The organism is Burkholderia sp. AU4i (assembly GCF_000466765.1).
In the GTDB taxonomy this organism is placed as follows: Bacteria; Pseudomonadota; Gammaproteobacteria; order Burkholderiales; family Burkholderiaceae; genus Burkholderia; species Burkholderia cepacia.
Map to the genome: position 1 here is coordinate 1 of NZ_ASSI01000078.1, position 57,671 is coordinate 57,671.

At 59.7% G+C, this 57,671-nt stretch carries 45 protein-coding genes and 11 pseudogenes; 36 read left to right on the forward strand and 20 right to left on the reverse strand.

Features of this window, described 5'->3' with window-relative positions:
* Positions 1–1,311, forward strand: a 1,311-nt coding sequence (gene glyA, locus L810_RS18440) for a serine hydroxymethyltransferase (RefSeq protein ID WP_042975269.1), incomplete at its 5' end; no start/stop codon positions are given.
* A gap of 38 nt (positions 1,312–1,349) precedes the next feature.
* Positions 1,350–1,964 carry a LysE family translocator gene (locus L810_RS18445; protein WP_042975225.1) on the forward strand — a complete coding sequence of 205 codons (615 nt, stop codon included), beginning with the start codon at positions 1,350–1,352 and terminating at the stop codon, positions 1,962–1,964.
* Positions 1,965–1,994: 30 nt separating this feature from the next.
* On the opposite strand, the gene L810_RS18450 is transcribed toward L810_RS18445, so the two are convergent.
* Positions 1,995–2,891 (reverse strand): LysR family transcriptional regulator, encoded by an 897-nt coding sequence (locus L810_RS18450; RefSeq protein ID WP_028197554.1) that lies wholly within the window; start codon positions 2,889–2,891, stop codon positions 1,995–1,997.
* A 156-nt stretch (positions 2,892–3,047) separates the two neighbouring features.
* Here L810_RS18450 and L810_RS18455 point away from each other — a divergent pair, with 156 nt between their 5' ends.
* The 11 genes from L810_RS18455 (at position 3,048) to L810_RS18505 (ending at position 16,495) form a co-directional block, all read left to right on the forward strand.
* Positions 3,048–4,280 carry a 3-hydroxybenzoate 6-monooxygenase gene (locus L810_RS18455; RefSeq protein WP_021159796.1) on the forward strand — a complete coding sequence of 411 codons (1,233 nt, stop codon included), beginning with the start codon at positions 3,048–3,050 and terminating at the stop codon, positions 4,278–4,280.
* 66 nt (positions 4,281–4,346) lie between these two features.
* Positions 4,347–5,216 (forward strand): fumarylacetoacetate hydrolase family protein, encoded by an 870-nt coding sequence (locus L810_RS18460; protein WP_042975228.1) that lies wholly within the window; start codon positions 4,347–4,349, stop codon positions 5,214–5,216.
* Between the two features lie 2 nt (positions 5,217–5,218).
* Entirely contained in the window at positions 5,219–6,280 is a 1,062-nt protein-coding gene (gene gtdA / locus L810_RS18465) for a gentisate 1,2-dioxygenase (protein WP_042975229.1), read from the forward strand.
* A gap of 225 nt (positions 6,281–6,505) precedes the next feature.
* Positions 6,506–7,582: an aromatic ring-hydroxylating dioxygenase subunit alpha gene (locus L810_RS18470; protein ID WP_042975230.1), complete on the forward strand. Its 1,077-nt coding sequence runs from the start codon at positions 6,506–6,508 to the stop codon at positions 7,580–7,582.
* Between the two features lie 4 nt (positions 7,583–7,586).
* Positions 7,587–8,540: a PDR/VanB family oxidoreductase gene (locus L810_RS18475; RefSeq protein WP_042975231.1), complete on the forward strand. Its 954-nt coding sequence runs from the start codon at positions 7,587–7,589 to the stop codon at positions 8,538–8,540.
* Positions 8,541–8,629: 89 nt separating this feature from the next.
* Positions 8,630–9,946 (forward strand): MFS transporter, encoded by a 1,317-nt coding sequence (locus L810_RS18480; protein WP_021159801.1) that lies wholly within the window; start codon positions 8,630–8,632, stop codon positions 9,944–9,946.
* Positions 9,947–10,030: 84 nt separating this feature from the next.
* Entirely contained in the window at positions 10,031–11,161 is a 1,131-nt protein-coding gene (locus L810_RS18485; protein ID WP_042975233.1) for a porin, read from the forward strand.
* A 91-nt stretch (positions 11,162–11,252) separates the two neighbouring features.
* The gene (gene leuD, locus L810_RS18490; RefSeq protein ID WP_042975271.1) at positions 11,253–11,918 is read left to right on the forward strand and encodes a 3-isopropylmalate dehydratase small subunit; all 666 of its coding nucleotides are present in this window, start codon (positions 11,253–11,255) and stop codon (positions 11,916–11,918) included.
* Between the two features lie 126 nt (positions 11,919–12,044).
* Positions 12,045–13,187: a methyl-accepting chemotaxis protein gene (locus L810_RS18495; RefSeq protein WP_042975234.1), complete on the forward strand. Its 1,143-nt coding sequence runs from the start codon at positions 12,045–12,047 to the stop codon at positions 13,185–13,187.
* A 213-nt stretch (positions 13,188–13,400) separates the two neighbouring features.
* Positions 13,401–14,879, forward strand: a complete 1,479-nt coding sequence (locus L810_RS18500; protein ID WP_051392289.1) for an aldehyde dehydrogenase — start codon at positions 13,401–13,403, stop codon at positions 14,877–14,879.
* Between the two features lie 152 nt (positions 14,880–15,031).
* The gene (locus tag L810_RS18505; RefSeq protein WP_021159805.1) at positions 15,032–16,495 is read left to right on the forward strand and encodes a carotenoid oxygenase family protein; all 1,464 of its coding nucleotides are present in this window, start codon (positions 15,032–15,034) and stop codon (positions 16,493–16,495) included.
* Positions 16,496–16,550: 55 nt separating this feature from the next.
* Here the strand turns inward: L810_RS18505 and L810_RS18510 are convergent, their stop codons facing one another.
* A complete protein-coding gene (locus L810_RS18510) occupies positions 16,551–17,558 on the reverse strand; it encodes a helix-turn-helix domain-containing protein (RefSeq protein ID WP_306415703.1) in 1,008 nt (335 codons plus the stop codon).
* Between the two features lie 676 nt (positions 17,559–18,234).
* Between L810_RS18510 and L810_RS18515 the strand changes: the two genes are divergently transcribed.
* Entirely contained in the window at positions 18,235–19,239 is a 1,005-nt protein-coding gene (locus L810_RS18515) for a hypothetical protein (protein WP_042975236.1), read from the forward strand.
* Between the two features lie 767 nt (positions 19,240–20,006).
* Here L810_RS18515 and L810_RS44320 read toward each other — a convergent pair.
* Entirely contained in the window at positions 20,007–21,014 is a 1,008-nt protein-coding gene (locus tag L810_RS44320) for a SphA family protein (protein ID WP_063625736.1), read from the reverse strand.
* Positions 21,015–21,467: 453 nt separating this feature from the next.
* On the reverse strand, positions 21,468–22,397 hold the full coding sequence (locus L810_RS18525; RefSeq protein WP_021159808.1) for an IS4 family transposase: 930 nt from the start codon (positions 22,395–22,397) through the stop codon (positions 21,468–21,470).
* A gap of 216 nt (positions 22,398–22,613) precedes the next feature.
* On the opposite strand from L810_RS18525, the pseudogene L810_RS18530 reads away from it, so the two are divergent.
* Positions 22,614–23,264: pseudogene (locus tag L810_RS18530) on the forward strand (IS21 family transposase); the annotation flags it as partial.
* Positions 23,265–23,650: 386 nt separating this feature from the next.
* Positions 23,651–24,907 (forward strand): annotated as a pseudogene (locus tag L810_RS18535) (IS5 family transposase); the annotation flags it as partial.
* 41 nt (positions 24,908–24,948) lie between these two features.
* Here the strand turns inward: L810_RS18535 and L810_RS18540 are convergent.
* Positions 24,949–26,319 carry an IS110 family transposase gene (locus tag L810_RS18540; RefSeq protein ID WP_081712874.1) on the reverse strand — a complete coding sequence of 457 codons (1,371 nt, stop codon included), beginning with the start codon at positions 26,317–26,319 and terminating at the stop codon, positions 24,949–24,951.
* A gap of 262 nt (positions 26,320–26,581) precedes the next feature.
* Between L810_RS18540 and L810_RS49115 the strand changes: the two are divergent.
* Positions 26,582–26,770, forward strand: a pseudogene (locus L810_RS49115) (hypothetical protein); the annotation flags it as partial.
* 39 nt (positions 26,771–26,809) lie between these two features.
* Here L810_RS49115 and L810_RS49625 read toward each other — a convergent pair.
* Positions 26,810–27,400 carry a tyrosine-type recombinase/integrase gene (locus L810_RS49625; protein WP_306415702.1) on the reverse strand — a complete coding sequence of 197 codons (591 nt, stop codon included), beginning with the start codon at positions 27,398–27,400 and terminating at the stop codon, positions 26,810–26,812.
* A 17-nt stretch (positions 27,401–27,417) separates the two neighbouring features.
* Here L810_RS49625 and L810_RS18555 point away from each other — a divergent pair, with 17 nt between their 5' ends.
* The gene (locus tag L810_RS18555; RefSeq protein ID WP_051392280.1) at positions 27,418–27,909 is read left to right on the forward strand and encodes a hypothetical protein; all 492 of its coding nucleotides are present in this window, start codon (positions 27,418–27,420) and stop codon (positions 27,907–27,909) included.
* Here L810_RS18555 and L810_RS47310 read toward each other — a convergent pair.
* Together L810_RS47310 and L810_RS18560 are read right to left on the reverse strand one after the other, a co-directional pair.
* A pseudogene (locus tag L810_RS47310) lies at positions 27,882–28,259 on the reverse strand (IS21 family transposase); the annotation flags it as partial. The gene L810_RS18555 and the pseudogene L810_RS47310 sit on opposite strands and share 28 nt — an antisense overlap.
* 284 nt (positions 28,260–28,543) lie before the next feature.
* On the reverse strand, positions 28,544–29,479 hold the full coding sequence (locus tag L810_RS18560) for an IS110 family transposase (protein ID WP_257008905.1): 936 nt from the start codon (positions 29,477–29,479) through the stop codon (positions 28,544–28,546).
* Positions 29,480–29,737: 258 nt separating this feature from the next.
* Here L810_RS18560 and L810_RS18565 point away from each other — a divergent pair, with 258 nt between their 5' ends.
* Positions 29,738–30,961, forward strand: coding sequence for an IS110 family transposase (locus L810_RS18565; RefSeq protein WP_042975284.1), 1,224 nt, complete (start codon positions 29,738–29,740; stop codon positions 30,959–30,961).
* A gap of 23 nt (positions 30,962–30,984) precedes the next feature.
* Positions 30,985–31,319: pseudogene (locus L810_RS45345) on the forward strand (transposase); the annotation flags it as partial.
* 45 nt (positions 31,320–31,364) lie between these two features.
* Here L810_RS45345 and L810_RS45350 read toward each other — a convergent pair.
* Positions 31,365–32,360, reverse strand: a complete 996-nt coding sequence (locus tag L810_RS45350; RefSeq protein ID WP_081712870.1) for a helix-turn-helix domain-containing protein — start codon at positions 32,358–32,360, stop codon at positions 31,365–31,367.
* A gap of 116 nt (positions 32,361–32,476) precedes the next feature.
* Here L810_RS45350 and L810_RS18580 point away from each other — a divergent pair, with 116 nt between their 5' ends.
* A complete protein-coding gene (locus L810_RS18580; RefSeq protein WP_162175292.1) occupies positions 32,477–33,259 on the forward strand; it encodes an iron-containing redox enzyme family protein in 783 nt (260 codons plus the stop codon).
* A gap of 10 nt (positions 33,260–33,269) precedes the next feature.
* Complete coding sequence (locus L810_RS18585; RefSeq protein WP_155836297.1) at positions 33,270–34,466, forward strand: MFS transporter; 1,197 nt, start codon at positions 33,270–33,272, stop codon at positions 34,464–34,466.
* A 39-nt stretch (positions 34,467–34,505) separates the two neighbouring features.
* On the opposite strand, the gene L810_RS18590 is transcribed toward L810_RS18585, so the two are convergent.
* Together L810_RS18590 and L810_RS18595 are read right to left on the reverse strand one after the other, a co-directional pair.
* Positions 34,506–35,894: an MFS transporter gene (locus tag L810_RS18590; RefSeq protein ID WP_021159817.1), complete on the reverse strand. Its 1,389-nt coding sequence runs from the start codon at positions 35,892–35,894 to the stop codon at positions 34,506–34,508.
* A gap of 100 nt (positions 35,895–35,994) precedes the next feature.
* The gene (locus L810_RS18595) at positions 35,995–36,996 is read right to left on the reverse strand and encodes a hypothetical protein (protein ID WP_042975248.1); all 1,002 of its coding nucleotides are present in this window, start codon (positions 36,994–36,996) and stop codon (positions 35,995–35,997) included.
* Positions 36,997–38,082: 1,086 nt separating this feature from the next.
* Here L810_RS18595 and L810_RS18605 point away from each other — a divergent pair.
* The gene (locus L810_RS18605; protein ID WP_155836299.1) at positions 38,083–38,277 is read left to right on the forward strand and encodes a hypothetical protein; all 195 of its coding nucleotides are present in this window, start codon (positions 38,083–38,085) and stop codon (positions 38,275–38,277) included.
* A 210-nt stretch (positions 38,278–38,487) separates the two neighbouring features.
* Here the strand turns inward: L810_RS18605 and L810_RS18610 are convergent, their stop codons facing one another.
* From L810_RS18610 to L810_RS49120, 5 genes and pseudogenes are all read right to left on the reverse strand, one after another.
* The gene (locus L810_RS18610) at positions 38,488–39,408 is read right to left on the reverse strand and encodes a proline dehydrogenase family protein (RefSeq protein WP_042975252.1); all 921 of its coding nucleotides are present in this window, start codon (positions 39,406–39,408) and stop codon (positions 38,488–38,490) included.
* A gap of 313 nt (positions 39,409–39,721) precedes the next feature.
* Positions 39,722–40,177 carry an IS110 family transposase gene (locus tag L810_RS18615; RefSeq protein ID WP_021159820.1) on the reverse strand — a complete coding sequence of 152 codons (456 nt, stop codon included), beginning with the start codon at positions 40,175–40,177 and terminating at the stop codon, positions 39,722–39,724.
* 429 nt (positions 40,178–40,606) lie between these two features.
* Positions 40,607–40,960: pseudogene (locus L810_RS18620) on the reverse strand (ATP-binding protein); the annotation flags it as partial.
* A pseudogene (locus L810_RS18625) lies at positions 40,950–41,472 on the reverse strand (IS21 family transposase); the annotation flags it as partial. The pseudogenes L810_RS18620 and L810_RS18625, both read right to left, overlap by 11 nt.
* 104 nt (positions 41,473–41,576) lie before the next feature.
* Positions 41,577–41,684 (reverse strand): annotated as a pseudogene (locus L810_RS49120) (winged helix-turn-helix transcriptional regulator); the annotation flags it as partial.
* 178 nt (positions 41,685–41,862) lie between these two features.
* Here L810_RS49120 and L810_RS18630 point away from each other — a divergent pair.
* The 13 genes and pseudogenes from L810_RS18630 to L810_RS18685 all read left to right on the forward strand — a co-directional run bounded on the left by L810_RS18630 (position 41,863) and on the right by L810_RS18685 (position 53,618).
* On the forward strand, positions 41,863–42,882 hold the full coding sequence (locus L810_RS18630) for an IS110 family transposase (RefSeq protein ID WP_042975256.1): 1,020 nt from the start codon (positions 41,863–41,865) through the stop codon (positions 42,880–42,882).
* Positions 42,883–43,243: 361 nt separating this feature from the next.
* Positions 43,244–43,759 (forward strand): transposase, encoded by a 516-nt coding sequence (locus L810_RS44325; protein ID WP_063625737.1) that lies wholly within the window; start codon positions 43,244–43,246, stop codon positions 43,757–43,759.
* A complete protein-coding gene (gene tnpB, locus L810_RS18640; RefSeq protein WP_021159826.1) occupies positions 43,735–44,088 on the forward strand; it encodes an IS66 family insertion sequence element accessory protein TnpB in 354 nt (117 codons plus the stop codon). Before L810_RS44325 ends, tnpB begins: the two co-directional genes overlap by 25 nt.
* A gap of 31 nt (positions 44,089–44,119) precedes the next feature.
* Positions 44,120–45,700, forward strand: a complete 1,581-nt coding sequence (tnpC, locus tag L810_RS18645; protein ID WP_021159827.1) for an IS66 family transposase — start codon at positions 44,120–44,122, stop codon at positions 45,698–45,700.
* A gap of 133 nt (positions 45,701–45,833) precedes the next feature.
* Positions 45,834–46,298, forward strand: a pseudogene (locus L810_RS45355) (ShlB/FhaC/HecB family hemolysin secretion/activation protein); the annotation flags it as partial.
* A pseudogene (locus tag L810_RS18650) lies at positions 46,274–47,462 on the forward strand (transporter substrate-binding domain-containing protein). The pseudogenes L810_RS45355 and L810_RS18650, both read left to right, overlap by 25 nt.
* A pseudogene (locus L810_RS18655) lies at positions 47,452–47,847 on the forward strand (ANTAR domain-containing response regulator); the annotation flags it as partial. The pseudogenes L810_RS18650 and L810_RS18655, both read left to right, overlap by 11 nt.
* 230 nt (positions 47,848–48,077) lie before the next feature.
* Positions 48,078–49,712: an AMP-binding protein gene (locus L810_RS18660; RefSeq protein WP_021159829.1), complete on the forward strand. Its 1,635-nt coding sequence runs from the start codon at positions 48,078–48,080 to the stop codon at positions 49,710–49,712.
* Between the two features lie 83 nt (positions 49,713–49,795).
* Complete coding sequence (locus tag L810_RS18665) at positions 49,796–50,203, forward strand: Zn-ribbon domain-containing OB-fold protein (protein ID WP_021159830.1); 408 nt, start codon at positions 49,796–49,798, stop codon at positions 50,201–50,203.
* The gene (locus L810_RS18670; protein WP_021159831.1) at positions 50,200–51,420 is read left to right on the forward strand and encodes a thiolase family protein; all 1,221 of its coding nucleotides are present in this window, start codon (positions 50,200–50,202) and stop codon (positions 51,418–51,420) included. The genes L810_RS18665 and L810_RS18670 overlap by 4 nt, the downstream gene beginning before the upstream one ends.
* The gene (locus L810_RS18675) at positions 51,417–52,364 is read left to right on the forward strand and encodes an alpha/beta fold hydrolase (protein WP_021159832.1); all 948 of its coding nucleotides are present in this window, start codon (positions 51,417–51,419) and stop codon (positions 52,362–52,364) included. Before L810_RS18670 ends, L810_RS18675 begins: the two co-directional genes overlap by 4 nt.
* A 17-nt stretch (positions 52,365–52,381) precedes the next feature.
* The gene (locus L810_RS18680; RefSeq protein WP_021159833.1) at positions 52,382–53,140 is read left to right on the forward strand and encodes an enoyl-CoA hydratase/isomerase family protein; all 759 of its coding nucleotides are present in this window, start codon (positions 52,382–52,384) and stop codon (positions 53,138–53,140) included.
* A gap of 4 nt (positions 53,141–53,144) precedes the next feature.
* Complete coding sequence (locus L810_RS18685) at positions 53,145–53,618, forward strand: thioesterase family protein (RefSeq protein WP_021159834.1); 474 nt, start codon at positions 53,145–53,147, stop codon at positions 53,616–53,618.
* Between the two features lie 35 nt (positions 53,619–53,653).
* On the opposite strand, the gene L810_RS18690 is transcribed toward L810_RS18685, so the two are convergent.
* From L810_RS18690 to L810_RS44050, 4 genes are all read right to left on the reverse strand, one after another.
* Positions 53,654–54,340 (reverse strand): MarR family winged helix-turn-helix transcriptional regulator, encoded by a 687-nt coding sequence (locus L810_RS18690; protein ID WP_257008906.1) that lies wholly within the window; start codon positions 54,338–54,340, stop codon positions 53,654–53,656.
* A 113-nt stretch (positions 54,341–54,453) separates the two neighbouring features.
* Positions 54,454–55,548, reverse strand: coding sequence for a porin (locus L810_RS18695; protein ID WP_021159836.1), 1,095 nt, complete (start codon positions 55,546–55,548; stop codon positions 54,454–54,456).
* Positions 55,549–55,675: 127 nt separating this feature from the next.
* Complete coding sequence (locus tag L810_RS18700) at positions 55,676–57,253, reverse strand: solute symporter family protein (protein ID WP_021159837.1); 1,578 nt, start codon at positions 57,251–57,253, stop codon at positions 55,676–55,678.
* Positions 57,250–57,624, reverse strand: coding sequence for a DUF485 domain-containing protein (locus L810_RS44050; RefSeq protein WP_021159838.1), 375 nt, complete (start codon positions 57,622–57,624; stop codon positions 57,250–57,252). The genes L810_RS18700 and L810_RS44050 overlap by 4 nt, the downstream gene beginning before the upstream one ends.
* Positions 57,625–57,671 lie beyond the last annotated feature (47 nt).

Genomic DNA, 57,671 nt, shown 5'->3' on the forward strand with positions numbered 1-57,671 from the left:
CCACAAAATCCGGTGCGGTTCAGTCTGCTCGAAGTCGCGGGTTCGTATGCGGGCGCCGCCGAACTGGTCAGGGCGGCGGTGAACCGGAACGCCCAGTGGCGAGGGCGGCAATGCCTGAATCTGGTAGCGGCGGAATCGCCGACGAGTCTTGCAGCGAGGGCCCTGTTGTCCAGCGAGGTCGGAACCCGCGCGTCCGGTGGGCACATCGGCAGAAACAACCGGTTTTTCGCTGGTATGCGGTTCATCGACGAACTGGAGTCCCTGTGCGTCGAACTTCTCAAGAAGTCGTTTCGGGTGCGCTATGCCGACCACAGGTTGATGGGCGGCATGGCGGCCACACTAGTCGCCTACGCCGCATTGACCCAGCCCGGAGATACGGTGATGACGGCACCGCTGCGGATGGGCGGGGATACCAGCAATCGGTCCAACGGTCCGCCGGGCGTGCGCGGGACGAGGGTGATCGACATTCCTTATTCGACGAAGGATGGGACGATCAACCTCGACGAGTTCGCGACGATTGCGCGTAAGGAGCGGCCGGCGGTAACGGCGCTCGGGATGACGCTCACGCTGTTTCCGTTGCCGGTCAGGGAGATCAAGGCGATCGTATCGGAATGGGGTGGACTCGTTTATTTTGATGGGGCACACCAGCTTGGACTGATCTCGGCTGGGTTATTCCAGGACCCCCTCGTTGAGGGTGCAGACGTCATGACGGGTTCGTCGGGCAAGACGTTTAGCGGTCCGCAGGGAGGCATCATCTGCTGGAACACTGATCGCTTTGCCGAGACGATCGCCGAAACGATTTTTCCGGTTCTTACAGGTAGCCACCAGATCAATCGTGTAGCTGCACTCGCTGTGGCGGCGTCGGAGATGCTCGAGTATGGACCGATCTATATGCGTCAGGTCGTAACAAACGCGCAGGCGCTGGCCGGCTTTCTCCATAAGAAGGGTATCGACGTTCTCTATGCGGAGCGCGGCTATACGCAGACCCACCAGATTGTTGTCGATTCAAGGCCGGCGGGAAGCGGCCGCGATGCCGTACACCGACTTGAAGCTGCGAACATTATCTGTAACGAAATGCCCTTACCCTGGGATGCGATCGAAACGGGAGGGGCTGAGACCGGAATCAGGTTGGGCACCGTCGAGGTTACCCGCCGTGGGATGGGAGTGGCTGAAATGGACTGGATAGCCGAACGGATTGCCAAGGTACTGCAAGGCGGCGAGGCAACAGCGATTGCTCGCGAGATCACGGATTTCGTGGCCCGGTTTGAAACGATCTACTACTGCCACGAGCATGGGCTGCCACCCCGCTGATGTGTTACGTCTGGATTAATTGAATGTGTCGAGGTGATATGTTGTTGACGGCCACCACGGACCTGAAACCGGTCCTTTCCTTTTCCCTGGCCTCAATCGCCCTGCTTGCAAGCCCGGGGCCAGCGACGGTCGCGCTCGCAGCCAGTGGAGCGTCGTTTGGGCTCAGGCGTTCATTAAATTTCTATTTCGGTATCGTAGCGGGGCTGGTGCCCGCCATCGCACTCGTCGCAGGCGGGGTGTTCGTGGCGCTGCGCACAGTTCCGGTCGTCTCGTCAGTTCTGTTTGTCGTGTCAGTAGCGTACATACTGTACCTGGCGGTAAAGATCGCGTCGGCACCCCCGCTGTCAAACACCGAGGAGGTTGCGTCGCCTGGCTTTCCATCGGGCTTCATTCTTGGCGTTACCAATGTCAAGGCATACGCCGTGTTTGCCGCGCTCTTCGGTGGCTTTGCGTTAGGTATCTCGGATCAATGGGACGTGCTGATCAAAGCCGCAATCTGCATGGCCGTGATTGTGGTTTTTGATTTTCTTTGGCTGGCGACGGGGAGTAACCTGCGTCATTTCTTCACGAATCCTGTATTGAGCCGGATCGTAAACATTACCCTGGCTGCCTTGATGCTCGTGATGGTGGTGTGGTCAGTGTGGAGGTCATGAGCGCGCTACCCGGATGACGTATGGGTGCCGCTATTCGCGAAAGAGTTGACCGATGGTCGCTCGAAACCAGCTCAAAGATGGGTCGCGAGAATAGCGTTCGTGCCAATGCTGCATGACCCGGTAAGTCGGCACCGCAAACGGCAATTCAATCAATTTGATCGGCGTGTTCTCAGCGACGATACGTGCAAATCGCTCAGGAACGATCGCGAGATACTCGGTGCTTGCGATATTCGAGACGACGCCCAGAAAATTCGGGATACGCAATCCGACCTTCCGTCTGATGTTGTTGCGCTCCAGCGTTTCCTCAACAATTACGTGCCCTGTTCCCTGCGTGGCAACAATCAGATGCGATTCACGCTCGAACTCTTCGAGCGTGACGCTGTTTTCGCGAAGGCGCGGGTGGTCGCGATTTACGATGCAGACGAATCTGTCGGTAAAGAGTTGCTGTTGATACATGCCTGCGTCTAGCTGCGACAAAAAGCCTATCGCAAGATCGATTTCACCTGCCTCCAGTTGGTGAGCTGTGTGTTCGGAGGTGTAACTGAGATCAATGCGAACACTGGGTGCAACTTCCCGAAGATGAGCAAGCAGGCGCGGCATCATCACCCGCTGACCTATGTCCGTCATACATAACCCGAACATACGATTCGACGTAAGCGGATCGAAGGTGGTGCGATGCAATAAAGTGAGCTTCAACGCTGACATGGCCTCGCGAATGGGACCCACTATGTCGTCGGCAAGACGCGTCGGCTGCATTCCTTCAGAAGTTCGGACAAACAGCGGGTCGTTGTAGTGCCTCCGGAATTTGGCAAGCGCCATGCTTACCGCCGATTGCCCCAGATCCAGGTTCTCCGCGGCCCGCGAAACGCTGGCCGTTCGATAGACCTCGTCAAACACCATCAAGCTCTTCAGGTCGAGATTGTCCACCTCCGTCTCCTCTATCAATTTGTTTGACGATGCCTATCAATTGTTACATATAGATTGATGGTCCGCGAGTCCCTAGAATCGACAACGTTATGAAGGCCCACCGAACCTGGGGGCGTTCAGACGCATTCATGTACTTGTAGATAAGTCGGAGGAGACATGGCATCAGGACAGCAACATTCGCTGCCCATCCTTATTTCGGGCGGTGGCATTGGTGGATTCGCAGCGGCACTTGCCCTGAGCAAGGCCGGTTTCAAAGTTCGGCTTTTCGAGCGCGCCCAGGAGATCAAGGAGATCGGGGCGGGCATTCAGATCGGGCCCAATGCCTTCCATGTTTTCGAACGACTTGGTGTCACGGATGCGGTCCGTGCCAAGGCGGCGATGCCTCAACGGCTGGTGATGATGGACGGAATCTCGGGTGAGCAGGTTGTGTCGATTCCTCTCGACGACCAGTTCCTCAACCGGTTCACCTACCCCTATGCACTAATTCACCGTGCCGATCTTCATCGGATTCTTCTGGACGCCTGCCTGCGCTCGGATCTGATCGACGTGTCGACGAACGTGAAAGTGAACGGCTTCACTGACCACGGCGACAGCGTTGTATTGCAGACGACGGACGGTGACGTCCGGGGGCGTGCGCTGATCGGCGCTGATGGACTCTGGTCGACCGTACGGAGCCAGATCGTCGGAGACGGTGGTCCACGAGTGTCCGGGCATATCGCATATCGCGCAGTTCTTCCAATCAGCGAAGTGCCGGAGGATTTGCGCTCCAACACGATGACGCTCTGGGCCGGGGCGAAGACTCACCTCGTTCACTATCCGCTGCGCGGCGGAGAGTTGTTTAATCTCGTCGCCGTATTCCACAGCGACCGATACGTGGAAGGTTGGGACGCTGTGGGCGATGCAGAAGAGCTACATCTTCGCTTTCGTGACGCAGTGCCCACCGTGAAGACCCTGCTCGAGAAAATCCAGACGTGGCGCATGTGGGTGCTGTGCGATCGTGATCCGGTGAAGAACTGGTCGAAGGGCAACGTGACACTTCTGGGCGACGCCGCACACCCGATGCTGCAATACATGGCACAGGGCGCCTGCATGGCCATGGAAGACGCCGTCGTGCTTGCGGACGAGATTGCCCATGCCAACGACGATCTCGCGACCGCGTTTGTGCGTTATCAGGAACGGCGCTATCTGCGTACGGGCAAGGTCCAGATGAGCGCACGATTGTATGGCGAGTTCTATCACGCGAATGGCGTGAATCGGGAGTTGCGGAATCAGTTCCTGCAGTCACGGTCCCTCGATCAGACGCTGGATGGTATGGCATGGCTCTATGACGCCAGTGCTATCCGCCCGACTTCGCAGCTTCGGGGCGAGAGCCTCGTGACCACGAACTGAGGTCGGACTACCTGACCAGATCGCCACGCGTCACGTGTGCCACTAGAAATATTGCCGGGATAAAACATGAAGATCTGCCGCTTTAATGAAAACCGCCTTGGTCTTGTAGAAGGGGATGTAGTCAGGGACGTAACGGAAGCTCTCCAGGTCCTTCCTTCGGCTCATTATCCGTTTCCTGAACATGATGTACTGATCGCGAATCTGGAGCAGGTTCGACACGCAGCATTGGAGATAGCGCCGCGAGCGCGGTCGATTCCGCTCCCAGAGGTTGCGCTGTTGAGCCCGGTCGCAAACCCTGGAAAGATTGTCGCAGCCCCGGTGAACTACCAGAAGCACCTGAAAGAAGTGCTCGGCGATGCGAATCTGCATCATGACAACCAGATTAACCATATCCAGCGCGCGGGGCTGTTTCTGAAAGCGACGAGTTCGCTCGTCGGTGCATCCCAAGGCGTTGCGCTGCGCAAGCTCGATCGTCGCAACGATCACGAAGTCGAGCTCGCCGTCGTCATCGGGAAAACAGCCGCTAACGTGTCGAAGGAAGATGCACTCAAGTACGTTGCCGGCTATTGCATCGGTCTGGATATCACGATTCGGGGCCCGGAAGAGCGTAGCTTCCGCAAATCTCCGGACTCGTACACGGTATTGGGTCCGTGGCTCGTCACGAGCGACGAGCTTCCGGACCCGGGCAACCTCGGATTCTCCATTGCGGTCAACGGGGAGATTCGCCAGCAATCCAACACCAGTGAGCTGATTCTCGGTGTGCCGGAACTGATCGAATTTGCTTCCTCTTTCTATACCCTGCACCCCGGCGATGTGATCATTACCGGTACGCCCGAAGGTGTTGCATCGATCAGGCCGGGTGACAGCATGTTCGCCGAGTTCGATGCCATTGGCTCGATGCGCGTAGACGTTCGAAGCAGCGGGATCGGGGCTTGACCATGCAGACACCCGATATTCAACTGGCCAGGGACACGGACGATCCGAAACGCCTCGCGCTATACGGGCGACTCAATGAACGGCATTCGGCGCCCTTGTGGGCTGTGATGGCCCAGCTCGTGACGCCCGAGCCGAGGCCGCGCAGCGTTGCGCATAAGTGGGACTACCCGGTTATGCGCAAGCTGCTCCTTGAGGCAGGAGAGCTGATTACCGCGAAGGAGGCGGAGCGCCGGGTTCTGGTGCTCGAGAACCCGGGTATCCGTGGGATGTCACAGATCACCCAGAGCTTGTATGCCGGCCTTCAGCTGATCCTGCCGGGCGAAGTGGCACCCAGCCATCGACACGCTGCGGCCGCCCTGCGTCTGATTATCGAAGGTCAGGGCGGATATACAGCAGTTAGCGGCGAACGCATCCCGATGTCCCCGGGCGACTTTATCGTGACGCCCTCCTGGACCTTCCATGACCATGGCAATCTCGGCGAGGACCCCGTCATCTGGCTTGATGGCCTTGACGTCCCAATCGTCAACCTCTTTGACGCGAGTTTTGCCGAAGCCTATCCCTCCGGCGAGACACAGCAGGTCGAACGGTCCGCGGGAGATGCACTCGCCCGCTACGGTTCGAACATGCTGCCGATCGAGTACGTCCCGGAGGGCAGCTCCTCCCCGGTTTTTCATTACCCGTACTCGAGGGTGAAGGAAGCGTTCCGGCAACTGGCATGCGGTGGTGTGGATGACTGTCATGGTATCAAGCTCCAGTACACCAATCCCACGACGGGCGGATATCCGATGCCGACGATGGGCGCGTTCATTCAGCAGTTGCCAGCCCGATTCAATGGCCGACCGTACCGGTGTACCGATGCCACGGTTTATTGCGTGCGAGAGGGACAGGGTATGAGCACGATAAACGGTGAGCTTATCGAATGGAATGTGGGTGACGTATTCGTTGCGCCGTCGTGGAGCGTGACTTCACACCGGACGACCGGACACGCAGTCCTTTTCAGCTTCTCCGACCGGCCCGCGCAAAAGGCACTTGGACTTTGGCGCGAGCAACGGCTTGACGACTGAGTGTCGCCGCGCGCCGGGGCCGTGCTGAACCCCGGCGCGGAAATTCGGACATCGCGAATGTCACGGTAGTTGTCCTCGATGATGGGCCGGTGGCCTGCGCGGAGTTCAACTCTGGAGTACCGAAGAAATCAGGATCGGCCCCACGATGTGCTGACGGGCTGTAAGCGCCGTGCAGCGCATTTCGAATGTTCGCCATAAGAGCGACAGCAAGTAAGGAGACGAAGTATGTTTGCAATGAATGCGTGGTACGTGGCTGGGTGGGATCATGAAATTGGCCGTCAGCTCACGCCGAAGAAGGTATGCGGCATTTCTATTGTCGTCTACAGAAAACTGGATGGCTCCGCAGCGGCGCTCGAGGATGCCTGTTGGCATCGCTTGCTGCCCCTGTCACTTGGAACACTGAATGGTGACGCTGTCACATGCGGCTACCACGGATTGGTGTTTGCAGCTGACGGCCGCTGCATACAGATGCCATCACAGGAGACCCTGAACCCATCGGCCTGCGTGCGGTCTTTTCCCGTCGTCGAGCGACATCGGTTTGTCTGGGTCTGGATGGGGGACCCACAGCTGGCGGACGAAGCGCTTGTTCCTAACCTGTTCCAGAATGACAGCCCCGATTGGGCCGGTGACGGTGGGACGACACATCTCCAATGCGATTATCGTCTGCTGATCGACAATCTCATGGATCTTACCCACGAGACCTTCGTCCATCACGGCAGTATCGGTAACCGCGCCGTCGCTGAAGCGCCCTTTACCGTTTCCCGCACCGAACACACTGTCGAGGTGACGCGCTGGATGGTCAACATCGAGCCGCCCCCCTTCTTCAAAAAGCATCTTGGAAAGGAGGGGCCGGTAGATCGGTGGCAACACATCACATTTCATGCTCCGGGCACCGTCACGATTGACGTTGGGGTCGCGCCGACGGGCACCGGTGCGCCCGAGGGCGATCGCAGTCAGGGCATCACGGGCTTCGTGATTCACGTGAGCACGCCGGAGACCGAGACCTCATGCGTCTACTACTGGGCAATCGTACGGAACTACAAGCTGGGCAGCCAGCGCCTCACGACAGAGTGGCGCGAGGCGGTACGCTCGATTTTTGCTGAAGATAAGGCGATTCTCGAAGCACAGCAGGGTGCGGTGTCGCGCTATCCCGATCGCGAATTCTATCCGCTTAACGTCGATGGCGGAGCCATACTGGCGCGCCGTTACATCGACCGGCTTGTGGAACGTGAGCGGCAGGGAAGGACCGGCAAAAATCCGGTCATTCCCATTGTCTCCCTCGGTTCGCAAGCAGCGGAGTAGCGACATGAAATACGTACAAGCTGTGTATGTCACTCGCATCGAGCAGGTATGTGACGACGTCCGTCTTATCGAGCTCGACTTCGGGGCGCCTCTTGCATTCCAGCCGGGAAGCCACGTTGATGTTCTTTGTCAACTGGAATCGGGTACCCAGTCGAGGTCCTATTCGCTGATCGGCACGCAGAATGGTGAATCGAAGGGCCTCATCGCAGTGCGACGCGTGGAAACGTCGCGGGGCGGTTCGGCTTTCATGTGGTGCCTGCGCGAAGGCGATGCGCTCCGGATTGACGGTCCGCACAACGCGTTCCCGCTGTCGACGCACGCGGTACCCCGGATTCTCGTGGCGGGTGGTATCGGCATTACGCCTATCGTAGGGTTTGTCGAGCAGTTGCTGGCTGCCGGCGCGGAGTTTCGTCTCGTTTATGCTGGACGCGATCGCAAATCCATGCCGTTCGTCAACCAGCTAGAGGCGCGTCTGGGCCGTGCAATGGAGATTTATGACGCCAGCCTGGACGAGGTCGTTTCCTTCGAAAATCTGCTGGACGGATTGGATCGCGACGCGGAGATGTACGTCTGCGGCCCTGTCGGCATGTTGACCGCGGCGAGGAACGCATGGGTTGCTGATGGTCGACGAAGCGCCGATCTGCGATTCGAGTCATTTGCCAATGGCGGCGCGTATCCAAATCGCCCGTTCACGCTGAAGGTGCCCCGGCTCGGAATAGAGATCGGCGTCGGCCCAGACGAGACCGTGCTTGATGCACTGGAAGCTGCCGGTGCCGACCCGCTTTTCAATTGCAGAAAGGGCGAGTGCGGGTTGTGTACTGTACAGATTGTCCAATCCACGGGTGAAATCGATCACCGTGACGTGTTCCTGTCCGATGAGCAAAAGCGGGAAGGCATAAAGATGTGTGCCTGTGTGTCGCGGGTCAATGGGGGAAGCCTCACCGTAGACCTTCCTTAAGCCGTTTGACGTGTCTCTCGACTGACGCGTCAGCCGGTTCGAAGCTGATTAAACAAAAAAGAGCGGCTCGCAGCCGCACGGAGACAAATATGAGTACATCATCGGCCTCAATACAGGTGCACGAGGTCATAGACGCCCGACCGCTGAGTCGCCTGCAGTTTTACGCGATATCGCTTTGTATATTAACGGCGGTTCTGGACGGCTTCGATACCCAGATCATTGGTATGTTGGCCCCGGTCATTTCGCGGGGGATCGGAGTGCCGGTTACCCATTTTGGTCCAGTATTCAGTGCCGGGTTGCTTGGTATGCTTCTCGGGGCAGTCTCGCTTGGTCCCCTTGCCGATCGATTCGGCCGCAAGACGATGATCGTTCTTTCGACCGTGCTCTTTGGAGCACTTTCGATCGCGACCGCATATGTCGAAACGTATGATCAGCTCCTGATATTGCGCTTCCTCACTGGAGTTGGATTGGGCGGGGCACTTCCTAATGCGATTTCACTGGCGTCGGAATATGCCCCGCGGCGGCATAGCCGCACCATTGTCGCCACCCTGATGTGCGGTATGCCGTTAGGTGCGGTGCTGGGTGGCGTGATCAGCGCGACACTGATCCCCATTCACGGCTGGCAGTCTGTATTCATCGTCGGTGGTTCATTGCCTCTTGTGGTCGCTTTACTATCCCTCACCCTGATGCCAGAGTCGCCTCGCTTTCTCGTGTTGCGCGGGGGCAAACAGCGACAACTGGGTGCAATTGTTCAGCGAATTGCACCGGACCTGGACCCGGCTCTGGTGCGCTACGCCCCGCAGGATGTCGTGGCCCGCGTGCCGTTACGCGACCTGTTCGCACGTGAGCACGCTATCCAGACGTTGCTGCTCTGGATACCGTATTTTATGAACCTTGTCGTACTGTATTTCATCGTAAGCTGGATGCCGGCCGTACTGTCCTCGGCCCAGCACTCCGTTTCTGCAGGAATCCGGTCCGTGGCGCTGTTCAGTCTGGGCGGTGTCGTGGGTTGTCTGCTGCAGGGTCCGTTGATGAACCGGTTCGGTACGCGAAGGGTACTCATCTCGGAACTCGTTGCATACATGCTGCTTGCCGTGACGCTGGCAAGCTCGGCAGGCAATGCTCACACGGTCGTCGTCGTGAGCGTCCTGATGGGCGTGGCTGTACAGGGTGTCCAGGCGGGACTGAACGCGCTAGCCGCCGAGATATATCCGATCCACATGAGGGCTACGGGCGTCGGATGCGCCGTCGGCATTGGGCGCATCGGTTCTATCTGCGGTCCGCTGATCGGCGGAATTCTCCTTGAACTGCATTGGAGCGTCAGCGAAGTGTTCCTTGCAGGCATTGTCCCGGCGGTCGTCGCGGCAGTTGCTGTTGCGCTGCGTAGAAGCGCCCGGCGTGAATAGAGTCGGAGCTCAGCAAGCGAACTGAACGGCACTCGAGTAGCCCAAATATAGGGCTGTTAAATTATTATAAAATTCGGAGATCTAATGAAAAAATACATCATCGCAGGTTTGGCAGTTTGCGCGGCGACGCCGGCATTGGCGCAAAGTAGCGTCACCCTGTACGGGATTATTGATACGGGGGTCGAATATGTTACGCACGCAAATGCCAACGGAGATTCAATTGTTCGAATGCCTGGTGTTACGGGTTCACTCCCATCGCGCTGGGGTTTGCGTGGAGCGGAAGATCTTGGGGGCGGCCTTCAGGCTCTCTTCGTGCTGGAAAACGGATTCAACCCGCGTGGAGGGGATCTGGGACAAGGGGGGCGCCTGTTCGGAAGACAGGCCTGGGTTGGAATCAAATCATCTACGTGGGGGACGCTCTCCTTCGGCCGGCAATATTCGATGGCGTACTGGGGAATCCAGGAATCTGACATTCTCGGCCCAAACATTTATGCGATCGCATCGTTTGATGCATACCTGCCCAATGCGCGTAGCGACAACGCAGTTGTCTATCAGAGTGCTACCTATTACGGGCTGAGCTTCGGCGCGACATATTCTTTTGGCAGGGACTCCGCCGGAACCGGGAACGCTCCAGGGCAGGGTACTTGCGCGGGTAGTGTTGCGGGCCAGTTTACTGCGTGCAGGCAGTGGAGCGCCCGTTTGAAATACGACGGAGGTAATTTCGGCGCATCGGCCGTGTACGATGAACAGAGAGGCGGCGCAAACGCGACTGCGAGCTTTTTCGATGGTGTGGCGGCGGTACCGATCACGGCAAGCGGTGATAAGGACGCGCGCATCGAAGCCAACGGCTGGGCGAAGATCGGACCGGCGAGACTGGGTGCGGGATGGATCGCCCGGACGGTAACGGGGCCCGGCGTTGAGGGCGTCCGTGCGAACCTCTTTTACGTCGGGGCAAGTATTCAGGCCACACCGGCGGTTATCGTTGACGGCGAGATGTACCGCATGATTGTGTCCCAGCACGATACCCGCGGCACCTTGGGGACGCTGCGCCTTACCTATCTGCTATCAAAAAGCACTGCCGTATACGCGCAAGGCTCTTACCTCGATAACAGCGCCAGGGCGCAGTTTACCGTTAGCTCGGGCGGCGGAGGCACGACGCCGGCGGCGGGCGACGGTCAGTTCGGGGCCATGGTAGGGATCAGACACAGCTTCTAAGGCAGGCAACGCTCCGTGACCGGGACGCGCGGGGATACTGCGCCCCGGTTCGCTCACGTCCTATCGACTGAAATCTGGAAAGCACCGCATGATGAACAAATTCACCGTACATACGGGTCTGGTTGTACCTCTCGATCGGGATAACGTGGACACGGACGCGATCATTCCGAAGCAATTCATGAAGTCGATCAGGCGGACCGGATATGGCCCACACGCATTCGATCAATGGCGCTATCTCGACCACGGCGAGCCGGGGATGGACAATTCAACACGTCCCCTGAATCAGGAATTCATACTCAACCATCCCCGTTATCAGGGCGCATCGATCCTGTTGACGCGGCGCAACTTCGGCTGCGGGAGCTCCCGTGAGCATGCGCCGTGGGCGTTGGAGCAGTTCGGCTTCCGGGCATTAATCGGACCGGGTTTCGCTGAGATCTTTTACAACAATTGCTTCAAGAACGGGTTATTGCCGATCGTGCTGCCGGAAGAGCAGGTAACACATCTGTTCGAGCAGACGCACTCAAACTGCGGGTTTCAGTTGACCATTGATCTGGAACGGCAGCGCATAACTACATCGAGTGGTGACGAGCACTCGTTCGAGGTCGAAGCGTTCAGGAAATATTGCCTGCTCAACGGCTACGACGACATCGCGCTCACTTTGCGTCACGCCGACCTGATTCGAAGTTTCGAGAAAAAGCGGATCGAGAGCCAGCCGTGGCTCGCCAGGCACCTGACATCTCCACAGATCGGAAAATGACCCGCGACTGGACAGTCGGGGATGCGTCTCCGATCCCGAAACACTTCCACTGAATGGATTGCATCATGCTGCGTTGAGAGCTGATAACGGAAGACGTGTCATCCAGTGTTCGCCGGGGATAGGGCTATGAATAAAGTAATAACAATCAGGCTTCGGCTGCTCTTCGCGTTCGGATCATGCGCGATCCTGACGGTGACGTCGGCATCACTGGCCGCGATGGAGTTGTTCGGCCGAAATATTTCGGGAACTCGATCAGATTTTCTCTTGAGCGGTGTGATCTTCGCATGCGCCGCCGGAACCACCATGTCGTTGTGGGCGACCGTTCATCTTCAACGTGTTGTCTGTGGCGGACTGATCCGCATGCGGAGGAACTTTGAGGAAATTACGAGGACACTGGATCTGTCGCAGCGATCAGCCAGTCCGCGAATGGACGAGTTCGGTACGGGCGCGCTGGCTTTCGACAAGCTGATGCATAGATTTGAAGGAACGGTGTCGTCAGTGCGATTGTCAGCCGATGCCGTAGCCAGGGCAGCCGGCGAAATAGCGGCTGGCAACCTTGAACTTTCTGCACGTACGGAGGAACAGGCCGCGTCTCTGCAAGAGACGGCATCAAGCATGACACAGCTAGCTCAGACGGTAAGACAGAATGCGGAGAGCTCGCGCGAGGCTACCATGCTAGTCGGACAGGCCACCGAGGTAGCGGCCGCCGGAAGCAATATGGTTGTCGCGATGGGAGACACGATGAGGTGTATCAGCGAAAGCTCAAACAGAATCTCGCAAATTACCGGCCTTATCGAAGAACTGGCTTTCCAGACCAATATCCTCGCACTTAACGCGGCGGTTGAGGCTGCTCGCGCTGGCGAACAGGGAAAGGGTTTTGCCGTAGTGGCCGGCGAGGTTCGTAGCCTCGCTCAACGTTCGGCCGCGGCTGCCAAAGAAATCAAGGAAGTCATCTCTGCCTCCGTGGCCGGCATTGCACTCGGCTCACAACATATGGCAGACGTGAGCCAGGTCATGGATGGTATCAGGACGGCGGTTGGGCGCGTTTCCGGGATCATGGAGGACATCGCAGGTGCGTCGGCAGAGCAGAGTCATGGCATTGACCAGATAAGCCGGGCGATCGTTCAGATGGACTCGGTAACGCAGCAGAATGCGGCGCTGGTTGAGCAGGCGGCAGCAGCAGCCGAATCGCTTGACGACCAGGCACATAGGTTGAAGGCTGAGGTCGCCTTGTTTACGTTTGCCCCAGATCAGGCGTCCGTCGGGTGACGGCACCCGTCATAGACGTGCGCTTCGGATAGCTTTGGCCAGCGCCTGGTCGCTGCCCGTCGGCGGTCCGGAGTCGCCGGAATGCCAACGCTATCGCGTACGGGTCGCAGCACGTCATGGCCAGATATCGCGGTGTCACGCTCAGGCAAGACGCCAGAGCGCTGCCTCCGTAACCTCCAGTTCGATACGGGGAAACGCTTGAGGAGGCAAATGATGGCAGTGACAGATCAATTCAATTTCGACGGCGAACTGTCCGACAACGTTCGGACGCGCTTTTTCATCAACGGAGAGTGGTGCGCGCCGAAGGGCTCAGAGGAGTTCGAGCTGGTTTCGCCCATTACCGAAGAGGTGATCTTCCGGTTGCCCGCCGCATCGATTGAAGACGCTGGTGCTGCCGTTAAGGTGGCCAGGGATGCATTCGATACAGGCTCCTGGGCGTGTAGCCCGTCTGTGGAAAGGGCTGTAGTGCTTCGGAGGATTGCGTCGGAGATGCGGGATCGTCTCGCCCTTTTTGGCAGGCTTTGGACGGCGCAGGTCGGGGCGCCGAGCTGGTTTGCGAGCCAGTTTACCGGGATCGCACCGGCATACTTCGACTTTTACGCGGACCTGATTTCGCAATCTTCGTTCGAGGATGAGCGCACGGTGCCAACGGGACGGGTAAAAGTCGTTCGGGAGCCGGTAGGCGTATGTGCGCTGATCGTACCGTGGAATGCCCCACTTGTTCTGCTGACGCAAAAGCTGGCCGCCGCGCTCGCAGCGGGTTGCACCGTTGTTGCGAAGCCCAGCCCGGAAACGCCGTTGGACGCATTGGTACTTGCGGAATGTGTCGCCGCCGCTGGACTTCCTCCAGGAGTATTCAACGTCGTGCCGGCTGGTCGTGAGGTCGGTGACTGGTTGATTCGCCAACCGATGATCGACAAGGTTAGCTTTACTGGCTCGACCGTGGCAGGAAAGCACATTGCACAGGTCTGCGCAAACAGACTCGCGCGAGTCAGCCTGGAACTTGGTGGAAAATCGGCCTCAGTCATCTGTGACGATGCGGACATTGGAGCCTGGATTGCGAACGTAGCGCCGTTCACAATGCCGTTCAGCGGTCAGATCTGTTTTTCGCAAACACGTGTTCTGGTGCCGCGCAAGCGGCACGATGAATTCATGAGCGCATACGTCCGCGCGATTGATGGGATGAAGGTTGGAAGCCCGTGGGATCCGGACACGATGATCGGACCCGTGGCAACCTCCAATCAATACCGGCGCGTGCTCGACTTCATTGACGTGGCAAAACGTGAGGGTGCCAACCCCGTCATCGGCGGGGGCCGTGCCCCCGGGCACGAGCACGGTTACTTTGTCGCTCCCACTGTGTTCGACAACGTCCATAGCGATATGACGATCGCTCGTGAGGAGGTTTTCGGTCCAGTCGTCTCGATCATATGCCACGACGGAGATGAAGACGCTATCCGCATTGCAAATGACAGTCTGTACGGTCTCAGCGGCACCATATTCTCTGCTGATATCGGCCGCGCCGAGCGCATTGCACGACGAATCCGCACGGGAAACCTCACGGTCAACGGGCTTCAGCTCGATCCTTCCATTCCCTTTGGAGGATTCAAACAGTCCGGCATCGGACGGGAAGGTGGTCCCGAGGGCCTGGAAACGTTCACGGAGACGAAGGCGATCTACTTTCCCGCCGTTTGATCAATAAGGTGGGCGCCGCGATGACCAGGAAGATACCCTGAAAACGATCTGGTTTGGTGACCCTGCGACGCCTGTCTTTCGAAACCGAGGGATAGCCAAATGACCTCGTTTGGCCCCTGAAAACACAAATGACGTTTTGCAGGAGTTGGCACATGTGGAGTGAGGTAAATCCGTTTCTTAACGGCCCGTTCGAGCCGCTTACGCGGGAATACGAGGAGGACGCGCCGATAGTCGAGGGCGAGATCCCACGCGAGTTAAGCGGTGTACTGTATCGAACCGGAAACTCGCAATTTTTCCGGCCGCTCAACGCCGACCGCGCTCACTGGTTTGATGGCGATGGCATGACGCACGCGTTCTTCCTGGACGAAGGCAGCGTACGGTATGCGTGCAAATGGGTGAAGACGGAAGGTCTGATGGTGGAACAAAAGGCCGGACGGGCGCTCTATAACGGGCTTTATGGGGCCTCGAATGTTTCTCAAGGCGAATTGCCACCTGGTGCTCCCCCGATCAAGACCGTCGCAGGGATTAACGTCATTTCGCTCGCGGGCAAGGTATTGGCCCTTCATGAACTCGGGAATCATTACTGGGAGCTTGATCCCGACACGCTGGAAACGAAGGGAACCTTCGATTTTGGGGGGCGCTTTGGAGACAGGCTTCTCACTGGTCACCCGCACGTCGATCTGTCGACCGGAGAGACGCTTTTCATTGCGCAGGACGTTAGGGCCGGGACGTTGACGTGCTTTGCAGTAGATCAGGCCGGAGCAGTGCAGAACGAACACTCCGTAAAAATGGATAGTCGCGCGTGGATCCACGATTTTATCTTCAGCGACGATTGGTTCATTTTCTTTTTGAGCCCGCTTATCAATAACGTTGCTGAAGAGGGCGTGGTGGCGCAGGGTAAAGGCGTCCTGTCTCTCGATACATCGGCTGGCACCCGGATATTTCTGGTTAATCGTCGCGATGGTTCGACGATCACCATCAGGCAGGAAAAAGACTTTCAGATTACGCACTTCCTGAATGCCTACCAGGAGGGTGATGAAATCGTCGTCGATGCATGCATTTCGGACCTCCTTGAGACAGCCAGTGTGCCTCCGATCGGAGAGGTGTTTCCGTTTCCCTTTCCGCATGTGACAGCCCCGGTGTTTGGTTTTCCTCGAATGGTACGTACGATCATCGATACCCGTAACCGGCGTTCGGCCCAGATGGCATTCGAGGGGGTGGAGGGCGAGTTCCTCCGGTTGAATGAGGCGGTCTCGGGCAAGAAGCATCGATTCGGATATCTCGCGGCTGTCGATCCTGAAAGGAGCGGGCAAGGATTCAATTGCCTGGCGAAGTTCGACTTTGCAACAGGCAATATGCAACTGCAGGGAATTGAAGATAGTTATAGCATGATCCCCGGGGAGCCGATTTTTGTACCGGATCCTTCGCCGGATAGCGAAGACCACGGATGGCTGCTCTCGGTCTGGTGGAATCCTACGCGAAATTCGTCGGAACTGATTATTCTCGATGCGAGGGAGTTTGACGGGGAACCCGTCGCAAGGATTCGGATCAGTAATCGTATTCCGCTCGCATTCCATGGCAACTGGATTCCCCGTTCGCGGATCGGGGCCGCCTAGCGCATTGGCCCTCGTGTCCGCATCGTTGCCCAGCAGCGGTGCGGGGTGAGCGCCGTTAGCGGCGCTTGATTGTGTTGCCCGGATCAGTCAGAAAGTTACGGCGATACTCGGATGCCGTCAGCCCCATTTCCTCCCTGAACGCGCGTGAAAAGTGAGGCGAGCTGCTAAAGCCCCAGCGGAAGGCTATCGTGGTCACGCTGAGCGTGGCGTTCGCTCCGGAACGAAGGTCTTCCGAACACCTTTGAATCCGGCGCTTCCAGATATACTCGCCCACGGTCTGGCTACCCGCCCGCTTGAACAGGCGATGAACCTGACGAATTGACATTCCAAGAGCGCTCGCGATGGAGGGCGGACTGAGTTCCGGGTCTGAGAGATGTTCTTCGATGAATTGCATGACCGCACGACGTTGTGTCTCCAGTGGTTGTGCGGGCCACGGGCAATGGATACGAAAAGCGTCAGAAAACAGGTTTCTGAGAAGGTCGACCGACGATATCGCGATATTCGAATCGACGTTCTCCAACTCTCTGAAGAGCGAGACGACAAGGTCGGAAAACATCCGTGCCGAACCCAATGTTCCAGGAGGCTCAAAGGTCGGATAGATCGGATAGATGAGTGGCAGCCTCGGTGGCTGCGCTGGGATCAAACCCGGGACGTTCACGAAGATCAGCTCCATGCAGTGTTGGCTGCTGATAGTGAACGGGCTCCGGGCATCAAAGACCGTCCATTCTCCCGGCAATAGACGAATTTGCCTGATGCCGTCTCCGAGAAGGCTGTCGCCGTGCGTCTGCAATGCGACGAAGAGCGGAGCAATATCTGACCCTAATCTGGGTTGTCCCCTGTATACGGAGGGCGTCGCCGCGACGCGCGCAAACCGTGCTGTTCCCACGGCGCCGCAGGTGATCGATCCGCCGAACGGTGTCGTGCCGATGGGCTCGAATTCGCACGACTGACGATTTTTTTCGGGCGGGCTGCCTGCGACCAGATCGCTGATTAAATCTGGCCACGCGTGCCTTTCGCAGGAAGATGTGACGTGCAGAACCTGATGTCTCAGTTGCGTACCGATTTTGCTCTCCTACGGATTCAGTAGTCGCATCAATTCACGGAACATTGTTGTGAACTTCCTCGGATTCTCGATAAATTTGCGTGGCCACGGCAGACGTGTTTTCCCTTATGCCCGTTGTATCTGCAGTATTCGCGCGTGAGCTGGCAGCGGGCCGGCTGGTTCCCCCGTGGGCCAGGGAATCCAAATCGGGCCACTGCCGTCTGAGTGCTTTCTCTCGTCAGACTCACTGGAAGTCGGTGTGGTGAAACGTTCAGTTAAAACGCTCGCCCGACTACGTGCAGCTATACGTTTCAGAGCTGATCCAGGAGCCATCAGATAATGCCGGCCCCCTACACGCCGGATAGTGAATCCGCACAGATTCAATTGTCGTTATCAGATATCGGTAAGTCACGGGCAGGCAAGATTCGCTGCTCAGGGGCTTCTAGACTAACGGTGTTGAAAAGCCTCGCGTCGCAAATGCGTCGGAGATACAGACATAACGTAGCGGAATTTGCGTGCGTGCCACCGGATAGTTTTGCGCGGGAGCAAGGCCCTGCGTTCACAGGAGAGCGATGTTGCCGATGCAGCGATGGCAAGTCGTCCCTGACGCAGAGTGTCGGAGCATTGTCTCCCCGGGCGCCGCGATGAACAGGTCTGTGCACTTACCACAAGAAAGAATCAAATAACGGAGGCAAAGATGGCCTATAAGTGGATTGCCAAGCGAATCGAGTCCCTCGACGAAGAGCGGGACTGTGACGAAATCTGGAAGTTGATGACCGCGTACCGGGCCAACGATTTCGTGATGAACCTCATCTACGCGGTTACGTTTCCGCACTTCATCATCAGTGAGTTTGGGGCGAAGGTGCTTCTCGACGGCGGCAAGGGAAAAATCGTCCGCGCGCCGGATCGACGCGCGGATGACACGTCATGGAAAATGCAGACGTGGTGGCATTATGGCTCGGCGCACGACGAGACGAAGCGAAACGTCGACTCGATCAATCGTATCCACGCGTTCTATGCGAAGAAGTACCCGGACGAGGGCCCGGACACATTCGCGGACGACGACATCTACATGTATACGTTGTGTTACGAGGCTGCAGGCATGCACCGCTTGATGAGGCGGGTCGGGTTACGTGGCTTCTCGGAAAAGGAAAAGCGCGTTGCAGTCAGGTTCTGGACAAAGATGACTGGCCTCTTTCTCAATGTAAAGAGCGGCAGGCCGATTGGTGGCTTCCCTGAGACGTTCGAAGGCGTAATGGCTTTCATGGACCAATATGAGGGGCGCGACGTCGATGGTGAGCATCCTCTCGGCGTCGAAGCGACTGCGCACATAATCGAGCAGTTTGCGAATCGCTATTTCCCGCGGTCCTTGCGATGGTTCGGGCGTCTGTGGGTCATCAGTCTGCTTCCGGCATGGATGCTCGGTCCATACAAGATCAGGCAGCCTCATCCGTTCGTATTGAAAGCATTTCGCCTGGGAACTGCGGCTTTCTTCTGGATAGGCGATCGACTCGCCCCAGATCCCGCCAATACGTTCATTGAGCGGCGAGACGCCCGGCTGGCTATCTGCGTGGCAGCGGCTACGCCACCGATAAAGCCCAGGCATGAGCAGTCTTCTGGGAGCGGATGCCCGTTTCATGGCCGTGCGGCGCATAAGGAAGAATATATCGGCACAGACAGTGAGGGCGAGGACAGACACTAGCGATCTTTGTACCCGTGCGGTGGCCATTATCGGGGCCACCCGGACTTACTTCCTGACGCAGCGCGGGCCGTACCAACAGTCGGAGCATTCGTATTAGGCTCCTTCTTTTTTTGCGCCGCATTTGCCGCTATTGTGTGAAAACCAGTCCTTTGGGTAGAGGAAGGCAAGGGGATCCGGGATAAACCGCAGGCGGCGTGGGCGGCGGAAGGATGAACGTTGAGAACTAAACGCAGCCGCCGCGGACCTTGGTATTTGGACAGGCGACATTTTGTTGCGACCACGCGGGATACGCAGAACATGGCGTTGTGCATCCCAGCGAGTCTCTGTTCCCGACGTATCGGTATGCGGTTCGGTCGGAGGACAGTGAATAGATTCAGATCGGCCTACGCCACCAACGGCGGGTATCATTTTGCCAGCCCCGGGGGCACCCTGGGAGTTATTCGCCTGTGTGCAATCTTCGAGACTGGCTCGCCAAAGCGGTGTTCATGCATGCGCTTTCAAATATCATCGGACTTATATATATCCGCCGCCACGTTTAGTGTCGGATTTCGACCGCCGTTCACAATTGGTTGGGCGCGTGGGGATGTCGCTGCGCAACCGTGTGATGTGGGTGGTCTGGGGCAGATACGCCGGGGTAGCGTCTTACGCGGACTCTCGTCGCACTTTGGGCAAAAAACTGGCATATGCATCAGGCATGGTAGAACCTTCGAGAGGTAAGGTCGCTCGCAGCAATGCCGCGAGCGACCCGACCGCACCCTACGTTTTTTCTAGAAGATGTGAATCCAGCGCAAATTCACGACCGCGCTGTTTCTAAACCGATTTCTAACGAGCGTTTCTGTGTAGGTGTTGAGCCAGAATTTATCTCCCTTCGACAGGTCGTAGTAGACCCCTGGCCCGATACCAAGCACCTGTTCCCGCGAGCCCGCGATCGCGGAACCATTGACGCGGTTGTCTGTGATCTGGCGCAGGTAGTATCCGTTAATACCCATGCGCAGCTTGTCCGTCACTTTGTAGGAGGCGGCAAAGTTCGTATAGAAAACCTGGCCAGCCTGAGTGTCTTCGATACCTGGGTCAAGCGGTGTGCTGCTGGCTGGTGAACCGTTTTTGAAACTGTACTGGTAGTGCGGACGCAAGCTGATCTCAAAGTCTGGGCCCAGGAGAAATGTGAACGATCCAGTGATACCGATGCCCCAGAAGTGATTTCCCGGATTTATGTCTGTTGTCCGGTCATACTTGCCCGTCGGCAACATCCCATACACTTCGGCGCGACTAACAAAGACTGGATGCCCGTCAACTATCACTGGATCCCATTGAAGGAGCGCGCCCAGGTTCATGTCACCGAGGCCTGCATGTCCACTTGTTGGCATGACTCCGGGATACGGAGGCGGTGGACTGAACGACGAATTCAGATTCACTAACGGCACGATCACGTCAATCCCGGGATGACCGCCAAGAATTGTTGTTGCAGTGGGTAATTCGTAGAGAACCTGTTCCACCAACGTGGTGACGTTCAACTGCGGATCGTTGAAGAGGGGAGAATTGGAGCCGTTGTTGGTTTTATAGGCGTTGGCATGTGCGAACGTCAGATAGCTCTGCACAGCGAGATCACCGGGGTTCCCACCGAATCCGTCCAGGAATGACGTATTGCCGAGATCGAGGCCATTCGGTAGCGTCACCGTTGGTGGTACGGCCTGAGCGTTAAGCGCGGCGCAGGCCGCGAGGCCAATAGTTATCTTCGACGCTGCGCTCTTCCAACGTCCGCGTGTGCATTTCATCGCCGTCTCCTTGTCTTTTATGATGGTTTTGCTCGAGTGGCTCTTTCACTTGATGAGCTGTTCTGGCACGCAGTTTAGGAAGTCGGATTGGATGCGTCTTGTCTGCCAGTGACGCGTTGATGTCTGAGAGTGCCTTCTGGCAAATTCGGTTTCATTGCCGCACGGTAGAGCCGCGCCACCGAGCGATTGGTCAAACACGAATTGTCAACCCTGGGTTGCAGTTTCTACGATTCATTCGATAAGCACTACGACTGATCAACGTCGTATGAGACCTCTCGCATGGAACGCTTGAAAGGTATAAACGGGCTCGCGGCGTCGGCGCTGGGGATATCTCGTGAGATGGACGGACGAAGCACTGGATATGCGGCGTGTACAGGAGCGGGCCATTCCGAATCCATCTATTGAAGACGGTTCCGAATCTGGTGTTCAGTAAGCGGCTCACGACGCTTGCAATTACCCACTTCGATTCAGGGCGAGTTCATATCCCAATTGAATGTCGGTGAGGCGCCGCATGCCGCGCCACATAACGGTATTGCCTGGAGGCGCATCGCTGGCTCGTGCCAGATAACCACCAAGCCGGGCGACTTTGATCAGGTTGCGCAAGAGAGGCGGAGCCTGTGCTGCAAGCGGTAAGTCCGGGACTACGCGCTCAAGCAATTCGATTTCGGTTGATGTGAAGACCGCTTCGGGTGGAGCTTGCGGTGCGCACCGGCTGATCATGGTGAGCCAGAATATGCGCCAGCTCAGAATGCAAAATACGGAGATCAGGTTCGCAAGCCGATCGGCTGTGCGCAGCTTTGAGTCCTCGGCCTTGCATCCAGACTTGAGAATCTTGTGGAACGTTTCGATCTTCCAGCGCATGGCGTACCAGTCCAGCTTCTCGATTGCCTCGGCACGCGATCGGACCGGGAGGTTGGTCAGCAGCTTCCATTCGATGCCGGGGCGCCCGGGCGGCGCATCGCGCTCATACGCGTGAATCACCGTGAGTTGCAGTGCTGGATAACGGTTCTGCTTGCCGATGGGCGGTAACACCGTCATTCGCTGGTAGCGAAGCTCAAGGGTCACGGTCATCGGATGCCCCTTCGCATCGCGAATCTCAACTCGGTGCAGTCCTTTGACCTTAACCTGTTCCATCTCATCTGCGATGGTGTGCTGACCATCGCCCGCGAGCCGGTCGACGCAGGTTCGAACGAGAAAGTATGTGCACAGATCGTGCGCCGTGCAAAACAGTTCGTAAATGTCGCTTTCCCGATCGCCAACGTGAATGCAACGCACTGGATCGCCGAGCAGCGCCGTTGACTGGCGCATGTTCTCCAGCCAGCGGTAGCTCTCCTTTGCGTATTTCGGCGAACGTGATCGCGCATTCCGACGGATCGTGATCACGGATTCCGAATGATCGTGATCACCCGTTTCGGTTGATCGTGATCGCTGATCACAGGTTTCCGAAACACGTGATCACCATGCCGGAATGGGCGATCACGGGACCGAAACGGGTGATCACGTAACCGGAACGTAATCCGGGTTTGAGTCTGGCGGTGGCGTTGCGCATGTATTCACCGGCGGCGTTAGCCTGCTCCCTTTTTTGCGGGAGAAGCGCTGATGCCGACACCTCGGATGAGCATGCGCAAATTGAAGGAAGTCCTGCGACTGAAGTGGGCGTGTGGCCTGACGCATCGCCAGATCAGCCGGGCCATCGGCATCAGCGTCGGAGCCGTGTCGAAGTTCGCTGCCCAGGCCAGCCAGGCGGGACTCGACTGGGCCGCAGCCCAAGCGCTGTCCGACGATGAACTGGCGGCGCGCTTGAGGCCTGCGGCAACCGATGCCACGGCAACGACATCCCGGCGCATCGAGCCCGACTACGCGGCATTGCATCGCGAGCTGCGCCGCAAGGGCGTGACGCTGCAACTGCTGTGGGAAGAATACGCTGAAGCGAACCCCGGCCGGCGGACTTACCGCTACACGCAGTTCTGCCAGAAGTACAAGGACTGGGCGAAGTCGATCAAGCGTTCGATGCGCCAGCAGCACCGCGCCGGCGAGAAGCTGTTCGCCGACTTCGCGGGCCCCACCGTGCCGATCCTCGCACGCGATGGCGGCGTCGAGTTCGAGGCGCATGTGTTCGTGGCCGTCCTCGGTGCATCGAACTACACGTTCGCGTGCGCGACGCGCACCGAGACGATGGCGGACTGGATCGGCAGTCTGTGCGACGCGCTGGAGTTCATCGGCGGCGTGCCCGAGCTGCTCGTGCCCGATTTTGTTGCCGGCAACAAAATCGATGTTCTGTGCCCGTGGCCGTTATGTGGCGAAACACGGGGACTGCCTAGTCTTGAAGCGGTGGACCGCGAATGTGTGAACACATAACGGGCTACAGCGAATTGAGCCATTCGAGAAGGGTTTTATCGTCCCTCCAGGCGATGCGAGTGCGGGATGCCGCCGAAACTCCAGAACTCACCTCGCAAGCACCCAATGCTTCGGTCTTGGCCCGTAGCGTCAGCTCGGCATAGCGGTTTGTGGTATCTAGTCGGTCTTGCAGAATGGCGTGAAGCCAGACGCGGCGTGGCAACAGAGGTGAATAAAGGGTTGCGGAACTCCCAGATTCAATATGGAATTGGCATATCTTCTGGGAGTGAGAACCGCCGATGAGTACGCCGGATTTCTTCCGCAGCCGCCTGGATGCGATGATCGATTTGCGTCACCCGCTGGCCGTACTGGCTGACCGGATGCCATGGACATCGATTGAAGCGACGTTGACCCCGATCTTTGAGGGGCGCGCTCGCGAAGGCCGGGTGAGCGAGGAGGCCGATCTGTTCGGCATCGCGCCTAAGCTGGCGGGTGCTGGCATTAGCGCTGCCGGGCGTCCGCGCCTGTCGATCCGGCTGATGGCCGGACTGCTCTACCTGAAGCACGCGTACAACGAGAGTGATGAATCGGTTTGCGAGCGCTGGGCACAAGATGTGTACTTCCAGTTCTTTTGCGGCGAGGACTATTTCCAGCCGCGCCTGCCTTGCGATCCGACCAATCTGGTGCGCTTTCGGCAGGCACTGGGTGAAGCCGGTGTCGAAGAGATGCTCGCGACGACAATCGCAGCGGCCGTGCAGATGAAAGCGGTGAGGCCGTCCGAGTTCGAGCGTGTCATCGTCGATACTACGGTCCAAGAGAAAGCGATCGCCTATCCAACTGACAGCCGTTTGCTGGAGGTCGCACGAGCCAAACTCGCACGGCTCGCACAACGTGCAGGGTTGGCGTTGAAGCAAACCTACGAGCGTGAAGGCAAGCGGCTGCGTCGCCGCGCAGGCGGCTATGCACATGCGAAGCAGTTCAAGCGCCTGCGTCGTGTACTCAAGCGTCAGCGCACTGTCTTGGGACGGTTGCTGCGCGATATCGAACGCAAGCTGTCTGGAGCATCGGACGAACGGCAGGCACAACTGCGCGTGTGGCTCGAGCGGGCGTGGCGCATCTGCCGCCAACGTCCAAAGGACAAGAACAAACTCTACGCACTGCATGCGCCTGAAGTTGAATGCATCGGGAAAGGAAAGGCGCGCCAGCCCTACGAGTTCGGCGTCAAGGTGAGCCTTGCGATCACGGAGAAACAAGGGTTGATCGTCGGTGCGCGGGCGTTCCCCGGCAACCCCTATGACGGCCATACGCTGGCCGAGCAACTCGAACAGAGCTCCATTCTGTTGCAGGACCTGCCCGGTACACCGCAGCCGAAGACCGTATTGGTCGATCTCGGGTTTCGCGGTGTCGACCCGGAGGTATCATCAGTACACCTGATTCATCGCGGAAAACACAAGACACTGACCAGCACGCAGCGCCGCTGGCTCAAGCGACGGCAGGCGATTGAACCGATCATCGGCCATATAAAGCACGACCACGGTATGCGTCGTTGCTGGCTCTTAAGAAACATATTTCATGTGACTGATTAGGAAGGGGTTTTTCAGACGGGTTGCGGTTGTTCTGTGGCGACGAGCTTCATGCCGAGCTTCTGGGCGCGCTGGGATAACTGCCGAAGAACACGTTCGCGGTAGCGCTCTTCGTAGTAGTCCTGTCCTTGATCGGTGTATTCCTCGCCCTTGGTGAGCATCGCGTGGATGAGCCGCGCGAGCTTGTGGGCAACAGCGGTAATGGCCTTCGGTTTGTCCATACGTGAACACATCCGCCTGAAGTAGGCGCCCAGTGCCGACTGGCTGGTGCGTAAGGCCGTAGCGGCCAGACGAAGGGCCTGGGCCGCGCGGTTAGCGCAGCGTCCGGTCTTGCCACTCATCACTTTGCCTCCGGTTATGCGGGTGCCCGGGCATAGACCAAGCCAGCTCGCGAAGTGGGCCGCCGAGGGAAAGCGTGACATGTCGGCGCCAATCTCCGAGATGACAGCCAGCGCCGTCGTGACATCAATGCCATCAATGCGCGTGAGGTCCACGCCGCACATCCTGAACAACTGCGAGCGCAGGTCAAACTTCGGCGCGTTGCGTGTGCGGCCGCGCCGCTTGCCCTTGGCAGGTTCACCCTCACAAGTTTGCAGCCGCTGCAACTGTTGCTCTATCTCGCGGTCGCACTCGGCCAGTTGCGTACCGATGAAGTCAAACGCGTGTACCGCCTGCCTGAGCGCGAACAGGTGCTCGGCACGCCAGGTGCCTTGCAGGCTCTTCGCTATCTCGTCGACACTGGCGCGGATACGCGCATCCTTCATGCCCGCGAGCGCATGGCCATCGCGCTCGCCAGCCACAATGGCGCGCAAGATCTTCTGGCCCGTCACACCGACTACGTCGGAGATGACGTTGGCGAGCTGCACGTTCATCTGGGTCAGCGCCTTCTGCATATGCTGGACATGGCGCGCCTGGCTGCGCAACAGCATCCCGCGCTGACGCCACAGCGAGCGCAGCACACACACCTGGTCGGCGGGGCGAAATGCCCCGCGCAGCAAACCGTACGTCATGAGCTGCTGGATCCATTGGCAATCCAGCACATCGGACTTGCGCCCCGAGACGTTCCTGACGTGACGGGCATTGATCAGCATAACAGTGAAGCCACGCGACTCCAGCAATTCGAACACGGGGATCCAGTACACGCCCGTCGATTCCATCGCGATGGTGTCGATCCCGCAGGCCTTGAGCCAGTCGGCCATGGCGTTCAGGTCTGCCGTGAAACTGGCAAATTCGCGCACCGGCTCATCGTCCCGATCCGGCGGCACAGCCACAAAGTGGGACGCGTTGCCAATGTCGATGCCGGCGGCATTGGGATGGGTGATCGACAGCGCTGCCGCCCGGGACTTGCTGGGCTTAAGGCTGGGTGCTGGACTGCGTTGGGCCACGGCTTGCTCCATCTTCAGTTGCGGGAAATGGCGCTGCATCGGGTACGTCGTTAGCTCACTCTCTTAAACGGGATATCAGCGCAGCGGCTTACGCCGTCACGCCGATTCACCAATATCGATGACGTCACCCAGGACCACGCTCAAAGACGGGCATTACGCACCATTGCCTCACCGGTCTTCTGCAGCGCCGCATTCCACTTTGCCACACCGAAGCCCCCTTTGTTTCTTCGGCGCGATTTGCGGCAGCAAGCCGATTATTTCGCTCAAAGGGCAAACCGGCGATGCGCTGCACGCCGTGCTGTGCGCCACGGGCTACAACCTGCGCTGGCTGTTGCGGGCGATTGTTCGCTTGGGTCTGGGGCCCATCTTTTTTATCCTCGCCTGGCTGCATTGGATCGTCAATGTCCCGTTGCATCCGCCGCTTGCGCACCGGGCGCTTCCGGCGGCCTAACCTTCCCGCTCCCACAAAATGCCCAATCGGCGTCGCGCGTCAAGCAAACTGAATTTTGCAGGGCCGACTATCTAGACTGACGTGTCCAAGCCAACCGCGAATGACATTGACCTCAACACCGGATTCGAGCAGGTGGACCGCCGCGGTGTGCCGAAACAGGTGCGGAGTTACTCGTCGAGGCTGCGGGCTTCCTGTGTCCCACGTTGCGCCATGTCGTCGAACAATCTTGTAGATGCCGAAGCGCGTCAGGGGACGGTTTTGTACCGCGCAGAAAACATAGCCGTTTGGCAATGTGTGCTGCTCCGCAAGCAGTTGTTGAAGTTGCTTCACTGTCTCTTCCCAGAGTGGGCAGACGCGCCACTTATCGCCTTTGCCGTGCAAGTGGACCTTGGCTGGCGCGACGAAATCGAGATGCTCCATCCGAAGATCGGCGACCTCTTGCACCCGGTGTGAACTTTCGTCGTTAAGGAGCCAAACCGTTTCCGGCATAAAGGCGCCAGGGACTTTTCGGCGTTTAGGCGCCACAAGTTTTTCGGCATATAGGCGCCAGTAGATTTTCGCCGTAAAGGCGCCACTGGCGTCTGAGTCGGGCGCTCGAACTTCGCCAACCGCTACCCTCCCGGCACGCATTTGCTCGGGAGGATGGCTTGAAGAGGAAGTTCGAGATGTACCAATATCGACAGGTTCTGGTGCGAATGCGCCAGGGTGACTCCGACCGGGATATCGACAGGTCGAAGATCATGGGCCGTAAGAAGCTGGCAGCCGTGCGGGAGATCGCAACCGAACGCGGGTGGCTTTCTCCGGGCAACGCTCTGCCGGATGACGCGCAGCTCGCTACAGCGTTTAGTCGCAAGGAGTTCCTGCCAGCGAGCTGTATCTCGTCGGCCGAACCGTGGCGCGAACAGATTGCCCAGTGGCACGACGCAGGCGTCCCCGGCACGACGATTCACAGCGCGCTGGTGCGCAACCACGGCTACGAGGGAAGCTACTCATCCGTATACAGGCTGCTTCAGCAGTTGAAGGCGGAGCTCACGCCGGATGTACCGATGCGGCTGGAGTTCAAACCTGCCGAGAATCACAAGCTTGTGATTACTCGGCGGGCAGGAAGTCGCCGGTCAAACTGGGCGGGCTCATGCTGACGCAATGCCCGCACGAACCGCTTGACACTGTCGTAGCCGGCTGCGAAGCCAAACCGGTCCACCAGATCCTGGTAGATGGCCATGGCGTTGCGCCGCAATCGCAACTGGGCCTCGATGAATTCCCGGTGTGGCTCGCAAGCCGATACCTGGCTGCTTGCCGGTAGGCAGGGTGGAGGAATTTGCAACTCGGTGCCGGTGGGCACCGTGGGGGAATTTGCCTGCGCCGCGGCGAATTGCTCCTGGTACTTACGGATCGTCTTCCGGTCAACGCCCGTAATCCGGGCGATCTCCCGTTGACGTTTGCCCGCGGCGACGAGCGTGGCGATGGTTGTTTGCAGATGCGGCTTCAAGACATTCTATATGAACGCGCCCCTGCTTGAACAAGCCCTCGTAGTCTCTGACATAACAGGATCGGTTGCAGCTCTATATCCGGGCTTATTGCAGCTACCAGGCTGCGGCCCCCTATGAAATCCGCTGACCCGCGCCTCATTCACTCCACGAGCTCAAGGCTCTTCACGTCTTTCAGGCTTGGCGGGCCACGGTCCTACCTGTTTGTCATCACCTACGATTGCCTGTGCAACCTTCGAAGCTCGTATTGCGTCAACTCCAAGCTCTGCTGTATGACGATAGTGCCTTACATTGGTCTTGCGCTCAGATAGTGCTTTTGGTACGGCCTGTTATGGGCTAATAGCGCCCAGATCGTACGCGCCATCTTGTTCGCCAGCGCGACAGTTACAACGTTCGGTGGTCGGCGTTTGCAGAGCTGATTAATCCACGGTCCCGGTTCCTTTGCATGGGTCAGTACACTGCGCGCGCCGTGAATCAGCAATTTGCGCAGATAAGCGTCCCCCATCTTGCTGATGCCGTGCAAATGGACCTTCCCACCCGAACCGGTTTGCCTGGGCACGAGACCTGCCCACGCGGCAAATTCGCGTCCGGATCGAAACGCTTTGGGATCGCCAATCATCGCGACCGCCGCCGTTGCCGTTAGCAGGCCGACGCCAGGAATCTCGCTGATCGCCTTCACCGCCGGGTCGTCCTTCTTCCACTCGCGCATGCGCCGTTCGATTCTGGCTATCTGCTCGTCGAGTGCCACCAGTCCATTCCACTGTTCCCGCATCGTATCAATGAGCACACTCGGCAGTCGTTCTGCCACCCGGGCGAGCACTTCGGGAATCGCCTTATCTAGCGCGGTACGTCCAATGGCCATCACCTCGCCATATTCGGCCAACAGGCCACGCAATGCGTTGATCTGCATCGTGCGAAACTTGACAAGCTGTTCGCGCATCCGGTGCAGTGCCAGCATAGCCTGCTGCATTTCTGATTTGATCGCTACCGGTTTGCTCGGCTGCTGCACCGCCAGCCAGATCGCCCGGGCATCTGCAGCATCGTTTTTACTGCGAATGTTGAACGCCTTAACAAACTCCGGAGGCATCAGCTTTACCTGATGACCCATCTTCGTGAGCCGACGGGCCCAGTGATGCGCGCCGCCACACGCTTCCATCCCGATAAGACAAGGAGTGAACCGCCCCGGATTTTGTAGAGGCTCCAACTCTTGAGAGTGATTCATCGGGTTTTGCCCGACCCCGAAGGATGAAGCGCACGACTGCTGGCATGCGGATCTGGGAAGGGATACGATTAGAAGGCAGCGGTGGTCGAGGTCGGCCCATTATCTGGTGCACTGAGCCCGTTTGAGAGTTGGACCCGCAACCCTGCGAGCACCCCGAATTGTGACCGAGGGCATATGTCGCCCTGCCGGAGCACGCTTACCAGAATCCGATAACGAGGGTTGTCGCCGCTGCCATTCTCTATCTTGCAGGAGGGCAGCATGCAGGTACTCTATCCGCGCTGTGCCGGGCTGGACATACATAAGGACATCATCGTCGCCTGCGTCCGTTGTGTGTCCACGCCAGAGCACCGTGAAGTGCAGAGCTTTTGCAGTACCACTAAGGGGTTGCTGGCGCTGTCGGACTGGCTGGCCGTCCATGGCTGTTCCCACGTGGCCATGGAAGCCACCGGCGTTTACTGGAAACCAGTGTGGCACGTTCTCGAGGGCGCCTTCGAACTCGTTCTAGGCAACGCTGCGCATATCCGGAACGTGCCTGGCCGTAAAACCGATGTGAACGACGCGACGTGGATCGCAGACCTACTCGCACACGGGCTGATCCGCTCCAGCTTCGTCCCGCCGGCGGCGATCCAAGAGTTACGTGATCTGACACGCACACGCAAACAACTGACGCGCGAGATCGCTCAGCATTGTCTACGTGTCCAGAAGGTGCTCGAGGATGCCAATCTCAAACTGGGCAGTGTCCTTTCTGACGTACTTGGCGGTAGCGGGCGCGCGATTCTGAAGGCCATCATCTCGGGCGAGAATGATCCGGTGCTGCTCGCGGCACTGGCGCAAGGTCACGCGCGCAAGAAGACGAGTGAACTACGCGAGGCACTGTGCGGGCGCATAACCTCCCATCACCGTACAATGCTCGCGCTCCATTTGCAGCTCATCGATGCCCTTGAGCACGCGCTGACTGAACTGGATGCCGCAGTGGGACTCGCTCTGACGCCAATCCGCCAGCATGTTCAACTGCTAAGAACCATTCCCGGCGTCGGTGACCTGACCGCTCGGGTCCTGGTGGCCGAGATTGGGGTCGACATGACGCGCTTTCCCGATTCCGCTCACCTCATATCGTGGGCCGGACTCTGTCCCCGCAATGATGAGAGCGCCGGTAAGCGCCGCAGTACGCGCGTCCGCAAGAGCGGCACATGGCTCAAGACGGCACTCGTGACTGCCGCATGGGCTGCAGTACGTACGAAGAACAGCTACCTGTTCGCCCAGTTCGCTCGCATCAAGGCGCGGCGCGGTTCAAAGAAGGCAATCATCGCAGTGGCTGCGTCGATGCTCACCGCAGCGTGGCATATGCTTCGCAATGGCGTGGAATATGCAGATCTCGGCGCAGACTATTTCACCCGACACGACATGCAGAGCACCGTTAAGCGGTTGCTAAAACGCCTCACGGATCTTGGATATCCGGTGCAGCCAGCTTCTCCGTTATAAGGGCTTCTTACCAGAATGGAGCCATGAACAAGAAGGTAACCAAGTTTTCCCCGGAAGTCCGGGAGCGCGCAGTGCGTCTGGTGCGCGAGCAGCGTAGCGAACATCCATCGATGTGGGCGGCGGTCGAATCGATAGCGCCGATGATCGGCTGCACACCGCAGACACTGCATGAGTGGGTCAAGCGCGACCAGGTCGACCACGGTGAGCGCGATGGCGTGACCACAGACGAGCGCGAGCGCCTCAAGGCCCTGGAGCACGAAGTCAACGAGTTGCGTCGTGCCAACGAGATTCTCAAGGTCGCGAGCGCGTTTTTCGCCCAGGCGGAGCTCGACCGCCGTTTCAAGTCCTACACCAGTATTGACGATTGCTCCAGAAACTGCGCGTTTCTGGAACAAGCTGGCGTTCAGATTGTGAGGTCTTTATATGCTCGCCATTCCCGGGGGCTTACACCAAACCGCTTCGAAAAAATGCGGCTGAAATGCGCTGGATCCTTGAAGCCGCATTGATATGCAACGCTCGCGATCTGATAACGGCCGTATCGGGGATCACGCAGCCGTTCGGCGCTCATGTCGAGGCGCTTGCGTTGGAGAATCTTGGAGAACCGATCTCCATGCTGGGCGAGCACCCGATAGAGATAGCGCTCGGAAATCCGTAGAGCCCGCGCACACTCCGCAGGGGCCAGCGTCGCATCGTACAGGTGCGCGTCGATGTAGTCGTGAATTTGCCGCCAGCGTACGCCTTCGGGACGGGGCGCCGCCCCGGTCGTACCCGCGTAGAACTGCAGGCAGGCCGCACCCAGCATCAGGACGAAGGATTGCTCGAGCGCGGCGACAGCGGCCAGTTGACAATCAGCCAGGCCGGTCTCCATCTGCAGAACAAGCTGATTAACGGCCAATGTGAGTGCGTGCGTCCTCGGGGCCAAAACCGGACTGCGTAGCGTTGCGGCAAAGTAGCCCTGCCAGCGCGATATAGGTACGCGAATCGCAATAAGGTGAACGCTTGAGCCGGAGAATTCGACGCTTGACGGCTCGTGCGCGTTTCGGAAGGTCACGTCACCGGTCCGAAATAGAAGCCGGTTACTTCCTTGTACCAGCTCTCCCGCCCCATCTTTCACGATATTGACCAATACCTCTTGCTCTTGACTTCGGGCTACATGCTCGGAGCGATGGACGACCTTGAGGGCCGGCATCCGAAGATCGGCGATGACACCGCCGCCAAGAAGACGCGCTGTGGTTGCGACACCTGGTCGCTGAGCGCGCCCCTCGATGGTGAGATCACCTGGTTGCATGATGTCGCTCAGGAGCGAGTTCCACTCGCCGTCGGCAGCAGGTACGCAAAAAACCTTTTGCGGCCACGAGGATACGGCGCTCGGTGCGCCATCTGCTACGTCGCGGTTCATTGGTAGTCAAAAAATTGGTTCGGCAACAAACAAGTCGAGCACCCGACAGGCTTCTATTATGCTTCCGGCGCCGCGGACAGTGCGCTACGGATTAAAAACTTAAACTGGAGTCTCTCTTGAACTCGTTACCGCTTACCACTGAGAACTTCAACCGCGAAGGGGGCTTTTCCGCTTCCACTCGTTCCTTGCTCGTGTTACGCGAGCAATTGATTATCGATCATCCTGTGAATTCACGCATTCGATCGGATACGGTCGCGTTGTTTGAATTCTTTGAGCTGTACGCGTATTTTGTCTACGATTTTGCAGCATACGTGAGCGCGCTATTCGCCAGCGTTTCCGATCTCGAATCCAAAAAGCATATTTACGATAATCTGCTCGACGAAATCGGCATTCAACCGTGTGGGACCGCGCGATGGGAGCGTCATCACGGTGAACTCTATCGCCGCTTTCTGGAATCCCTGCGGCGCACGCAATCCTATCGCGATGCGATCGACGTGAACCGCATGAACGAGCTTGATGCTCTGTCACGCGGCATCTCGCGACGCTTCTACGACGGACACCAACGTGTCCTGAGGGCAGGGGACGATTGCGTGGCGCTGGCAGCTTTTTCTTCCATCGAAGGCTGGGTCAGCCGGCAGTATGCAATCTGGCGTGACGTGCTCGGTCGCGCCGGAGAGGAGATGCGTTTCCTGGATATGCGGACGATCGATCTGCATTGCGAATGCGACGTCGAGCATAGTCGAGTGCTCGACGAAATTCTCACCCGTTTCGTTGGGGCAGGAGAAACGACGGTGTCCCTGCACGCTGTAAATTCGGGACTGTTGCGTGGCATCGAATTGTCCGTTGATTTGTTCGATGACATTCAACACGCGCTGAGTCAGCCAGCGCAGATGCGCTAAGAGGTGCGAGGTGTCAATCTGGAAGACGTTTGGATGTCTTGTTCCTTTTCAGTTGATGTTCGGGATGGTATACGCATGGGGTGGGATCGCACCGGTTGTTTATCGGGAAACCGGCTGGTCGATCGCGTCTCTCGACCTCATGTTTTCCCTGACGCCGCTAACCCTCTTTCCTGCCATTCTGGCCGGCGGGTGGCTCATCGGACATTACCCGCCCGAACGAGTGCTAATGGGGGCATGCGTCTGTTTTGCGGCAGGCACGCTCGCCGGGCTGAGCAGCGACTCGCCGTGGACCTTCTCTCTTTGTTACGCCTGTCTGGCATTGGGCGTGGGGGGCGGCCTATCCACGCCAGCAAGCATCCAGCTGGTGAATCGCGTCGCATCGCGTGCGCACGGTCGGTTCTCTGGTGCTCTGCTCGCCGTCTATTGTCTTTCGGCAACGATCAATGTTCCGCTTTTCCTGTGCCTCGCCCGGCACGAATCATGGCGCGTCGCGCTCGGCATCCTGGCCACGGCCTGGTGCATCCTGGGCGTTCTGGCACTCGTCGCGCTTCCGCGTTCTCCCCGGCAGACAAAGCTGGCGGCGAATGTCGAAGCCGTAGTAGTCAGCGACGCTGGCCTGGGCACGGTGACAGGGAATATTGTCCTGCTGTTCGCCTGTGTGCCTTTCGGTTCGGCGGCGTTCGCGGAAATCGGACGCCTCGCGAGTACGCACGGCTCAGAAACTTGGCTCGGCGTTGTCGGCACGGCAGCGATTTCCATCACAAACAGCATTGGACGGCTCGCTGGCGGTGCGCTCTCCGACTTTCTTTCCCCTGGTGCCACGTGGTGCGTTGTGCTGGGTTTCGCCATGAGCGGTTATTTGGCCATCGTTGCGGAAACGTCACTGGGAAGTCCCTCGCTGTTTATGCTGTTCGCCGCGCTGACGGGACTGGCGTTCGGATCGGTTGCCGGCAAGCTTCCAGCGCTGGCAGCGAGTACCGCTCCTACGCGACCTGCCAGAGCTTTCAGCATCTATTTCGGGGCTTTCGCATTAGCGAGCTTTGCCGGACCGCTCGTGAGCGCTACCATCGGTATATCCGCCACACTGACGCTGTTCGGATGTGCGACGGTAGCAGCTTTCACCGTGACCGTTGTCCGCACAGGTCTGTCGCGGAGGTCGGTGCCCGGACTGCGTCTTGGTTCTGGTGCCGATGACCACCCGGCATAGTGCGGAGCCAGCAAGTTTGGTCGAGTGCTCGCGATCGCCTTACTTGTGCCGAAATGCACGTGTACAGAGCATCATGACGCACGCCGTCGCTATTAGCGCCACGCTGAAGTCGCGCCATGACGCCGCGATATCTTCGTGCGCAACAAAAAGTCCAAAGACAGCGACGCCGAACGCGCCGGCAATCTGGCGTGAGAAGTTGACGACCGCAGAAATCATGCCGCCGCGCTCGGGTCCGATCGTCTGTAATGCCGTTGCGGTGATCATCGGCGTGATCAAACCGACACCTGACGAAATGAGCGTGAAGGCGGGCAGCATCAGCCAGTAAGCGTGCCGCATGGGCGGTAATGCGAGCAAGATGGTTCCTGGAATCAGGAGTCCGAAACCGAACAGAATCGAACGTCTAGGGCCTCCGTTTTGGCTCAACTTTCCGCTTACGATATTGGCGCCGATCAATGGCAGCGTGATGGGGATAAACGCAAGGCCGGCCTGTAGTGAGCTCATTCTGAGTGCATCACGGAAATAGAGGCTGGCGAAAAACACTACACCGAAATATAGAAAGTTGACGATCACGCCGACCACAAGTGCGCGTTGTAGCCCCCGATCGACAAACAGGCTCAGTGGTATGGCTGGATTATCGATGCGCCATTCAATGCTCACAAATAATGCAAGGCCGATGACGGTCGCAAGACCAAGCCCTGCAACGGCGAAATGCGAAAGTCTTGTGAAGTTAATGATGAGCATGAGCAGCGCCGTAGAAGCGACAAGAAGCAGCATTTGCCCACCCCAGTCGCTCATGCGCGCCGTAGACTTTGGAGGTACTTTGACATACCGCAGCGTCAATATGATACCAGCGAGACAAACCGGCAGATTGATGAGAAAGATGTACCGCCAACTAGCGAATGCCGTGATGAGTCCACCGATGATCGGACCACTCGTCAACGCAGCACCGCCGAATGACATCCAGACCGAGAGCAGCGTGAGCCGGAGCGCGTTGTGGCTGGAAAATGACCAGTTAATGACGGCCAGCGAATTCGGCACGATGATCGCGGCACCAATGCCCTGAACGAAGCGAGCGCCGAGCATGAAAGTGATGCTGGGTGCGCAGCCGCACGCAAGCGAGCCAACGAAGAACAGTGCATAACCTATGATGAGAAATCGCTTGCTTCCGTATCGATCACCGAGTACGCCAGACGAGAGCAGGAAGACAGAAAACGCGAGAGTGTAGGCGTTTACGATCCATTGAAGCATCGAAACATCTGCGTGGTAGTACGCTTGCATAGCCGGCAGGCTGAGATTGACGATCGACACGTCCAACTGGACGACGAAATACCCAATCGATGCCGCGGCCATGAGTAGTGCCGTTTTCCAGACGTGCACAGGTGGCGCTCTGTCTGCGATTGATTTGGCGAGAGTGGTGGATTCAAGCATGGGAATGGTAGGGTGCGGGGCTATTTGTGTGGGCGTTGCATGTCTGGCCAGAGGGCGAACGCCGGTAGTCGGCAGTTTGCCCCTGGCGGTTGCAGCAGGATCACCCGTGCACTATGCGCGGGCGTCCTTCGATGAAGTGGGCGTGATGGTCCTGAAGAGAGCGGACATTGACGGTCTTCATCAGCCAGCGTTCTTTCAGGGCTTTCTCGTCGCGAATGGTACCCACATCCTTATTGTGCAAGCAATCGTTGTTCGCCGAACCGATCAGATCGCCTGGCTGGATCAGAACGCGCTTCTTGAGGCGATGCAACACGTCGACGAGCCGAGCGACGGCGAGTTTTGCTGCCGGTGTTTGACCTTCCGTACGGTTTTCGAAGAAACGGAAGTCCGTCGGCGTCGCGCCACCGAGTATCGGGTGCATGTCGGCGTTGCCGAGTTGCACCGCGCTTTTGTACATCGTGAGATCGTCAAAGGGGGTATAGAACTCGGGGCGCCGCAACACTGCCTGCGTCTGCGAGTCGAGCTCGTTCAGCAGATCCTTGTTGCGGACAAACGAGGTATACACTTCGTTTTCAGTCGACGATCTCAATCCGAGAATGTTCACCCAATCCGGGCGAACGAAATGGTTGGCAAGATCCTTGTGGAAGAAGATCGGCTTGAGTGCCTTTTGCGATTGACTTGCCACCAGGTCACGCTTGGGGTGAATGTCCTGGAAGATATCGCCGTCGTTCACGTTCGCATAGCCGATCGGCTCCTGCCACATTAATTTCGCATATAGAAGAAGGAAGCCTTCGGCAACGTACGTGACCTTCCGGTTGCGCTTGTCGATGACCGGCTCGTCGAAATCTAGGAACGGTAGCGAAGTGTCAATCGGACAGTTGCGAAGAAATACATAAGGGTCTTCGAACATGTCCGCTTCGCGCTTGCTTTCACAAAAGTCCGTGAATGAATGTGGTACAGCACCTCGCTCGATAAGAGCATTGATATGTGCCTCGAATTCGCCGTATTTCATGTAGGGATTCGTTGTGATGGCACTCAGCGCGCTTGTCAGCGCAGCCCGGTCAGCGCTGGAAAACTGGTAGTCGATGGGTAGTTCGACCATGATTGTCCTCACTATGCTTGTGTTGGATACCGGATTAACCGAACGGCGTCGTGAACCCATGGCGACGAGACAGATTCGTCCCCGGCGCGCAGCAGGGTGCCGTGCCCAATTCTGTCGGGCACGGTTACTGGAGGCGGGGTTGGGTATTCCGGATCGCCGGGGTGACCGGTCACGTACTAGGGCAGATTGCGTCTAACAGCCAACTTCATGGGTGGCAAAGCTGGCCATGTTTCTGCTGCGATCGCTGGATCGGCGAGTGTCGAGAACGTTTTCTCGGGTTCAATGTGCGGCGGGGTTTGTCGCACATCAGTTTTCATCATATCCAGTTGGATTTAACGGACTTGGATCGCTGGGAACTGATTTCTTGACTGTCAGTGAACGGCGATGAGGCAACACTCAGGCATCCGACTGTGCCCATACCCGTGAGGTGCTCACGTCACTGGATCTGATGGGGGAACCGTTCGAGTGGACGGAGGGCGCACGCAGCTTGAGGACATCAAGCTGCGTGTCGGCCGCGGCCGCGACCGCGACCGGCATAAGCTTCGTCGTCGAGGAAAAACCGCCTTTCATCCAGAGCCTACGTCGCGTCCTGAACACCCAGGTATCCCTGTGCGTCACCTCGTGACGAAGCCCTGTTGAGCGCAAGGAAGTCTGGATTGAAGACGGGAATCGTGGGCGGGGCATGAAGCAATGTGTAGCGACGGCCACTCGCTATCTCTCGTGGTCGAAGCGGCCACAGTAATAAGCCGGTCAGGTCGAGAAGGTTATCCACAGCCGGCTGTGGCTAACATCTGTACATCATTTGGATTGACTGTGCACGGAATCTGAATAACGTGTCGTTTGTGCTGCGCGCTATAAAGTTATCCTTGGCTTATGTTCGATGTTCTAGAAGAATCCTCAGGCTTCTAAGTTTTACAGGGCTTTGATTCACAGGGACTATTGGCGGTTGTCCACACAATCGCGATAGCCTTGTTAACTGCTACTACGTTTACTGCCATGATATAAAAACTGTAAACAACAGCGTGACCATTCGGATTCGCACTGCACGATGCCCTTGGCGATCTGGTGTTTGGGCAGCATCGCGACTTGACCCGTCTGTTCGACAACTTTTTCCGCAGCGTCCACCCGCGCAGCTGCTTCGGGTCATCGTTCCGCCTGCTGAACAGGGGACGGAGCGAAGGCGATTGGGAGATTCGAGTCGTGGGCGAACTAGCCGAACCGGAGCAGAAGGGCATTGATGTGTCGTTCGACCACGACGGCGTTGTCACTTGCGGCGAATAGAACGGAACGTCGACGGACGCCGTCTGCAGCGCGCGTTGGCTGGGCCCGTTCCAGAGTCTGGTGCAAGTGGGCCCGGATGTCCGACCCGAGACGGCCACGGTCAGCTTCCACAATGGTCTGCTCATCGGACCGCAAGCTCAGGTTCTGAATAAATATAAAAGCGGGACTAACGATGTGGGAGGTCCCGCGCCAAGGATCCCGCTGTAAGTACTAGCGGGTCCGCGCGCTACGGATCATCGCCGCCAGGATATATCCGGCAATTCGCGGATTCTCCTTAATGCGCCGGGTGCTGTAGCCATACCAGTCATGACCGTATGGTACGTAGACCCGGACATTAAATCCCTGCGCAAGCAGAGTGTCACGCAGCGGTTCGCATACCCCTAGCAACATCTGGAATTCGAATCGCGAGCGCTCAATCCGCTCACGCTGCAGCCAGTTGATCAGCGTATCGATCAATTGTGCGTCGTGCGTTGCGATGCCCACGAATGATCCCGCCTGTATTGCTGTCGATACGTGCCGAACGAAGTGCGCATTGATCGCGGTCCGATCCCTCGATGCACCATCGACGAGGTGTTCGTTTGCCTCGGCGTAAATCCCCTTGCAAATGCGCATTCGGCTTTTGCGCGCACGCAGAGGAACGATGTCGCCGCTCGTGCGCGTCAAATATGCCTGCAGCGCGATTCCGACTGGATAACCGTCGGCTTCGAGTCTCAGGAACGCGTCGAGCGTTTTCTGGGTGCAACTGATGTCTTCCATGTCGATGCACGCGCTGATTCCGTGCGACGCGGCCGCTCTCAAGATCATTGAGACTCGCGCCATGCACGCATCTTTGTCGAGATGCAGTCCGAGGGCAGTCAATTTTATCGACAGCTCGGTGGGTTTATTTTCTGCACCGAGCGCCTGGACGAGATTGAGGTAATCGCGAGCCATCGACTCCGCCTGATCGGACGAGGACGCAGTCTCGCCCAGCACATCGACAGTCGTACGGAAGCCTGCTTCGTGAAGCGTGTGGATGCGCGTGCGAGCTGCGCAGAGTGTTTCGCCAGCGATATAGCGACGGGAGATCTTACGGATTATCGAACGGGGTACGAGCGGGATGGCTCGAGCAGCCATCGTATTGAAAATACGCATGTTGTGTGTGGTCTCATGAAAACGCGGTCACACGAATCTGGCGGCGAAAAGTCGATTCGAGCGATTTCACCGGACTGCTTTTCACGACAGGTCCGGGACGAACGCCAAAGTGGATGCAATCACTGCATCGACACAGGCTTTCAGTGCGTTTTCGACGGAGGCCAGGCAGCTGCGTACATTATTCGAGGGGAGACGCTTTCAGTTAGGGGTAGATCAAAGCCCGCTTTCATTATGTCAGTCAGGCTTCGCGAAGCGTAGCACGAACGAGCGGTGCTCATAAGCCGATGCGCGTTGCATCGGGGCTGTGATTGGGTCAACGAATGCCTCGTTTAGATAGCGTCAAGCTGGATGGCCGGCAGGCTCTCATCTTGTTTGACGCGCGGCAACGACCGCCAAAGCCGGGTATTGCGCCCAATACATGCGCGTCGGCCGCATCGGTCTTGGCATGCTCGCTGAGGTATTTGCGTAACGCCTTCACGCGCTGACCCTTCACGCGAATGACCTTGATTCCGGCACGCTGCAGCCAGTTCGCCACCGGAAACCATGCCATTCCGGTTGGTTCCATCACTGCAGTGATCGGCGTTTCCGCACTGACGCCGCTCTTAACGGCTGACACGAAACGCCTGAGGTCGGTTGACGTCAAACGAAAGCGGATCGGTTTGCCAATCGCATGTCCATCATCGAAGATCTGCGCGACCTGTACCGCACTGATCGCCAGATCGATGCCGACGGTTCGGTGACGCACCGCTGCATTGCTGATAGAAGCCATGAGTTGTTATTCTCCTTATCGACGAATCAGAGGGCTCGATGCTGGGCAGCACTGCCAGGTGTTTCATTCGTGGCCGCTTGAACTTTGCAGATTCATGCGCCACCATCTCGTTACTCTTGCCTGCGCCAGCCCGAACCCGGCAACCATGGGCTTCACATCGTCGGGACGAACTTTGCGGGCTCTCCCACGTTCTTAAGGTCGCTGGGCTCGGTGCCCGCAGGCAAGGGTACCAGCGAGTGTGCGGGCGGAGTTGAACGGCGAGTCTGGATCGACAGAAGCCCGGCCTCATACTCTTGGCCCTCGGCGTTCGCCCTGCGCCCAGATTCAAATCAAATGCAATTGAATTCGATGGTGCGAAGTCGACCCGCGATCACTTCGTCGAGGCGCCCAGCAGCTCCATCATCGACTTGCCCCTCGGCGTCAACCCCGCACCGCTATAGATACCTGCGTCTTGCCGGTGCCCGGACCACCGACCAGCACCACGTTGTGCGCTGAGCCGATGAACTCGCACCGGTGCAACTGCCGCACCAGCACCTCGCCGGCATCACTGCAGCTGAAGTCGAAGCCACTCAGGTCACGGTAGGCCGGGAAGCGGACCACCTTCATCTGGTAAGCCAGTGAACGTACCTCCCGCTCGGCCAGCTCTGCCTTGAGCAGCCCGGAGAGCACGAGTGACGCGGACTGATACGCGGGCGAGTCCTGTGCGGCCAGTTCCCCCAGCGCGTGCGCCATGCCATGCAGCTTGAGCGATCTGAGCATCTCCATCATGGCGTCAGGCTGCATGGTGGTCCTCCCGGTCGCGCAGACGGTCGTAGCGATCGACATCGGCCCGTGGCTCGATCTGCAGGGCAAATGCCTGCGGTGCCTGCAGCGGTGGAACCGGTGTCCCGTCGAGCAGGCGGCTCAGGATGTTGAGTACGGTCTGCTTGGAGGGCGCACCGGCCTCAAGCGCGAGTTCGACTGCCGTCGGCACGGCCTGCTCATCGTGCAGCAGGACCAGCGCGAGGATCTCGACCATCTCCCGGTCGCCCCCGGGGCGCCTGGGCAGCACGGCCTGCAGCCTGCGGAATCCCTCGGGGAGTTCGGTGAACGGAGCGCCGTTGCGCAGCGCACCGGGTTTGCGTTGCAGGACCGCCAGATAGTGACGCCAGTCATAGACTGGTCCGGCCGCGCTGGTGGCGCCGGTCGATATGCCGGGGGTGTTCCGCAATGACCTGCCCCTCGGCGACGAAGACCAGCCGGCCAGCATAGACCCGCAGGCTGACGGGCCGGTTGGCGAAGGAGGCCGGTTCGCTTCGGTCTTCAGCCAGCCGGACAGCTTCGCCGCAAATCCGTCGAGCTTGCTCGGGCTCTGGCGTTCGGGATAGGCCGGCAGCACCGTATCCGCCCGGATGTAGCGCCTGACGGTATTCCTCGAGATGCCCAGGCGCCGGGCAATCTCGCGCAGCGGAACATGGTCACGAAAATGCCCGCGCCGGATGATGCTCAATATAGCCACGTCGATCACTCCGTTCCCCCGCCCGTTGCCGAGCAGGTCAGTGTTCTACGTGGGTCGTAAGCAATGAAATGAACGCGTCCCACCCGTGAACGTGGGAGAAAAGGAAGGTGGATCCTCACGGGCCAACGGCATTGATGTGCCCAAGGTGGAAAATGCTCGCATTTCCCGGCAACCGGAGGACCCACAGATGAATGCTACGCCAGTTGGAATCGACATTGCGAAAAACGTGTTTCAGGTCCACTACGTTGATCAGGAAACCGGCGAGATCGTGAACAAGCCGATCAAGCGAAGGCAGTTCCTTGATCACTTCGCGAATCGTGCACGATGCCTGATCGGGATGGAAGCGTGTAGCGGTGCCCATCACTGGGCGAGGCGGTTGATACAGATGGGACACGAGGTGAGGCTGATGCCGGCGCAGTTCGTGAAGGCATTCAACATCCGCAACAAGAGCGATGCGGCTGACGCGAAGGCGATCTGGCTGGCGGTACAGCAGCCGAGCAAGGCGGTGGCCGTAAAAACCGAGATGCAACAGGCGGTACTAATGATGCATCGACAGCGCGAGCAACTGGTCAAGTTCCGCACGATGCAGATCAACGGCCTGCGCGGGATGCTCGCTGAGTTCGGCGAGGCCATGGGGAAAGGCCGAGCAGCCATGGCCAAGGAAATTTCTGTTGTGCTCGCAAGTGTCGAAGAGCGTTTACCGAAGGTGCTGATCGATTCTCTGCGTGAGCAGTGGGAGCGGATCGAAAAGATGGACGAAGAGATCGCAGCAATTGAACGTCGGCTGCGCGAATGGAAGAAAGAAGACAAGGCAGTGAAAATGATCGGCGAAATTCCTGGTGTTGGGCTGCTGACGGCAACAGCCGCGGTCGCAATGATTGGTGATCCGAAAGCTTTCCGGTCTGGTCGAGAGTTTGCGGCTTGGGTGGGGTTGGTGCCAAGGCAAACGGGTTCGGGCGGAAAGGTGAACCTGCACGGGATCAGCAAGCGCGGTGACCAGTATCTGCGCAAGATGCTGATCCACGGAGCGCGGGCTGTACTGAGCCGTGCAAAAGAACCCGGAGCTTGGGTAGATCGGATGAAGACCCGCCGACCATCAAACGTAGTGGTGGTCGCGCTGGCGAACAAGATGGCGCGGACGATCTGGGCAATACTGGCCTACGAGCGACCGTATGAAAAGGGTTACATGAGCGTGAAGCCCGTCTAATCGGTGGACGTAGCGTAGAAGATCAACGTTTTACACAGGGTGAACGTCGAAAAGTTGCGTTGGCAATCGTGAGAGATGACAAGACAGGTCGGACCGGGACTCGCTAAACCTGACTGGATCGCCGAGCTCTGAGCTCGCGTAAGCAATGAGGTGCGAGTCAGCGGATTTCATAGGGGCCCGCAGCGGACGTATTCGACTGCAAAAAGGCCGGATATACGACTGCAACCCATCCTGTCGACATCGGTCACACGAAAACCTGGCGCAAACGGGACGCGTTCATATACGATCCATTATCGACGTCTACCCAACAGCACTCTGAGCGAGGAGCATAGGTGTCCACCTATTTTGGAGGTGGACACCTATGGCTGACAAAAACTCAGAGCTGAGAGTAGTTCGGCAGAGCAGTGACGGCCGTCGCCGTTACGATGAAAATGGCAAACGAGCATTGGTCGAGGCGACGTTACGCCCGGGCGTGTCGGTGGCCCGCATGGCGCAAGAGCACGGGATCAACGCCAACCTGCTGCGCAAGTGGATCACGAAATACCTGATGGAGCGCGAGAAAGGCGTCTCGCCGACGCCGCAGGATAACGGCGACGACCTGCCGCCTTCGGGTGATGCGACTGACAGCCTGGCGATCGATCCTCCGAGTTCTCACCAGCTCGTCGTTGCCGCGGCACCACCACCCGCGTTCGTGCCTGTCGTTTCGGTACCGCCTGCGTCCACACCGCCATCCCCGTCGATGACGCTCACGCTGCATGTGCATCTGTCGAACGGTGTCGAACTCGAACTGGGCAAGGCCATCGCGACCATTGATGAACTGACAACCCTGGTTCAGATCCTTGGGAGGATGCCGTGTTCCGGTTCGACGACAATCTGAAGGTGTATTTGCATCGCGATCCTGTCGACTTCCGGTACGGCATGAACAGCCTGTCGATTCTCGTTGAACAGTCGATGCGTCTGAATCCGATGGACTCGTCGCTTTACATCTTCGGAAACCGGCATCGCGACAGGATCAAGATCCTTGGCTGGGACGGTAGCGGTTTCTGGCTTATGACGAAACGATTGGAGGCAAGCCGTTTCATCTGGCCCGACAACAAGGCTGAGGTCGTGACGATGACGACCAACGTGCTGCACGCGCTGCTCGATGGCGATGACATCACCACGATTCGACGACATCCGAAGCGGGAATATCTGCGTGTGAGCTGAACAGGCAGACGGTGTGCTGGTCTAACCCGGCATGCCGGTCAACGTCACGATCACCGCCGAGGAACTGAAAGAGCTGCTCGCCGAACGCGATGCCGCTCGTGCGTTGCGAGAAGAACAGGAGGCATTACGCGGCACCCTGCGGCTCGTGACAGCGGAACGCGATCTCGCTGAGGAACGACTCCGGGCCTACCGTCACGAGTTGTTCGGCGCAAAAAGCGAGGCACGTGATTCAGATCAACCCAGCCTGTTCAACGAAGCCGAGGTGCTCGGCGCGAGCAGCACTCCGGCTCAGGAAGATACTCCAGAATCGACGGTCGCTGCACATACGCGCAAGAAGCGGGGTCATCGCAAGCCACTCGATCCCAACCTGCCGCGCGACGTTGTGCGGCACGAGCTGCCCGAAGCCGAACGCGTCTGCGTGAACGATGGTCACGCGCTCGTCGAGTTCGGCGTGGAGATCAGCGAGCAGCTCGACGTGATTCCGGAGCAGCTTCGCGTGATCCAGCACCAGCGCGTCAAATATGCATGTCCGTGCTGCGATCTGGGCATCAAGGTGACGCCGGCGCCGCCTCGCATCATCCCTCGCGGGCTGTTGAGCGAATCGGCGCTTGCATGGATCGCCACCGGCAAGTATCAGTTCGGGATGCCACTGTATCGCCAGGCCGGTCTGCTACGTCGCTTCGGCGGCGACATCTCGTCGAACACGATTGCTGCGAGCATGGTCCGTGTGGGTCTCGCGACTCAACCCGTGATCAACCTGATGCGCGATGCGCTGCTCGATGCCGAGCTGATCTACTGCGACGAGACGACACTCCAGGTGCTGAAGGAAAAGGGCCGTCGGCCGCAAACGAAGAGTTACCTCTGGGCGCAGATGACCGATTCGTGCGTACCCATCCGATGCTTCAGCTATACACCGGGGCGCGGCACCAGGCTGGCCGACAAGCTGTTCACCGGGATCCGCGAGGGCGCGGTCATGATGACCGACGGCTACGAGCCCTACAACGACATCGCCCGGCGTCACCAGCTCGTGCACCTTGGATGCTGGGTTCACCTGAGACGGTACTTCGTCAAAGCAGAGGACAGCGTACCAAAGGCCGCCCGAACGCCCGATCTGCTGGCGACGCGCTTCATCAAATTGATCGGCAAGCTGTTCGCGGCCGAGGCGCGCAGTGCGACGTGGATCGCACAGCGACGACAGCGGTTGCGGCGACGATACAGCGCGCGCGTACTCGACGCCATCCACGCGCTGATGCTCGAGCAATCGCCCGGCGTCGTACCGAAAAGCCTGCTCGGCAAAGGACTGACCTATCTGCGCATGCAGTGGCCGAAGCTGATCCGCTACGTCGAGAACGGCAGTTGGCCCATCAGCAACAATACCTGTGAGAATGCGATTCGACCGTTCTGCGTGGGGCGTCGCGGATGGCTGTTCTCGGACACTGTCGAAGGCGCGAACGCGAGCGCCAATCTCTATACGCTCGTCGAGACCTGCAAAGCAAACAGCATCGATCCCTACCGGTACCTCACCTGGCTGTTCCAGCGCCTGCCTCTGGCGAAGACCGTCGACGACTACGACGCGTTGCTTCCTTGGAAAATGCCGGCCGACCTCCGCTGACCCGCATCACTACCACACCTCACGCGCTCCGCCACCTTACTCTGAGGGGCGTCGTTCGTGGATCGCATACCGTGGGTCAATATTCGATGCAAATTACTGCCCAGGGTGGGTCAGGTTTCCGTGCAACTCAACAGGCATGGACAACTACGGTAGCTCGAGCACAGGCACGGTGCGCTATCGCGCGTCGGTCGAGGCCGACAACACGATTGGATTTCAGGAGTCGATGTCGCTGAGCTACGTCGACTCCGAGGACAGCAATGCCCTCGTATTCTCAGGTGCCGTTCCGTTTGGCTACCAGACGATCAGTTATACGACCGCGCTTTCCGAGTATCAGCAGACGATCGGCAACACCGCGTTGCTCGACGGGCGCACGTTCAGCCAGACGCTGGGATGGGACGGCGTACTCACACGGTCGGCAACCGGCCGCACGAGCCTTGACCTCACGCTCACCAAAATGCGCACCGAGCGCAGCGTGAATGGCATCGAACTCTCGCCGCAGGACCTCACGGTACTGCGCGCGGGCATGAACGGGATATTGCGCTTTACCGCACATGACGAAGTGGCGGCAGCCACGTGGGACGCGGGCATTTTCCAAGGACGAGTCTTTCCGGCGAGCGCGCGGGCGCCGACGAAGGCTGGCGGATCGGCGTGCTCTATTCGCGCGCAGCGGTCACGGGGGCCACCGAATCCGAGCATTTTTTCGGCACGGTGCTGGCGATCGAGGAAATCAACGCGGCGGGCGGTATCGGCGGCCGCCTGCTCGATCCGGTCGTCTACGATCCGAAGAGCGATGCGGACGAATACCGGCGGCTGGCGAACCGCCTGCTGCAGGAGGACGACGTCAACGTGATTTTCGGCTGCTCGACCTCGTCGAGCCGCAAGGCGGTCCTGCCCGTGATCGAACGCAACAACGCTCTTCTTTGGTACTGCTCGATCTACGAAGGGTTCGAGTATTCGCCCAACGTCATCTACACGGGCGCGGTGCCGAACCAGAACAGCATGCAGCTCGCGGCATGGCTGCTGCGCGACGTCGGGCAGCGTTTTTTTTCTGGCGGGTGCCGACTATGTCTATCCGCGCGAATCGAACCCCATCATGCGCGACATCGTCGAGGACCACGGCGGCGAGATCGTCGAGGAAATCTATCTGCCGAGCGACGCCTATCCGGCCGCGCTCGAATCTGTGGTGCGCGAGATTCACGTGGTCGCGCCGGACGTGGTGTTTTCCACGCTGATCGGCCGCGCGGCGCGGGCGTTCTACCTGCTGTACCGAGAGAGCGGGCTCGATCCCGCGCGCGTGCCGATCGCCAGCCTGACGATGACCGAGGGCGAGACGCGCATCATCGGTCCGCAGATGTGCGATGGCCACATCGTGTCGGCCACCTATCTCAACACGCTCGACAACGACAGCAACCGGCGCTTCCTCGACTCGTGGCGCGCGCGCTTCGGCGAGCAGCCCGCGAGCATGTGGTCGGAGATGGCGTACAACCAGGTGCATCTGTTTGCCGAGGCGCTCAGGCGCACGCATAGTCCCGATACGGCGAGGCTCGTCGACGCGTTGCGCGACGTGCAGATTTATTCGCCGGAAGGGCCGTTGCGGATCGACCCCGGCAACAATCACGCGATCCTCACGCCGAGAATCGCGGTCTGCCGCGCGGATGGCGCGTTCGACGTCGTGTGGGAGAGCTGCGCCGTCGTCAAGCCCGATCCTTACCTGACGGCGTATGGATTCGGCCAGTTCTGGCTCGACGGAGAGCGGCCATGACAGCGAGGCGACGCTGATCGCGCTGTCCGACTATGAGAACCCGACGGCGCTGAAGATGCTCGTCGATACGCAGGCTCACGGCGTCATCACGAAGCCGTATCGCTCAACCGGAATCCTGAGCACCCTCGTGCTCGCGCGTGCGTCGTCGGGTTATCAGCAACGGCTGAACAGCAAGATCGCCAAGCTGGAAGAAGCCATCAAGGCGCGGTGGCACATCGAAAAGGCCGTGCGTATTTTGATGGACTCACAGCGGCTCGGCGAAAACGAAGCATACCAACACCTGCGCTCGCGCGCGACGAGCCTGCGGATCACGGTCGGCGAAATCGCGACGATGGTGATCGATGCGCACGAGGCGATGGAAAAGCTCGGGTTGGGAAAGAAGTGATCGCGGGCGAGGAGCGCGGACGCGCGTCGCTGAATCGGTCCGCTGTTGCAGCAGACGTTCGGCGCACGAAATAGCCGCGACGACGTGGGGGCAACGACCTGCGCTGCGCACGGCTCCCCGCAGTACGGCCAAGCAGTTTCATGAGCAACTCGCCCGGTTGAACTGGTTCAGCCATATCATTTCATGTGATATGATATGGAATAGACGCAGCCGGACCGAGGAGACCACCAGTGAAGCTGAAACCAGAGAGTCATGAAGATTTTCCGATCATGGAGATGTGCGTCGGCGACGCACTGGACCGGGCCGCAGGGCTTTGGTCGGACAGCATCGGATGGGTATTCGAAGACCAGTCGATTTCCTATCGGCAGATGAAGGAGCAGGTCGATCGCGTGGCGAGGGCGCTGCTCGCGAGCGGCGTACGGCAGCGCGACGTCGTGGCCGTCTGGATGCCGAATCTCGCGCATTTCGCGTATCTCGAACTCGCCTGCGCGAAGATTGGCGCGATCATTGGCGCGATCAACACGCGGTCGAAGGTATTCGAGGTCAAGCATTTTCTCGAACATAGCGAGGCGACGGTCCTCGTGATGGTCGACCATTTCCTGAAGCACGATTTCGTCGCCACGCTCGACGCGGTTTGCCCGACCGACGCACGCCAGCCCGGCGGCGACGTCGAGCCGGGACGCTTCGGTCATCTGCGCAAGGTCGTCAGCCTGTCCGACACGCCGGACAGCCGCGCGTTGCCGTGGGACGATTTTCTCGCGCTCGCCGAATCCGTTCCACCCGAACAGCTGGAAGCGGTTCAGAAGCTTCAGAAGATCGACGACCCGATCCTGATCCAGTACACGTCGGGCACAACGTCGCTGCCGAAGGGCGCGCTGTGCAATCACCGCTACGTGCTGAATTTCGGCGGCGTACTGATGCGCCGGCTCGGCATGGAGGCGGGCGACGCGTTCCTCAACACGCAGCCGTTCTATCACGTCGGTGGATCGTGCGGAGCCGTTCCCGCGCCGCTGACGATCGGCTGCAAGGTGGTCAGCGCCGAATACTACGAAGTCGAGCGGATCCTCGCGCTGATCGAACGGGAACGATGCGTCGCCCGTTCCGGTTATGGCGCGATGTACATCATGGAGATGAATCACCCGCGCTTCCGGGAGTTCGACATTTCCAGCCTGCAGGCTGGATGGTGCGTCGGCACCGCCGAACTGATGAAGCGGGTTCGCGACGAAATGCATATTCCGGGGCTGCTGCAGATCTACGGCGCGACGGAAGTGGGCGGAACGAGCGCGTGGGTCGACGACGACTGGGATGCCCGTTCGAAGAGCTGCGGCACGCCGATTCATGGCACCGAACTGAAGATTGTCGATCCGCTGACCGGCGACGAACTGCCGGCGGGTGAAATCGGCGAGATCTGCATGCGCGGATGGTGGCAGATGAACGGTTATCTGAAGCAGCCGGAGGAAACCGAAAAGGCGATCGATGCGCAAGGCTGGATGCATACCGGCGATCTGGGGCGCGTCGACGCACACGGTTATCTGTATTTTTCGAGCCGTCTGAAAGACATGCTCAAAATCGGCGGCGAGAACGTGTCGGCGCAGGAGGTCGAAGCGGTACTGCTCAGCCATCCGCGCATCGCGCAGGCGGCGGTCATCGGCGCGCCCGACGAGCGTCTGTCCGAAGTCGTGATGGCCATCGTCGAGCCGAGGCACAACGAACAGGTGACCGAGAAAGAGGTGATCGCGTGGTGCGCGCAGCACATGGCGAACTTCCGCGTTCCGCGCCACGTGCGCATCACGACCACCTGGCCGCTCACCGACAGCGGAAAAATCCAGAAGCACAAACTGCGCGAACAATACCTCGCGCCGTGACGGTTGCGGGGTGACTCGCAGGCGCGGAAGCGGGCGGCCAAATTCACTCGCGCGCTCCGCTGCGAATCGTAAGGAGACAGACAATGAAGCAGGTCACTTATCCGCGGTCGTCGCTCGACAGCGAACCGTACTGGGAAGGCTGCCGCAGCGGCGAGCTGCGGTATCAGCACTGCACGTCGTGCGGCTCGGTGGTCTTTCATCCTCGCGCGTTGTGCCCGTACTGCCTTCACGACACGCTCGAATGGAAGGCGTCGGCCGGGCGCGGCCGCGTCTATTCGTACTCGGTCCAGCATGTACCGTTGCGGCCGGATGCCGGCGCATACGCGCCGCGTGTGCTCGGCATCGCTGAGGTGGACGAGGGGTTCCACATGTTCGCGGAATTTCTGGCCGACGATCCGGAGCAGGTCGCGATCGGCGATCCGCTCGAAGTCGTGTTCGTCGAGGTGGCCGACGATCTCGTGCTGCCTAAATTCCGGGTGGGGGCGAAATGAGCGCGAACGAACTGCGCGGCAAGGCCGCGATCGTCGGCTTCGGTGACAGCTACTGCGCACGCGGCGAAGCAAAGTCCGCGATGCGCCTTGCTCAGGAAGCGACCCGCCGCGCGCTGGACGACGCGGGTCTCGGCAAGCACGAGATAGACGGGCTGCTGACCGGGCGGGCGCCGATGTCGGACCAGCGGCATCAGTGGAACAACATCTTTGCGGCGTACAACAAAATCACGCCGCGTTACGCGTCCGAGATCACGATACACGCGGCGGGCATGAACTCGATGCTCAAGCACGCGGCGCTCGCGGTGACGAGCGGCGTCGCGCGGTTCGTGCTGTGCGTCGGCGCGGATGCCGTCGCGAGCCTGCCGACCGCGCGCGCGCAGATCGGCGGCATGGACGCGGACCCGGAATTCGAGCAGCCGTACGAGCCGATCATTCCATCGATCTATGCGCAGATGGCGCGACGTTTGATGCACGAGTACGACCTGACCGAGGAGGACTTCTCGGCAGTCTCGGTGCAGTGCCAGGAATGGGCGGTCCACCATCCTTATGCGGCGAAGGCGCACAAGGGACTCGTCACTGTCGACGACGTGATGGCTTCCCCGATGATCGCATCGCCGCTGCGGCTGTGGCATTGCGCGCCGTGGGGGCCTCCCGGTTCGGCCGGCGCGGTGATCGTGACCGATGCGGAAACCGCCCGTTCGATGTCGGACCGGCCGATCTATCTGCTCGGCGCGGGCGAATGCCAGACGCACGAGTATCTGACCGACCGGATGGCGCTGCGGCAAAGCAGCCTGCCGCTCGGCGACTTGCCGAACATCACGTCGACGGGCTGCCGCGTGGCCGGCGACGCGGCGTTCCGGATGGCGGGCCTCGCACCGAAGGACATCGACGTGGTCCAGACGGCATCGCAATTCGCGCATGTGGAATTGCAGGTGCTGGCCGAACTGGGGTTCACCGATCTGCGCGGGGCCGGTGAGTTCGTCCGCTCCGGCGCGACCGGGCCGCAAGGCCAACTGCCGACGAACACCAATGGCGGATGGTTGTCGTTCGGCCAGCCGGGCGTGTCGTGCGTGATGGACAGCATCAGCGAAGCGATCCGGCAATTGCGTGGCGACGCGCTAGGGTTGCAGGTGGACGGCGCGCAGATCGGACTTGTCCATGCGAACGGCGGCATGCAGGCGTGCCATAGCGTCGCGATTCTGGGGATCGAGGCGTGAAGCCGCTCGCGCTGGCCGGCATGGGCAGTTATACGGTCGGCGGCCGCCCTGTCGTCGTCGATGGGCGCGAACGGCAGACCGTTTCGCTGTCCGCGGGGCTCGCGGGCATCGAGTACGACCCGAACGGGCGCTACTGGATCGAACAGGCCTACGTGCAGTATTTCGTGCCGCACGCGCGGCGCTTCGAACTGCCGCTCGTGCTGATCCACGGCGGCGGCCTGACGGGCAGTTCATGGGAGACGACGCCGGACGGCCGTCCCGGATGGCTGCACGCGTTTCTCGCGGCCGGTTTTGAGGTTCACGTCGTCGACAACGCCGAGCGGGGCCGCGCGGGTTTTTGCGCGTTGCCCGGACAGTGGGCGGGCGAGCCGATCGTGCGCAGCGAGGAGGAGTCATGGTCGCTGTACCGGATCGGTGACGCAGCCGATTATGGCAGGCGCATGCCGTTTGCCGGACAGCGGTTCCCGGTGGCGTTTCTCGACGAACTGACCCGCCGCACGGTGCCGCGCTGGCTCGGCACCGTCGATGCGCAGCGGCGCGCGCTGACCGCGCTGATCAAGCGGATCGGACCTTGCGTGCTGCTGGGGCATAGCCAGGGCGGCGGCTTCGCGCTGGAACTGGCGGCGCGCTGGCCCGATCTCGTTCAGTGCGTCGTGGCGCTGGAGCCGCATGGCGATTTCGCGTCGATCGGCGCGACGCCGCTCGATGGGCGCCGCGCGCTTGCCGTGTTCGGCGACTTCATCGAGCGCTCCGCGCTGTGGCGCAACCTGCTCGGCAACGCGCAGGCCGCGCTTCACGCGTGGCGTGGCGCGGGCGGGACCGCCGATGCGTTGTGGCTGCGTGACGAGGGACTGGTGGGGCACTCCCACATGATGATGATGGACGCGGGCAGCGAACTCATTGCGGCGCGGATCGCAGGATGGCTGGCGGGCGCGGCCCGTTGAACGTTGGAGAGGATGACTTGACGTCGAACGAGACCCAAACGAAAGACGGCGCGATCGTCGTGCAGGACCGCGATTGCCTGAGATACGTGACGATCGCGCGCGAGGCCCGCGCGAATGCGCTGTCGATTTCGATGCTACGGTCGCTGGCCGACGCGGTGACGTCGGCCGGACAGACAGCGGGCGTCGAGGCGGTCGTGCTGGCCGCCGCCGGCACCGGCAATTTCTGCGCGGGCGCGGACATGTCGGAACTGAAGACGCACCGGCGCGAGCAATACGACGCGCTGCGCCGAACCATCGATGCCCTTGCGCGCCGGCCGGTGCCGGTCATCAGCATTCTGCACGGAAAGACGCTGGGCGCAGGCTGCCTGCTTCCAGCATTGAGCGACGTCGTGATCGCGCCGGACGACGCCGTGCTGGGTTTCCCCGAAATGCGGTTCGGCATGTATCCGGCGCTGCTGCATGCGGTGCTAGTCGAAAGACTGCCGGCCACGCTCGTTTCCGCGCTGTGCGTCGGCGCCCGGTTCCTGAGCGCGCACGATGCGTTGGTGCTGGGCCTCGTCACCGAGGTGCTGCCTGCGGTCGACTTCGCGCTGTCGTCGCGCGAGCGGCTTGCGTTCTATGCGGCGCGCGTGCCCGCCATCCGGTTGGGACGGGAAATGCTGACCGGCACGGCGGCCTGCGATCTGGGCGAACGCGTCGATCGCGCCGAGCAGATCATCGAGCGCAATCTGGCGTTGCCGGACGTCGATGCGATGCTTGGTCGCTACCGGAAATAGGCCGATGGAACCGCGCGGAGCGTGCATCGGCCCGCTGCACGCGGACCCCGCATGGATCGATCACAACGGCCATGTGAACCTGCCGTTCTATACGGTGATGTTCATCTGCGCGGTGACCGACGTGATGAACCGTTACGGGCTCGGTGAGCCGTACACGGCGCGCGGTGACGGTTCGTTCTTCGGTGTCGAGAACCATGTCCGTTATCTGCGCGAGTTGCGGGCGGGCGATTCGGTTCTGGTCAACGTGCGGCTGCTGGATCACGACGCGAAACGGCTGCACTGGTACGCCGCCATGAGCGGTGCCGACGACGGCACGCGCGTGGCGAGTTTTGAACTGCTGTCGCTGCACGTCGATCAGCGGACCAGGAAGGTGGCGCCGATGCCCGCATGCGTGATGCGGCGAGTGGAGGCGATCCGCGAACTCGATTGCGTAGCCGGCATACCGTCCGACGCGGGTCGCGTCGGCATCGCCCGCTAACGCAGCGCGCAGGACAACGCGCTGCGCTTGCTGCGTCAATCGTTGGACAGCACGCCGGCCGCGAAGGTTTCGAAGCGGCTGTCGAGCTTGCCGATCAGTTCGAGCAGTTGCCGCCTGCCGCCGGCGTCGAGTGCCCCCGATATCTCATGCTCGAACTCCTCCAGAATCTCCAGAATGCCGTTATAGAGCGTCCAGCCGCTGTCGGTCAGCGTCAACAGGATGAGGCGCTTGTCGTTCTCGTTGACAGCGCGCGTCAATTGCCCACTGGCCGTGAGCCGCTGCGTGGCGCGGCTGACCTTGGCGCGGTCCATGCCGGTATGGTCGGCGATCTGGAACGTCGACATCGGCCCCTTCGACGCGAGCACGTTGACGACCCGCGATTCCGCGATGGTGATGCCGAGACCGTCGGCATACCGCTTGGACGCGACGGCCGTGATGCGCGTCGTGATCCTCAGCAGCCGGTAGGGAATGAATTGATCGATGTTGAAGGACTGCGCGGGCGCACCGGAGGATTTTCTGGATTTGGCGGATGGCGAGCGTGAAGTCATCGAGGCCCTGATTCGTTGACGGAGAATGGCAACCCGGCAGCATGCGATAGGCGACCGGATCGGGCGAGTCTCGTGCCGCCTGCTTCTGCAGCCCGCTTCCTGGAGCCCGCTTCCTGGAGCCCGCTTCCTGGAGCCCGCTTCTGCTGCCCGCTTCTCAGGATCGGCGCGCTCCATTGTAAGGGAATCTGCTGCGTTGCGGATAGCGGGCGGGCGCGGCCGGCCACCCGCAAGCCGGGTTGGCGGCACGGTTGCGGCGGCAGTCCGCAACGCGTGCCGGAACTGCGCGGCTAAAACACGGTGCGCATGCCGACCTGGACGACGCGCGCGGTCGCGTCGGGCGCCGTGACGCCGCCATAGTAGACTGCGCCGCCGAGCGAATAGGTCGAGCCATGCCGGTTGGCGACCTGGCTGTACGCGCCATACAGGTTGGTGCGCTTCGACAGTTGATAGTTCAGCTCGATGCTTTCCGCCCATGCGTCCTGCGAGGACGGCTGGTCGTCGGACGTGTTGATGATGCGCGAGACCTGCCCGATCGCCGAAAGCGCAGACGTAAGTTGATAACGGGCGCCCAGGTTCGCGATGGCGATCCGTGTGGTGGACGATGCCGGGTTCGACGCGCCGATTTCCCGGTAGACGTCGCTCGTATAACCTGCATAGAGTTTCGCCGCGCCGATCTGCCACGTGCCGCCGACGCCCCACTCCTGGTAGAACCCCGGGTCCGATGCGTCTTTCAGATGGATGTAGCCGGCGTGCAACCCGACGGGGCCGGACACGTAGTTGACCGCGCCGCTGAACGTGGCGCCGCTGCTCAGCGATCCGGGCACGCCGCCGACCCCGTACATGAGGCCGAACGAGAAGCCGCGCATCGACGGCGACGCGTAGACGATCGAATTGTTCGTGCGGCAGGTGATGATGTCGGTCATCAGCGTGCTTTCCACTGTGCCGTTCGGCAGCGTCCGGTCGATGTTCCAGAAGCTTCCGCCGAGTGCCGCGAAAAACGCGTCGTATTCGCTGACGGCGAGAAACTCCGGCGCGTATTGACGGCCCATCGAGATCGTTCCTTGTGGACCCTGAATGCCGACCCATGCCTGGCGGCCGAACAGCGCGCCGCCCTGTTCGATGACGCCGGTGTTAGGGCCGAAGCCGTTTTCGAGCTTGAAGAGCGTCTTGTAGCCGTTGCCGAGATCCTCGACGCCGCTCAGGCCGAGCCGGGAGCCGTAGGTCCCGCCGTTCGCCATTTTCGTGATCGTGCCGTTGCCCTGATTCGAGATGTCCATCAGGACGTCGACCATGCCGTACAGCGTTACGCTGCCTTGCGCATGCGCGCCGCAGGCCGCCGCCGAAAGGGCGGCCGCGGCCGCGAGGCCGGCGTATCGTTTCATGTCTTCCTCCAGTCTTGTTATTGTCGCTGCTGGTCAGGGCAGGCGATGGGGTGTTGCGGTCATTCGGGGGTAACCGGCCATGCGTCCGCATGGCGCGGTGTGGTTGCGCAAGGGGAGAACCGGGCGTTCAGTGGGCCAGATGGGCCGTTCGAACGTTGTCCCGCTCGACGCTGATCTCGGTGTGCATCAGCAGCTTCGAAAACTGTTCGGGCGCCCTGGCATCGCGGCCGAGCATCGTGCCGAGCCAGCACAGTGCGAATCCGAGCGGAATGCTGACGATCGCCGGATACTTGAGCGGAATGAGCGCCGCCTTGCCCATCACGGTCGGCGACAGCACGATGACGGCCACCGACACGACCAGCCCTCCCGCCAGCCCGACGATCGCGCCGGTGCGCGAAAAGCGCTTCCAGAACAGCGTACAGACGAGGGCGGGCAGATTCGCGCTGGCCGCCACGAGGAATGCGAGGCCGAGCAGGAACGTGATGTTGAAACCCGTGCCGACGGCAATGCTGAACAGTGTCGCGACGATGCCGACCGCAACCGACGAAACGCGCGCCATGCTGCGCTCGCGGCGCTCGATGTCCGGCAGGTGACGCCAGATGATGCCCGCGAACAGATCGTGTGCGACGGTGCCCGATGCGGAGATCAGCAGTCCCGATACGACAGCGAGGATCGTGAGGAAGCAGACGCCGGAGATGAACGCCATCGCGAGCGCGCCGCCGACCGACGCATCGCCGCCCGCCAGCACTCCGGCGAGGATCGGCGCGACCAGATTGCCGCCGACCGATGCGGCTGCTGCCGCGTCGCCGCCATGCAGCAGCGCACGTGCGCCCAGCCCGAGTACCACGATCATCAGGAAGAAGATCCCCATGACGGTGACCGCCCAGCCGAGCGAGCGGCGCGCCGCATTGCCGTCGCGCACCGTGAAGAAGCGGATCAACACGTGCGGCAGGCCGGCCGTGCCGAGCATGTAGACGAGGCCGAAAGACAGGATGTCGAACGGATGGGAGGAGGGCAGCAGAAGGCCCGGCTTCAGGAAGGCCGGGCTGCCCGGATGCGTGGCGGCCGCGTCCATCATCAGCGTGCCGAGATGCCAGCCGCTGGCGGCGAGGATTGTCACCGACATCACGAAGCCGACGATCAGCAGGATGATTGCTTTCACGATCATCACCCATGACGCGCCGAGCATGCCGCCGAACGCGACGTAGATCGTCATCAGCACGCCGGTGATTACCACGGCTACCGCGTACGGGAAGCCGGTCAGCGCCTGCAGCAGGATGCCCGCGCCGACCAGTTGCGCGACGAGATAGAGCAGGCTGACGACCAGCGAGGTCAGCGCGGTGACGCCGCGCAGCAACGGGTCGTTGAAGCGCACCGACAGGACCTCGCTGAGCGTGAATGCGCCGGCATTGCGAAGCCGCTCGGCGATCAGCAGCAGAGGCAGAAAGCCGAAGATCGCGGCGACGAGAATCAGCGTGCCGTCGAAGCCGTACAGATAGATGAGGCCGGTCGTGCCGAGGAAGGTGCCGGCAGACATGAAGTCGCCCGCGATGGCGAGGCCGTTCTGCGCCGCCGAGATGCTGCGCCCGGCTGCGAGAAAATCGGACGTGCTGCTGGTGCGGCGCGCCGCCCTTGCGATGATGAAGAACATGCCGAGCACGAGGCAGGCAAAGACGACGATGGTCAGCGTACCATTGGCATTCATTTTTGAGCGGTCTCCTGATGCGTGCTGTCGGACCCGGTGCGGAGGGTTTCGCGGGCGGCCTGTTCCAGCGGCGCGATTCGGCGGCTCGCGTGGCGCAGATAGCCCCAGGTGATGATCCACGCGACGGCGAACATGGCCGCCATCAGGACGAAGGCGATCGAACCGAAGCCCGAAACCGCCGCGCCGAGCGCGTCGGGCGCGAGCGCGACCAGCGCGAAGAAGCCGATGTACGTCGCCATGACGATCACGATCGTCAGCGTGTCGACTCGCCTTCTGGCGGCGATGAGTCGATTGAGCGATACAGGATGACGGCCGTGGCCGCCTGTCTCCGCACCGGTCTCACCCGATACGTGGGCCAGATTTGCTGGCATGGTCTCCTCCTGTCGGCATTCGAGCCGTGGGTGGTTGCTTCGTTGCA

Bases quoted from the DNA above. Each gene is read 5' to 3' on its own strand.
- L810_RS18445 (WP_042975225.1), top strand. From the start codon at position 1,350: ATGTTGTTGACGGCCACCACGGACCTGAAACCGGTCCTTTCCTTTTCC.
- L810_RS18455 (WP_021159796.1), top strand. From the start codon at position 3,048: ATGGCATCAGGACAGCAACATTCGCTGCCCATCCTTATTTCGGGCGGT.
- L810_RS18460 (WP_042975228.1), top strand. From the start codon at position 4,347: ATGAAGATCTGCCGCTTTAATGAAAACCGCCTTGGTCTTGTAGAAGGG.
- gtdA (WP_042975229.1), top strand. From the start codon at position 5,219: ATGCAGACACCCGATATTCAACTGGCCAGGGACACGGACGATCCGAAA.
- L810_RS18470 (WP_042975230.1), top strand. From the start codon at position 6,506: ATGTTTGCAATGAATGCGTGGTACGTGGCTGGGTGGGATCATGAAATT.
- L810_RS18475 (WP_042975231.1), top strand. From the start codon at position 7,587: ATGAAATACGTACAAGCTGTGTATGTCACTCGCATCGAGCAGGTATGT.
- L810_RS18480 (WP_021159801.1), top strand. From the start codon at position 8,630: ATGAGTACATCATCGGCCTCAATACAGGTGCACGAGGTCATAGACGCC.
- L810_RS18485 (WP_042975233.1), top strand. From the start codon at position 10,031: ATGAAAAAATACATCATCGCAGGTTTGGCAGTTTGCGCGGCGACGCCG.
- leuD (WP_042975271.1), top strand. From the start codon at position 11,253: ATGAACAAATTCACCGTACATACGGGTCTGGTTGTACCTCTCGATCGG.
- L810_RS18495 (WP_042975234.1), top strand. From the start codon at position 12,045: ATGAATAAAGTAATAACAATCAGGCTTCGGCTGCTCTTCGCGTTCGGA.
- L810_RS18500 (WP_051392289.1), top strand. From the start codon at position 13,401: ATGGCAGTGACAGATCAATTCAATTTCGACGGCGAACTGTCCGACAAC.
- L810_RS18505 (WP_021159805.1), top strand. From the start codon at position 15,032: ATGTGGAGTGAGGTAAATCCGTTTCTTAACGGCCCGTTCGAGCCGCTT.
- L810_RS18515 (WP_042975236.1), top strand. From the start codon at position 18,235: ATGGCCTATAAGTGGATTGCCAAGCGAATCGAGTCCCTCGACGAAGAG.
- L810_RS44320 (WP_063625736.1), bottom strand. From the start codon at position 21,014: ATGAAATGCACACGCGGACGTTGGAAGAGCGCAGCGTCGAAGATAACT.
- L810_RS49625 (WP_306415702.1), bottom strand. From the start codon at position 27,400: ATGCGTGCCGGGAGGGTAGCGGTTGGCGAAGTTCGAGCGCCCGACTCA.
- L810_RS18560 (WP_257008905.1), bottom strand. From the start codon at position 29,479: ATGAATCACTCTCAAGAGTTGGAGCCTCTACAAAATCCGGGGCGGTTC.
- L810_RS18565 (WP_042975284.1), top strand. From the start codon at position 29,738: ATGCAGGTACTCTATCCGCGCTGTGCCGGGCTGGACATACATAAGGAC.
- L810_RS45350 (WP_081712870.1), bottom strand. From the start codon at position 32,360: ATGAACCGCGACGTAGCAGATGGCGCACCGAGCGCCGTATCCTCGTGG.
- L810_RS18590 (WP_021159817.1), bottom strand. From the start codon at position 35,894: ATGCTTGAATCCACCACTCTCGCCAAATCAATCGCAGACAGAGCGCCA.
- L810_RS18595 (WP_042975248.1), bottom strand. From the start codon at position 36,996: ATGGTCGAACTACCCATCGACTACCAGTTTTCCAGCGCTGACCGGGCT.
- L810_RS18610 (WP_042975252.1), bottom strand. From the start codon at position 39,408: ATGCGTATTTTCAATACGATGGCTGCTCGAGCCATCCCGCTCGTACCC.
- L810_RS18615 (WP_021159820.1), bottom strand. From the start codon at position 40,177: ATGGCTTCTATCAGCAATGCAGCGGTGCGTCACCGAACCGTCGGCATC.
- L810_RS18630 (WP_042975256.1), top strand. From the start codon at position 41,863: ATGAATGCTACGCCAGTTGGAATCGACATTGCGAAAAACGTGTTTCAG.
- L810_RS44325 (WP_063625737.1), top strand. From the start codon at position 43,244: ATGGCTGACAAAAACTCAGAGCTGAGAGTAGTTCGGCAGAGCAGTGAC.
- tnpC (WP_021159827.1), top strand. From the start codon at position 44,120: ATGCCGGTCAACGTCACGATCACCGCCGAGGAACTGAAAGAGCTGCTC.
- L810_RS18665 (WP_021159830.1), top strand. From the start codon at position 49,796: ATGAAGCAGGTCACTTATCCGCGGTCGTCGCTCGACAGCGAACCGTAC.
- L810_RS18670 (WP_021159831.1), top strand. From the start codon at position 50,200: ATGAGCGCGAACGAACTGCGCGGCAAGGCCGCGATCGTCGGCTTCGGT.
- L810_RS18685 (WP_021159834.1), top strand. From the start codon at position 53,145: ATGGAACCGCGCGGAGCGTGCATCGGCCCGCTGCACGCGGACCCCGCA.
- L810_RS18690 (WP_257008906.1), bottom strand. From the start codon at position 54,340: ATGGAGCGCGCCGATCCTGAGAAGCGGGCAGCAGAAGCGGGCTCCAGG.
- L810_RS18695 (WP_021159836.1), bottom strand. From the start codon at position 55,548: ATGAAACGATACGCCGGCCTCGCGGCCGCGGCCGCCCTTTCGGCGGCG.
- L810_RS18700 (WP_021159837.1), bottom strand. From the start codon at position 57,253: ATGAATGCCAATGGTACGCTGACCATCGTCGTCTTTGCCTGCCTCGTG.
- L810_RS44050 (WP_021159838.1), bottom strand. From the start codon at position 57,624: ATGCCAGCAAATCTGGCCCACGTATCGGGTGAGACCGGTGCGGAGACA.